General features: G+C 75.1%; 52 protein-coding genes and 1 pseudogene (1 of these 53 running past the window's edge). 14 read left to right on the top strand and 39 right to left on the bottom strand.

All coding sequences use genetic code 11. The features are described from left to right. The 6 genes and pseudogenes from RF640_RS08740 to RF640_RS08765 all read left to right on the top strand — a co-directional run. A pseudogene (locus RF640_RS08740) lies at positions 1-867 on the top strand (pyruvate dehydrogenase (acetyl-transferring), homodimeric type); the annotation flags it as partial. 111 nt (positions 868-978) lie between these two features. Beyond that, entirely contained in the window at positions 979-2,253 is a 1,275-nt protein-coding gene (locus RF640_RS08745) for a CdaR family transcriptional regulator (protein ID WP_109244281.1), read from the top strand. A gap of 78 nt (positions 2,254-2,331) precedes the next feature. Continuing rightward, complete coding sequence (locus RF640_RS08750) at positions 2,332-3,246, top strand: ACP S-malonyltransferase (RefSeq protein ID WP_035929846.1); 915 nt, start codon at positions 2,332-2,334, stop codon at positions 3,244-3,246. A 111-nt stretch (positions 3,247-3,357) separates the two neighbouring features. Next, positions 3,358-4,425 carry a beta-ketoacyl-ACP synthase III gene (locus RF640_RS08755; RefSeq protein ID WP_035929841.1) on the top strand — a complete coding sequence of 356 codons (1,068 nt, stop codon included), beginning with the start codon at positions 3,358-3,360 and terminating at the stop codon, positions 4,423-4,425. 208 nt (positions 4,426-4,633) lie between these two features. Beyond that, positions 4,634-4,879 carry an acyl carrier protein gene (locus RF640_RS08760; protein ID WP_017833742.1) on the top strand — a complete coding sequence of 82 codons (246 nt, stop codon included), beginning with the start codon at positions 4,634-4,636 and terminating at the stop codon, positions 4,877-4,879. 111 nt (positions 4,880-4,990) lie between these two features. Continuing rightward, on the top strand, positions 4,991-6,250 hold the full coding sequence (locus RF640_RS08765; RefSeq protein WP_017833743.1) for a beta-ketoacyl synthase: 1,260 nt from the start codon (positions 4,991-4,993) through the stop codon (positions 6,248-6,250). A gap of 152 nt (positions 6,251-6,402) precedes the next feature. Here the strand turns inward: RF640_RS08765 and RF640_RS08770 are convergent, their stop codons facing one another. From RF640_RS08770 to ftsY, 25 genes are all read right to left on the bottom strand, one after another. Next, entirely contained in the window at positions 6,403-6,906 is a 504-nt protein-coding gene (locus RF640_RS08770; RefSeq protein WP_031283140.1) for a DUF3145 domain-containing protein, read from the bottom strand. Positions 6,907-7,215: 309 nt separating this feature from the next. Then, positions 7,216-8,166: a tyrosine recombinase XerC gene (locus RF640_RS08775; RefSeq protein WP_368827513.1), complete on the bottom strand. Its 951-nt coding sequence runs from the start codon at positions 8,164-8,166 to the stop codon at positions 7,216-7,218. A 9-nt stretch (positions 8,167-8,175) separates the two neighbouring features. Further along, positions 8,176-9,384, bottom strand: a complete 1,209-nt coding sequence (dprA, locus tag RF640_RS08780) for a DNA-processing protein DprA (RefSeq protein ID WP_368827515.1) — start codon at positions 9,382-9,384, stop codon at positions 8,176-8,178. 65 nt (positions 9,385-9,449) lie between these two features. Beyond that, entirely contained in the window at positions 9,450-11,021 is a 1,572-nt protein-coding gene (locus RF640_RS08785; RefSeq protein WP_109222452.1) for a YifB family Mg chelatase-like AAA ATPase, read from the bottom strand. Positions 11,022-11,186: 165 nt separating this feature from the next. After that, positions 11,187-12,377 carry a hypothetical protein gene (locus tag RF640_RS08790; protein ID WP_368827517.1) on the bottom strand — a complete coding sequence of 397 codons (1,191 nt, stop codon included), beginning with the start codon at positions 12,375-12,377 and terminating at the stop codon, positions 11,187-11,189. A 174-nt stretch (positions 12,378-12,551) separates the two neighbouring features. Then, a complete protein-coding gene (locus RF640_RS08795; RefSeq protein ID WP_035929827.1) occupies positions 12,552-12,920 on the bottom strand; it encodes a YraN family protein in 369 nt (122 codons plus the stop codon). A 112-nt stretch (positions 12,921-13,032) separates the two neighbouring features. Further along, the gene (locus RF640_RS08800; protein WP_017833750.1) at positions 13,033-13,377 is read right to left on the bottom strand and encodes a DUF2469 domain-containing protein; all 345 of its coding nucleotides are present in this window, start codon (positions 13,375-13,377) and stop codon (positions 13,033-13,035) included. Beyond that, complete coding sequence (locus RF640_RS08805; RefSeq protein ID WP_368827520.1) at positions 13,374-14,147, bottom strand: ribonuclease HII; 774 nt, start codon at positions 14,145-14,147, stop codon at positions 13,374-13,376. Before RF640_RS08805 ends, RF640_RS08800 begins: the two co-directional genes overlap by 4 nt. Continuing rightward, positions 14,137-15,042 (bottom strand): signal peptidase I, encoded by a 906-nt coding sequence (gene lepB / locus RF640_RS08810; RefSeq protein ID WP_017833752.1) that lies wholly within the window; start codon positions 15,040-15,042, stop codon positions 14,137-14,139. Before lepB (RF640_RS08810) ends, RF640_RS08805 begins: the two co-directional genes overlap by 11 nt. Before the next feature lie 62 nt (positions 15,043-15,104). After that, positions 15,105-15,785, bottom strand: coding sequence for a signal peptidase I (gene lepB / locus RF640_RS08815; protein WP_368827522.1), 681 nt, complete (start codon positions 15,783-15,785; stop codon positions 15,105-15,107). 16 nt (positions 15,786-15,801) lie between these two features. Continuing rightward, the gene (gene rplS / locus RF640_RS08820; protein WP_017833754.1) at positions 15,802-16,206 is read right to left on the bottom strand and encodes a 50S ribosomal protein L19; all 405 of its coding nucleotides are present in this window, start codon (positions 16,204-16,206) and stop codon (positions 15,802-15,804) included. A 195-nt stretch (positions 16,207-16,401) separates the two neighbouring features. After that, the gene (trmD, locus tag RF640_RS08825) at positions 16,402-17,220 is read right to left on the bottom strand and encodes a tRNA (guanosine(37)-N1)-methyltransferase TrmD (RefSeq protein WP_368827526.1); all 819 of its coding nucleotides are present in this window, start codon (positions 17,218-17,220) and stop codon (positions 16,402-16,404) included. Beyond that, positions 17,220-17,858 (bottom strand): ribosome maturation factor RimM, encoded by a 639-nt coding sequence (gene rimM / locus RF640_RS08830; RefSeq protein WP_095650546.1) that lies wholly within the window; start codon positions 17,856-17,858, stop codon positions 17,220-17,222. The genes trmD and rimM overlap by 1 nt, the downstream gene beginning before the upstream one ends. Before the next feature lie 139 nt (positions 17,859-17,997). Continuing rightward, positions 17,998-18,240, bottom strand: coding sequence for an RNA-binding protein (locus RF640_RS08835; protein ID WP_017833757.1), 243 nt, complete (start codon positions 18,238-18,240; stop codon positions 17,998-18,000). Between the two features lie 2 nt (positions 18,241-18,242). Continuing rightward, positions 18,243-18,677: a 30S ribosomal protein S16 gene (rpsP, locus tag RF640_RS08840; protein ID WP_368827529.1), complete on the bottom strand. Its 435-nt coding sequence runs from the start codon at positions 18,675-18,677 to the stop codon at positions 18,243-18,245. 181 nt (positions 18,678-18,858) lie between these two features. Continuing rightward, positions 18,859-20,040 (bottom strand): ABC transporter permease, encoded by a 1,182-nt coding sequence (locus RF640_RS08845; protein ID WP_095650547.1) that lies wholly within the window; start codon positions 20,038-20,040, stop codon positions 18,859-18,861. Next, positions 20,037-20,978 carry an ABC transporter ATP-binding protein gene (locus tag RF640_RS08850; RefSeq protein ID WP_115162798.1) on the bottom strand — a complete coding sequence of 314 codons (942 nt, stop codon included), beginning with the start codon at positions 20,976-20,978 and terminating at the stop codon, positions 20,037-20,039. Before RF640_RS08850 ends, RF640_RS08845 begins: the two co-directional genes overlap by 4 nt. A gap of 160 nt (positions 20,979-21,138) precedes the next feature. Then, complete coding sequence (locus tag RF640_RS08855) at positions 21,139-21,828, bottom strand: response regulator transcription factor (protein ID WP_017833761.1); 690 nt, start codon at positions 21,826-21,828, stop codon at positions 21,139-21,141. Further along, positions 21,825-23,333, bottom strand: coding sequence for a sensor histidine kinase (locus tag RF640_RS08860; protein ID WP_144836309.1), 1,509 nt, complete (start codon positions 23,331-23,333; stop codon positions 21,825-21,827). The genes RF640_RS08855 and RF640_RS08860 overlap by 4 nt, the downstream gene beginning before the upstream one ends. Before the next feature lie 65 nt (positions 23,334-23,398). Further along, the gene (locus RF640_RS08865) at positions 23,399-24,706 is read right to left on the bottom strand and encodes a hypothetical protein (protein ID WP_368827532.1); all 1,308 of its coding nucleotides are present in this window, start codon (positions 24,704-24,706) and stop codon (positions 23,399-23,401) included. Between the two features lie 71 nt (positions 24,707-24,777). Beyond that, entirely contained in the window at positions 24,778-25,263 is a 486-nt protein-coding gene (locus RF640_RS08870; RefSeq protein WP_017833764.1) for an NUDIX hydrolase, read from the bottom strand. Between the two features lie 7 nt (positions 25,264-25,270). Next, positions 25,271-26,854 carry a signal recognition particle protein gene (gene ffh, locus RF640_RS08875; RefSeq protein ID WP_017833765.1) on the bottom strand — a complete coding sequence of 528 codons (1,584 nt, stop codon included), beginning with the start codon at positions 26,852-26,854 and terminating at the stop codon, positions 25,271-25,273. A 199-nt stretch (positions 26,855-27,053) separates the two neighbouring features. Beyond that, complete coding sequence (locus tag RF640_RS08880) at positions 27,054-27,392, bottom strand: P-II family nitrogen regulator (protein ID WP_017833766.1); 339 nt, start codon at positions 27,390-27,392, stop codon at positions 27,054-27,056. Positions 27,393-27,443: 51 nt separating this feature from the next. Further along, positions 27,444-28,757, bottom strand: coding sequence for an ammonium transporter (locus tag RF640_RS08885; protein ID WP_081615781.1), 1,314 nt, complete (start codon positions 28,755-28,757; stop codon positions 27,444-27,446). Between the two features lie 208 nt (positions 28,758-28,965). After that, complete coding sequence (gene ftsY, locus RF640_RS08890) at positions 28,966-30,111, bottom strand: signal recognition particle-docking protein FtsY (RefSeq protein WP_052133099.1); 1,146 nt, start codon at positions 30,109-30,111, stop codon at positions 28,966-28,968. An 82-nt stretch (positions 30,112-30,193) separates the two neighbouring features. Between ftsY and RF640_RS08895 the strand changes: the two genes are divergently transcribed. Further along, positions 30,194-31,429, top strand: a complete 1,236-nt coding sequence (locus RF640_RS08895) for an MFS transporter (RefSeq protein ID WP_017833769.1) — start codon at positions 30,194-30,196, stop codon at positions 31,427-31,429. 25 nt (positions 31,430-31,454) lie between these two features. Here the strand turns inward: RF640_RS08895 and smc are convergent, their stop codons facing one another. After that, positions 31,455-35,156, bottom strand: a complete 3,702-nt coding sequence (gene smc, locus RF640_RS08900; protein ID WP_368827536.1) for a chromosome segregation protein SMC — start codon at positions 35,154-35,156, stop codon at positions 31,455-31,457. Positions 35,157-35,480: 324 nt separating this feature from the next. Here smc and RF640_RS08905 point away from each other — a divergent pair, with 324 nt between their 5' ends. From RF640_RS08905 to RF640_RS08915, 3 genes are all read left to right on the top strand, one after another. Continuing rightward, the gene (locus tag RF640_RS08905) at positions 35,481-36,506 is read left to right on the top strand and encodes a 3-oxoacyl-ACP synthase III (RefSeq protein ID WP_035929796.1); all 1,026 of its coding nucleotides are present in this window, start codon (positions 35,481-35,483) and stop codon (positions 36,504-36,506) included. A gap of 134 nt (positions 36,507-36,640) precedes the next feature. After that, positions 36,641-39,328 carry an alpha/beta fold hydrolase gene (locus RF640_RS08910; protein WP_368827663.1) on the top strand — a complete coding sequence of 896 codons (2,688 nt, stop codon included), beginning with the start codon at positions 36,641-36,643 and terminating at the stop codon, positions 39,326-39,328. Then, on the top strand, positions 39,325-40,500 hold the full coding sequence (locus RF640_RS08915; protein WP_115162804.1) for an NAD(P)-dependent oxidoreductase: 1,176 nt from the start codon (positions 39,325-39,327) through the stop codon (positions 40,498-40,500). Before RF640_RS08910 ends, RF640_RS08915 begins: the two co-directional genes overlap by 4 nt. A 110-nt stretch (positions 40,501-40,610) precedes the next feature. Here the strand turns inward: RF640_RS08915 and RF640_RS08920 are convergent, their stop codons facing one another. From RF640_RS08920 to coaD, 6 genes are all read right to left on the bottom strand, one after another. After that, positions 40,611-41,654 carry an NAD(P)-dependent alcohol dehydrogenase gene (locus RF640_RS08920; RefSeq protein ID WP_017833171.1) on the bottom strand — a complete coding sequence of 348 codons (1,044 nt, stop codon included), beginning with the start codon at positions 41,652-41,654 and terminating at the stop codon, positions 40,611-40,613. A gap of 324 nt (positions 41,655-41,978) precedes the next feature. Next, positions 41,979-42,920 (bottom strand): bifunctional DNA-formamidopyrimidine glycosylase/DNA-(apurinic or apyrimidinic site) lyase, encoded by a 942-nt coding sequence (mutM, locus tag RF640_RS08925; RefSeq protein WP_035929793.1) that lies wholly within the window; start codon positions 42,918-42,920, stop codon positions 41,979-41,981. A gap of 20 nt (positions 42,921-42,940) precedes the next feature. After that, complete coding sequence (rnc, locus tag RF640_RS08930; protein ID WP_017833173.1) at positions 42,941-43,639, bottom strand: ribonuclease III; 699 nt, start codon at positions 43,637-43,639, stop codon at positions 42,941-42,943. A gap of 5 nt (positions 43,640-43,644) precedes the next feature. Beyond that, positions 43,645-43,848: a 50S ribosomal protein L32 gene (gene rpmF, locus RF640_RS08935; RefSeq protein ID WP_031282896.1), complete on the bottom strand. Its 204-nt coding sequence runs from the start codon at positions 43,846-43,848 to the stop codon at positions 43,645-43,647. Between the two features lie 2 nt (positions 43,849-43,850). Beyond that, positions 43,851-44,363: a DUF177 domain-containing protein gene (locus RF640_RS08940; RefSeq protein WP_368827540.1), complete on the bottom strand. Its 513-nt coding sequence runs from the start codon at positions 44,361-44,363 to the stop codon at positions 43,851-43,853. Between the two features lie 170 nt (positions 44,364-44,533). Then, on the bottom strand, positions 44,534-45,001 hold the full coding sequence (coaD, locus tag RF640_RS08945) for a pantetheine-phosphate adenylyltransferase (protein ID WP_031282901.1): 468 nt from the start codon (positions 44,999-45,001) through the stop codon (positions 44,534-44,536). 83 nt (positions 45,002-45,084) lie between these two features. Between coaD and RF640_RS08950 the strand changes: the two genes are divergently transcribed. Together RF640_RS08950 and RF640_RS08955 are read left to right on the top strand one after the other, a co-directional pair. After that, positions 45,085-46,425: a wax ester/triacylglycerol synthase domain-containing protein gene (locus RF640_RS08950; protein ID WP_368827542.1), complete on the top strand. Its 1,341-nt coding sequence runs from the start codon at positions 45,085-45,087 to the stop codon at positions 46,423-46,425. A gap of 28 nt (positions 46,426-46,453) precedes the next feature. Further along, positions 46,454-47,686 carry an aminotransferase class I/II-fold pyridoxal phosphate-dependent enzyme gene (locus RF640_RS08955; protein WP_052133054.1) on the top strand — a complete coding sequence of 411 codons (1,233 nt, stop codon included), beginning with the start codon at positions 46,454-46,456 and terminating at the stop codon, positions 47,684-47,686. A gap of 96 nt (positions 47,687-47,782) precedes the next feature. Here RF640_RS08955 and RF640_RS08960 read toward each other — a convergent pair whose 3' ends face one another. The 5 genes from RF640_RS08960 to thiL form a co-directional block, all read right to left on the bottom strand. Continuing rightward, complete coding sequence (locus RF640_RS08960) at positions 47,783-49,108, bottom strand: UDP-glucose/GDP-mannose dehydrogenase family protein (protein WP_126350230.1); 1,326 nt, start codon at positions 49,106-49,108, stop codon at positions 47,783-47,785. 89 nt (positions 49,109-49,197) lie between these two features. Continuing rightward, the gene (gene rsmD, locus RF640_RS08965) at positions 49,198-49,797 is read right to left on the bottom strand and encodes a 16S rRNA (guanine(966)-N(2))-methyltransferase RsmD (protein WP_368827545.1); all 600 of its coding nucleotides are present in this window, start codon (positions 49,795-49,797) and stop codon (positions 49,198-49,200) included. A gap of 50 nt (positions 49,798-49,847) precedes the next feature. Further along, positions 49,848-52,145 carry an ATP-dependent DNA helicase RecG gene (locus tag RF640_RS08970; protein ID WP_109222466.1) on the bottom strand — a complete coding sequence of 766 codons (2,298 nt, stop codon included), beginning with the start codon at positions 52,143-52,145 and terminating at the stop codon, positions 49,848-49,850. 12 nt (positions 52,146-52,157) lie between these two features. Then, positions 52,158-53,117 carry a DAK2 domain-containing protein gene (locus RF640_RS08975; RefSeq protein WP_313960165.1) on the bottom strand — a complete coding sequence of 320 codons (960 nt, stop codon included), beginning with the start codon at positions 53,115-53,117 and terminating at the stop codon, positions 52,158-52,160. Beyond that, entirely contained in the window at positions 53,107-54,210 is a 1,104-nt protein-coding gene (thiL, locus tag RF640_RS08980; protein ID WP_109222467.1) for a thiamine-phosphate kinase, read from the bottom strand. Before thiL ends, RF640_RS08975 begins: the two co-directional genes overlap by 11 nt. A 64-nt stretch (positions 54,211-54,274) precedes the next feature. Here thiL and RF640_RS08985 point away from each other — a divergent pair, with 64 nt between their 5' ends. Continuing rightward, positions 54,275-54,766 carry a DUF3515 family protein gene (locus RF640_RS08985; RefSeq protein ID WP_095651683.1) on the top strand — a complete coding sequence of 164 codons (492 nt, stop codon included), beginning with the start codon at positions 54,275-54,277 and terminating at the stop codon, positions 54,764-54,766. Positions 54,767-54,907: 141 nt separating this feature from the next. Next, positions 54,908-55,213, top strand: a complete 306-nt coding sequence (locus RF640_RS08990; protein WP_017833185.1) for a DUF4193 domain-containing protein — start codon at positions 54,908-54,910, stop codon at positions 55,211-55,213. Between the two features lie 31 nt (positions 55,214-55,244). On the opposite strand, the gene RF640_RS08995 is transcribed toward RF640_RS08990, so the two are convergent. Then, the gene (locus RF640_RS08995; protein ID WP_035928937.1) at positions 55,245-56,525 is read right to left on the bottom strand and encodes an ABC transporter permease; all 1,281 of its coding nucleotides are present in this window, start codon (positions 56,523-56,525) and stop codon (positions 55,245-55,247) included. After that, a protein-coding gene (locus tag RF640_RS09000; RefSeq protein WP_109222468.1) for an ABC transporter ATP-binding protein crosses the window boundary here: on the bottom strand, positions 56,522-57,236 show its 3' portion. 83 nt of this gene lie beyond the right edge of the window; the window shows 715 of its 798 coding nt (coding positions 84-798); the start codon falls outside the window, past its right edge; it ends in the stop codon at positions 56,522-56,524. Before RF640_RS09000 ends, RF640_RS08995 begins: the two co-directional genes overlap by 4 nt.

Here is a 57,236-nt window from a genome sequence, read left to right on the forward strand (position 1 = left end):
GGCGACTCCTTCTGGGCCGCCGCCGACCAGATGACCCGCGGGTTCATCATCGGGGCCACCGCCGGGCGCACCACGCTCACCGGCGAGGGCCTCCAGCACGCCGACGGCCACTCGCCGCTGCTGGCCGCGACCAACCCGGCGGTCATCCACTACGACCCCGCGTACGGCTACGAGATCGCCCACATCGTCCGGCGCGGCCTCGAGCACATGTACGGCACGGGCGACGAGGACCACAACGTCATGTACTACGTGACGGTCTACAACGAGCCGTACCAGCAGCCGGCCGAGCCGGAGGACGTCGACGTCGAGGGCATCCTCAAGGGCATCTACCTGCTCAAGCCCGCCGAGAACGAGGGGCCCCGGGCGCAGCTGCTCGCCTCCGGCGTGGCCGTGCCGTGGGCGCTCGAGGCGCAGAAGCTGCTCGCCGAGGACTGGGGGGTCTCCGCCGACGTGTGGTCGGTGACCTCGTGGGTCGAGCTGCGCCGCGACGGCGTGGCCGCCGAGAAGGAGGCGTTCCTCAACCCCGGCGACGGGACGCGGACCCCGTTCGTGGCCCAGCAGCTGGCCGGGGCCACGGGCCCGGTCGTGGCCGTCTCGGACTTCAGCGCGGACCTGCCGGACAAGATCCGCCAGTTCGTCCCGAACGAGTTCGCGTCCCTGGGCGCCGACAGCTTCGGCTTCTCGGACACCCGCGCCGGCGCCCGCCGGTTCTTCAAGATCGACTCCCACTCCATGGTGGTCCGCGCCCTGGAGATGCTCGCCAAGCGCGGCGAGGTCGACTGGCGCGCTCCCGGCGAGGCGATCGAGAAGTACTCGCTCAAGGACGTCACCGCCGGCACCTCCGGCAACGCCGGCGGCGACGCCTGAGCCGAGCCCTCCGGTGCACCACGGCGCCCCGCCCACCCGCGTCCGGGTGGGCGGGGCGCCGTCGTCGTCCCCGGGTCCGGGGCGGCGATCCGGTGCTCTAAGCTCGGAGGCATGGCTGGACAGGACGGGAACACCACGACGCGCTGGCTGCGCCCCTCGCGCAGACGGTCCACCGACCGGCACCGTCCCGTCGCCCCGCCCCACCCCAGGACGCTCGAGAACCTCAAGGCCAACCTGGGCGCGATCTCCACGGTCGCGACCCGCCGGCTCGAGACGGACCTCGGCTGGTTCGAGGAGCTGCGCGCCGACGAGCGCTCCGAGCTGGGCCTCGTGGCCCAGCGGGGCATCTCCTCGTTCGTGCGCTGGTACGAGGACCCGGAGGAGCCCCTGTGGGTGCTCACCCAGGTCTTCCGGGGCGCCCCCACGGACCTGACCCGCTCCATCTCCCTCCAGCACGCCCTGCAGCTGCTGCGGATCGTCGTGGACGTCGTGGAGGAGAAGGTCCCGGAGCTCGCCAAGCACCACGACGAGGCCGCGCTGCGGGAGGCCGTGCTGCGCTACTCGCGGGAGATCGCCTTCGCCGCCGCGGACGTGTACGCCCGCGCCGCCGAGAACCGCGGGTCGTGGGACGCCCGGCTGGAGTCCCTCGTGGTCGACGGGATCCTCCGGGGGGAGCACTCCGACGCGCTGCGCTCCCGCGTCGCGGCCCTGGGCTGGACCTCGACGGGCCCGGTCACCGTGCTCACGGGCTCCGCGCCCGAGGGCGCCGGCCCGTCCACCGTGGCCCGGCTGCGCAGGCTCGCCGGCCGCCACGCGCAGGACTCTCTCGTCTCCATCCAGGGCGACCGGCTCGTGCTCATCCTCGGAGGGCTGTCCGACCGGGACCTCGCCCTCGAGAAGCTCGCCGCCGCGTTCGGGCCGGGACCGGTGGCCTACGGCCCGGAGTCCCCCACGGTCTTCGCGGCGGGACGCTCCGCCCGGCTCGCCCACGCCGCCCTGTCCGTGGCGCCGGCCTGGCCCGCGGCGCCCCGCCCGGTGCACTCCGAGGACCTGTGGCCGGAGCGGGCCATGGCCGGGGACGAGAGCGCGCGCACGGCGATGATCGAGTCGGTCTACCGCCCGCTGACGCGCTCCGCGACCGGGCTCGTGGAGACCCTGTCCGCCTACGTCTCCGTCGGCCACTCCCTCGAGGCCACCGCCCGGGAGCTGTTCGTGCACGCCAACACGGTGCGCTACCGGCTGCGCCGGATCAGCGACCTCACCGGCTGGGACCCCCTGGTCCCCCGCGACGCGTTCGTGCTGCACTGCGCCCTCGTGGCGGGCCGGCTCGCGGACTCGTGCGCCCCCATCGACACCTCCGCCCCCGCCGTGGGACCGGTCTTGTAGCATCCCTACAAACACCGCCGCCGGGCTTGGTGGCCTCCGGGCCACCGCGCGGGGGCCCATCCTTGCGAAGCTGTAGCGGTGATCGCGATCGTCTGCCCCGGACAGGGCTCCCAGAAACCCGGCTTCCTCACCGAATGGCTCGCCCTCGACGGCGTCCGCGCCCACCTCGAGGAGCTGGGCGAGGCCGCAGGACTCGACCTCGTGCACTACGGCACCGAGGCCGACGAGGACACCATCAAGGACACCGCGGTGGCCCAGCCCCTCATTGTGGCCGCGGGCCTCGTCGCGGGCCGGCTGCTCGGGGACCGGATCGGCCCCGGCCGGGACGACCTGGTCTTCGCGGGGCACTCGGTGGGTGAGATCACCGCCTCCGCCCTGGCCGGCGCCCTCACCGAGGCCGACGCCATGGCCTTCGTGCGCACCCGGGCCAACGCCATGGCCCGGGCGGCCGCCGCCGTCCCCACCGGCATGAGTGCCGTGCTCGGCGGCAAGGAGGACGAGGTCCTCGCCGCCATCGAGGCCGCGGGCCTGACGCCCGCCAACGCCAACGGGGGCGGGCAGACCGTGGCCGCCGGCACCCTCGAGCAGCTGACCGCCCTCGCCGCGGCCCCGCCGGCCCGCGCCCGGGTGATCGCCCTCAAGGTGGCCGGCGCCTTCCACACCGAGCACATGGCCCCGGCCCTGGAGCCCCTGCACGAGCTGGTCCCCCGGCTCTCGCCCGCCGACCCCGTGCATCCGCTGCTCTCCAACGCCGACGGCGAGCCCGTGAGCGGCGGCGCCGCCAACCTCGAGTCGCTCGTGGCCCAGGTCTGCCGGCCCGTGCGCTGGGACCTGTGCACGCGGACGCTCCTGGAGCGCGGCGTCGAGCAGCTCGTCGAGCTCCCGCCGGCGGGCACCCTCGTCGGCCTGGCCAAGCGGGGCATGAAGGGCGTCCCGGCCCTGGCCGTGAACTCCGCGGCGGAGCTGGAGCAGGCCAGGAGTATTCTTGACTGACGTCCGCGCGCGCACCTCGTGCGCCGCCCGTCCCGAGGCCGGAGCAGCCGTTCCGCCCCGCCCAGCCGGCCCGTCCGTCCCGCCCGGCCGCACGAAGGAGCAACGACCCCTGTGGTGACCCTGAAGCAGCAACAGACCAACGCGCACTCCCGGATCCTCGGCCTGGGCGTCTACCGCCCGGACGTGGTGGTGACCAACGACGACGTCTGCCAGTGGATCGAGTCCTCGGACGAGTGGATCCAGCAGCGCACCGGCATCAGGACCCGGCACCGCGCCGCCGAGGACGTGAGCGTCCTCGACATGTCCGAGCACGCCGCCCGCGAGGCGCTGGCCGCCGCCGGCATCGAGGCCTCGCAGCTCGGGGCGGTCATCGTCTCCACGATCTCCTTCCCCTACCTCACCCCGTCCGCCGCCGCGGCCCTGGCGGACCGCCTGGGCGCCACCCCGGCACCGGCCTTCGACATCTCGGCGGCCTGCGCCGGCTACTGCTACGGCGTCGCCCAGGCCGACGCGCTCGTCCGCTCGGGCGCGGCCGACTACGTGCTGGTCATCGGCGTGGAGAAGCTCTCCGACGTCATCGACAACACCGAGCGCTCCATCTCCTTCCTGCTCGGCGACGGCGCGGGCGCCGTGGTCATCGGCCCCTCCGACACCCCCGGCATCGGCCCGTCCGTGTGGGGCTCCGACGGCTCCAAGTGGGACGCCATCCGGATGACCCACCCGCTCACCGACATCCGGGCGGTGGAGCAGGGGCGCGAGCGGGCCCAGTCCCCCGACCTCCTCGACCCGGAGACCGGCGCGGTGCGCGAGGACGCCACCCTCTGGCCGACCCTGCGCCAGGACGGGCAGACGGTCTTCCGCTGGGCCTCGTGGGAGGTCGCCAAGCGCGCGCAGGAGGCCATGGACGTGGCCGGGGTGCGGCCCGAGGACCTGAGCGCCTTCATCCCCCACCAGGCGAACATGCGGATCATCGACCAGATGGCCAAGACGCTCAAGCTCCCCGAGTCCGTGGTCATCGCCCGGGACATCGCCGACTCCGGCAACACGTCCGCCGCGTCCGTGCCCCTCGCCACGCACCGCCTGCTCGCCGAGCACCCGGAGCTGTCCGGGAAGCTGGCGCTGCAGATCGGCTTCGGCGCCGGCCTCGTCTACGGGGCGCAGGTCGTCGTCCTCCCCTGACCGCCGCCGGCACGCGGACCGGGCCCCCGGGGTCCTGCTCACGTGTCGGTGCCGCCGCGGGGCCCTGCGAGTCGTCGTAGGGTTGAACCGCACACCCGATGTCCCCCGGTCCGGGCCCACGGCCCGACCGGGACAGATGCACCCGGCACCTGCCCGGGGCGCACGTCACCACCGGCTGCTCCGGCAGCCGCAGAGAAAGGAAGCCACCATGGCGAGCAAAGAGGAAATCCTGACCGGCCTGGCCGAGATCGTCAACGAGGAGACCGGCCTCGAGACCGAGGCCGTCCAGCTGGACAAGTCCTTCACCGAGGACCTCGACATCGACTCCATCTCGATGATGACCATCGTGGTCAACGCCGAGGAGAAGTTCGACGTGACCATCCCCGACGAAGAGGTCAAGAACCTCAAGACCGTCGAGGACGCCGTCAACTTCATCGACAACGCCCAGGCCTGATCCGGCCGGTCGGTGCGGGGCGCGGCGGACCGCAGGATCCGCCGCGCCGCACCGACCCGCGACCGGGCGGGCCGCCCGCCGCATCACCCCAGGACACGAGGAAGTGCAGTCATGACCCGCAAAGTAGTCGTCACCGGTCTCGGTGCCACCACCCCGATCGGTGGCACCGTCCCCGAGCTGTGGCGCAGCGCCACCACGGGCGTCTCCGGTGTCAGAGCCATCGAGCACGACTGGGTGGACACCTACGATCTGGGCGTGCGGATCGCCGCGCCCGTCTCGACCCCCGCCAGCGAGGTGCTCTCCCGGGTCGAGGCCAAGCGTCTGGACCCCTCCGGGCAGCTGTCCGTCATCGCCGCCCGCGAGGCGTGGGCCGACGCCGGCTTCTCCGGCAACAACGCAGAGACCTCCGAGGAGGTCGACCCGGACCGCTTCGCCGTGGCCTTCGGCACCGGCATCGGCGGGGTCTGGACCCTGCTGGACGCCTACGACACCCTCCAGAAGCGCGGCGCCCGGCGCGTCATGCCCCTCACCGTCCCCATGCTGATGCCCAACGGCAACGCGGCGGCCGTGGGCATGGACCTCAAGGCCCGGGCCGCGTCCATCACGCCCGTCTCCGCGTGCGCCTCCGGCACGGAGGCCTTCTACCAGGGCATGAACCTCATCCGCTCCGGCAAGGCGGACCTCGTGGTGGTGGGCGGCGCCGAGTCCGCGATCCACCCCGTGACCATCGCGGCGTTCGCCTCCATGCAGGCGCTGTCGAAGCGCAACGACGAGCCGGAGCGCGCCTCCCGCCCCTACGACACGGCCCGCGACGGGTTCGTGATGGGCGAGGGCGCCGGCGCCGTGGTCCTCGAGTCGGAGGAGCACGCCCGCGCCCGCGGCGCACGGATCTACGCCGAGCTCGCCGGCGCCGGCCTCACCTCGGACGCCTACCACATCACCGCGCCCGACGAGGAGGGCCGCGGGGCGGCCCGCGCCCTCGCGGAGGCCATGGAGACCGGGGAGTTCGGTCCGGCCGACGTCAAGCACGTCAACGCCCACGCGACGTCCACGCCCAAGGGCGACGCCCCCGAGGCCGGCGCCCTGCGCCGGGCGTTCGGCTCGGCGGTGGACGACATGTGCGTCTCAGCGACCAAGTCGATGACGGGCCACATCCTCGGCGGCTCGGGCGCCGTCGAGGCCGTGCTCACCGTGCTGGCCGTCCACCACCGCACCGCGCCCTGCACCATCAACCTGGAGAACCAGGACCCGGAGATCGACCTCGACGTCGTCACCGACGCCCGCGACCTTCCCTCCGGGGACTTCGTGGCCGTGTCCAACTCCTTCGGCTTCGGCGGCCACAACGCGGTCGCCGCGTTCCGCACCGTCTGAGCGCACGCCCGCCGCGCCCGCGCCGTCGGGCGCAGCCCGTCCGGGCGCGGACCGTTCGGACGCACGGAAGAGGGCCGTCCCGCTGATCGCGGGACGGCCCTCTTGCGCGCTGCGGGCCCGTGCCCCCGGAGGCGGGGCGGGGCCGCGGGGGCTCAGCCGACGCGGTGCAGCCAGCGCACCGGGGCGCCCTCCGCGGCGTGCCGGAAGGGCTCGAGCTCCTCGTCCCAGGCCTCCCCCAGGGCGAGGGAGAGCTCGTTGATGACGAGCAGCGGGTTGCCGGCCGCCGTCTCGTAGGCGTAGCGGATCCGGTCCTCGGAGACCATGATGTTGCCGGCGGCGTCCGTGGTCGCGTGGAAGATCCCGAGGTCGGGGGTGAAGGACCAGCGGGCGCCGTCGTGGCCGCGGCACGGGTTCTCGGTGACCTCGAACCGGAGGCGGCCCATCGTGCGCAGCGCCGAGGCGAGGAGGGCGCCGGTCCCCGCGGGTCCGGACCACTCCAGCTCGGCGCGCACGGAACCGGGCTCGGCGTTCTGCTGGGTCCACTCGAGCTCCGTGCGCTGGCGCGCGACCGACTCCAGCGCCCACTGGATGTGCGGGCACAGCGCTCGCGGAGCCGAGTGCACGTAGAGCACTCCGCGCGTGGTGGGTGCAGACATGACCTGTTCCTCCGTCGTGTAGGTACGTCTTCCCCAACGCCCTGCACGGAAGCGGTCCCACCCGTCGGGCCGCGGCGAGCGTGCCGCGACCGGACGATGCTGTTGTCCGGGCTCGCGTCCCGCCGCGGGGATTCGAGGCCCGCGCGGCGTCCGGTCGCCCGGGTGCCGCACCCGTCGTTCCGGCCGGCTCCGAGCGTGTTGCCGTGTCCGGGACGTCGAGTACAATACGCCACTCATTCAACTGCAAACATTCCACGGGCGTCAACCCGGGACGCCGTGTTGCTCCGCGATCCTCCGCCCCGGCGCACCTCAGGCCCGGGGGTGGGCCTGACGGTAGACGGTTCCCAGGCGGTCCACGGAGACGTGCGTGTAGATCTGGGTGGTCGCCACGGAGGCGTGCCCCAGCAGCTCCTGCACCGTGCGCAGGTCGGCGCCGCCGTCCACGAGGTGCGTGGCCGCCGAGTGGCGCAGGGCGTGCGGACCCCGGGCGGCGGTGTCGGGGACGGTGCCGAGCTCCCGCTCCACGACGCGCCGGACCTGTCGGGCGTCGATCCGGCCGCCCCGGGACCCGAGGAACAGCGCCGGCCCGCTGCCCGCCGCGGCCAGCACGGGCCGGCGGGCCAGCCAGAGCTGCAGCGCGTCGTCGGCGGGGCGGCCGAAGGGCACCGTGCGCTGCTTGTCGCCCTTGCCGATCACCGTGAGGACGCGGCGGGAGCGGTCGACGTCGTCGACGTCGGCACCCGTGAGCTCGCCCACCCGCGCACCGGTGGCGTAGAGCAGCTCGAGGAGGGCGCGGTCCCGGGCGACGAGCGCGCCCTCCACCCCCGCGGTCCCGGGCTCGGTGGAGCGGGCCGCGAGATCGTCCAGCAGCTCGCGCATCCCGTCGGCGGGCACGACGTCCGGGAGGTGGCGCCGGCGGCGCGGGGCGACGAGCCGCAGACTGGGGTCGGCGCCCACCAGGCCGGTGCCGGCGGCCCAGCCGAAAAAACCGCGGACCGACGCCGTCCAGCGGGCCATGGACGAGCGGCCCGCCCCCTCGGCGTGCCGGGTGGCCAGCCAGGCCCGGAGCATCTCCAGGTCCACGGCGGCCGGCGCGGCGACCCCGTACCGGGCGTGCAGCCAGGTGAAGAGGGCACGGAGGTCGCCCGTGTAGGCGTCCACGGTGCGGGGGCTGCGCGCCAGCTCGTGCACCAGGTGGTCCGTGTACCGCTCCAGGGCCCGGACCACGGCCGTGGGCAGCGGGGCGGCGTCGGAGGTCATGCGGCGATTCTAGCGGCGGCGCCACCCCTCCCCCGCCCCCTCCGCCAGGCCGCGCTCCTCGAGCCGGCGCAGCCCGCCCAGCACCTCGCGGACGGACAGGCCGGCGACGCGGGACAGGTGGTCCGGGCGGCTGCGCACCCTCAGGGGCAGCGCGTCGAGGAGCACGCGGTCCCGGTCCGAGAGCCCGTCGACGACGGAGGCCGGGGCGGGGCGGTCGGGCGCCGGCGCCGTCCCGAGGGGCTGGACGAGCTCGAGCACCTCGTCGACGTCCGTGACCAGGACGGCGGTGCCCTCCCGCACCAGCCGGTGGCAGCCGGCGGAGGTGCCGGCGTGGACGCTGCCGGGCACCGCGCCCACCGGGCGGCTGAGCCCGTCCGCGTGGTGGGCCGTGTTCTGAGCCCCGGACCGCCACCGGGCCTCGACCACCACCGTGCCGGCGGAGAGGGCTGCGATGATCCGGTTGCGCTGGAGGAAGCGGTAGCGGCTGGGCGTGCACCCGAGGGCGGCCTCGGCCAGCAGCAGCCCGGCGGCCTCGACCCGGTGGAGCAGCTCGTGGTTGCCCGGAGGATAGAGGCGGTCGATCCCGCACGCCATGACCGACACCGTGGGCGGGTGCGCGGTGCCGGTGGCCAGCGCGGCCGAGTGGGCGGCCTGGTCGATGCCGTGGGCACCGCCGGAGACCACCGTCCAGCCGCGGGCGGCCAGGGCGCCGGCGATGTCCAGGGCGACCTGCCGGCCGTAGGTCGAGCAGTCCCGGGAGCCGACGACGGCGACGGAGCGGGCGGCGGGGAAGCCGAGGAGCCGCCGGTCGCCGCGGCCCCACAGGCCCACCGGCTGGAACAGGCCCAGGTCGGCCAGCGCCGCCGGCCAGTCGGGGTCCTCGGGGATCGCGAACCACGCTCCCGCCCGGGCGGCGATCCCCAGGTCGGCGGAGGGGTCGAGGTCCGCCGCCCGGGGCGCCCAGCGGGCCAGGGCGCGCCGGAGGTCGACCTGCCGGGGACCGTACCCGGCCTCGGCGGCCGCCCGCACGAACACCGGGTGCTCCCCGGCGCCGATGGGGCGCGTCCCCGTGGCGATCTCGAGCGCGGCGACCGGTCCGAGCGCCGCCAGCAGCAGCATGGCGGTGGCGTCGGTCGGCTCCACGAGCCGGGACAGCCCGGCGCGGGCCAGCAGCAGCGGGTCGTGGCCGGAGCGTGTGCCGGGCGGGGCGGAGTGCATGGCGGGCCTTCCTGTCGCGGACGGGTCGGGGCGGGACGGGCGGGACGGGGCGGATGCGGCGGCGCTCAGGCCGGGACGAGGGAGCGGAAGTACAGCGCGGTGTCGACGTCGTCGAGCACCGGGACGCCCCGGCCCTCCAGGTCGGCCAGCGTCCAGGCGACCCGGAGCACCCGCTGGTGCCCTCGGGCGGTCAGCGAGCCTCGGTCCATGGCCCGCTCCAGCGGGGCGGTGACCGGGCGCGGGGGACGCAGGGCACCGTGCAGGAGGCTGCCCCCGAGCTCGGCGTTCGTGCGCAGCCCCAGGCCGCGCAGACGCTCCGCCTGGGCCGCCCGCGCCCGGGCGACGCGCACGGCGACCTCCGCCGTGCTCTCCCCCTGTCCCGCCCCGGCGGCGAGCTCGCCGTAGGAGACCTTCGGCACCGCGATCTGCAGGTCCACCCGGTCCAGCAGCGGACCGCTCAGCTTGCCGAAGTAGCTGCGGCGCATCCGTGGGGTGCACGTGCAGTCGGCGCCCCGGCCCCCGGCCTGCCCGCACGGGCAGGGGTTCGCCGCGAGGACCAGCTGGAAGCGGGCCGGATAGACCGCCGAGGCCGTGGACCGGTCGATCACGACCCGGCCGTTCTCGAGGGGCTGGCGCAGCGCGTCGACGACCCCACGGTCGAACTCGGGGGCCTCGTCGAGGAAGAGGACGCCGCGGTGCGCCCGGGAGGCGGCACCGGGGCGCGGGATCCCGGACCCGCCCCCGAACAGGGCGGCCGCCGAGGCGGTGTGGTGCGGCGCCTCGAAGGGAGGGCGCCGGATCAGGGCGGTGCACCGCCCGGCGGCCCCGTTGAGCGAGTGGACGGCCGTCACCTCCATCGCGGCGTCGTCCTCGAGGTCCGGCAGCAGGCCCGGGAGCCGCTCGGCGAGCATCGTCTTGCCGGATCCTGGTGGGCCCACCATGAGCAGGTGGTGCCCGCCGGCGGCGGCGATCTCCAGGGCCAGGCGCCCGTCGGTCTGCCCGGCGACGTCGGCGAGATCCGGTGCGGCGCGGGGTGCGGGGTGGGTCCCCACGCCGTCCGTCCCGGGCAGGCCCGGCGCTGCCCCGCCCGGGACGGACCCGGCAGGTGCCGGCCGGCACAGACCGGCGGGATCGGCCCCGGCGCCGGCGAGCACGTCGGCGAGGCAGCGGAAGCCCTCCACCCGTGCGCCGGGGACCAGCCCCGCCTCCGCCGCGTTGGCCGCCGGGACGACGATCCGCTCGTGCCCGGCGCGCACGGCGGCCATGACCGCCGGCAGGATGCCGCGCACCGGCCGCAGCGCCCCGTCCAGGCCCAGTTCGGCCAGGAAGACGGTCCGTCCGGTTGCGGGCACGTCACCGGCGGCCTGCAGGGCGCTCATCACGATGGCGAGGTCGAAGAGGGATCCCCGCTTGGGCAGCGTCGCGGGGGTCAGGTTGACCGTGAGCTTGCGCGGGCTCAGGGGCATCCCGCTGTTGCGCGCCGCCGCCCGCAGCCGTTCCCTCGCCTCGTTGAGCGCGGCGTCCGGCAGCCCCACGATGGAGAAGGCGGGCAGGGTCTGCCCGATGTCCGCCTCGACCTCCACCATCGACCCGTCGAGCCCGACCAGGGCCACCGCCCAGGTGCGTGCGAAGCCCATCAGCGCACCCCGGTGGCGGGCGCGACGGGGTCCCGGGGGCGGCGCCCGGGGACGGGGAACGGAAGGGGACGACGACGGTGCATGGGAACCTCCTCGTTCCCAGACTGTGCCGTGCCGGCGGAGCGCGGCGGTGTCGCCCGCCCGACGGTGGAGAAGTCCGCCGGCTCAGGCCAGTTCGGCCCCGCTGGGGAGCGAGGGTGACGGCCCGGGCGTCGCGGCCGGTGACGGAGCGCCCGTGGAGGCCGTGGGGGTGGGTGTCGCCGTGGGGGACGGAGGGGGCGACGGAGCGGTGGTCGAGGCCGACGGCGCGGGCGTCGGCGTGGACTCCGGGCGCGGGGGCCAGTTCCAGCGCCTGGAGGTGCTCGGCGAGGGCGAGGCCGAGGCGCCGGCGGTGGCCCCGGGGGTGGCGACCTCGCCCCTGGCGGGGTTCTCGGCGGGAGGCATGGTCTCCTCCGGCGGTGGCGCGACCGGGGGAACGGGCGTCGGCGTGGGCTCCGGCGTCGGCTCCGCGGGAGGCATGACGGGAGGGACGACGGGAGGGATCACCGGGTCCACCGGCTGCTGGGGGTTCGCCGGTTCCACCGGCGGCTGCGGCGCCGCCGGCTCGGGCTCGGGCTCGGGGGCCGGTGCGGGTTCGGCCGGCACCGGCGCGGCAGGCACGCGAGGCGGCTGCGCGGCGGGACGGGCGGGTTCGGGTGCCGCCGGTGCCGGCGCCGGTTCCGCCTCGATCCGCTCCCGGGGCGCCGGCTTCGGCACCCCGGCCCGGTACTGGCGCTGCTCGGGCCCGTGCCCGACCGGGGCGGGGTCCTGTGACCGGTCGTTGGGGTACGGGGACAGCTCGATGTCGTCGAAGGTCTTCGGCAGCTTCTCGAAGTCGCCGACCATGAGCTCCCGGCCCGTGGCGCCGACCGGCACGGCGCCGGTGTACTGGGCGATCAGCTCGTGCGTGCGGGCGTCGAGCCGGGCGCCCTCCTGCGGGTCGAGGGGGGAGCCGTCGGCGCCCCAGAAGCCGCCCTCCCCGGAGCGGTTGGGGTCCCAGTCCGAGAGGACCTCGGCGACCGGCTCGAACGGGAACTGCCCGCCCTCGTGGCTGATCACCTTGAGGTCGTCGATCTGGACGGTGCGGGTGCCCTCGGTGTTGTCGATGTGCAGCTCCACGTAGACCACCGGCTCCACGCTCAGGTCCCGCCGCAGCTGCTCGACGTCGTCGTCGGGGGCCGGCACGGTGGGCAGGTCGAAGGTGATGACCGCGCCCTCGTCGGTGGTGAGGGCGTACGGGCCCGGGCTGAGACCGCTGGGCGCGGTGGTCACGGTGCCCGGCTGCGCGATCGCGTCGGGCTCCGGGGCCTTCAGCACGCCGCACCCGGTGGCGGTCAGCGCGACAGCCGCCGCGAGAGCCGCAGCGCGTCGTGGAGCGGCGAGCGGTCCCGCAGCGACCACAGCACACCTCCGTCGTTACTCCCGGTCATCGACGGTTCAACATTGGCACGTCGCACGAGGCATGTCACGCGGGCCCGGGCGCGCCGCGTCTCATTGGATCTGCCGCAGGACCTCGATCTCCGGCCCTCCGCCGTGTGCGAAAGTAATTGCAACGGCATCGACCCTGACCACCCGGGGGTCGCGGTCGTGGGCCCGCGCCCAGGCGGCCGCCAGGCGGTGCAGACGGACGATCTTCTGCCGCGTAATGGACTCGAACGGATGCCCGTACCGCAGGCTCGAGCGGGTCTTCACCTCGACGACGACCACCCAGCCCTCGTGCTCCGCGACGAGGTCGGCCTCCCCCCGCAGTCCGTCCCGGGAGGGCCGTGCGCGCCAGTTGCGCTCCAGGACGCGGTACCCCCGCGCCTCGAGGTGGGCGGCCGCCAGCTGCTCGCCGCGCGCGCCCAGTCCCTCGGACACGGGACACCTCCCTGCTCGGCGGCGCCGTCCCGGCGGCGGCCGGTCGGGTGCCCTCATCGTGCGCCCCGCCGGTCCCCCGCCGAGGGGCCCCAGGGGCCGTGTGCAGGGCGGATCAGGGGGCCGCGGGCCCCTCCGGCACGGGCCCGGCGGCACCCGGCACCGCGAAAGGGTCCGCGTGGGCGAGCTCCTCCACGTTGACGTCCTTGAAGCTCATGACGTGCACGTGCTTCACGAAGCGGGCGGAGCGGTAGACGTCCCACACCCAGGCGTCCTTGAGCTCCACGTCGAAGTACAGCCCGTTCTTCGTCTCGACCGGCTCGACCCGGACCGAGTTGGCCAGGTAGAAGCGGCGGTCCGTCTCCACCACGAACTGGAAGAGCCCGGCGACGTCCCGGTACTCGCGGTACAGCTGCAGCTCGAGGTCCGTCTCGAAGTTCTCGAGTTCTTCGGCGCTCATGTCGTCCCGTCTCCGATCGTGCTCGGCGCGGCCGCGGGCGGCGCCTGAGTGAGCCGCCAGCTGAGCCGGTGGTGCGGCGTGGTCCCGTGCTCCTCGAGGGCGCGGCGGTGCCGGACGGCGCCGTAGCCCTTGTTGCTGTCCCAACCGTACTGCGGCCAGCCCGCGGAGAGCTCGCCCATGACCCGGTCCCGCTCGACCTTCGCGAGCACGCTGGCGGCGGCGACGGACGCGCACGTCAGGTCGGCCTTGACGCGGGTCACGACCTGTCCGTCCCACCCGTGCACCGGGAGGCCGTCCGCCGTGGGCGGGGGGTCTCCGAAGAGCGTCCCGGCGCCGGGCTCCGAGAGCCAGTCGTGCGCGCCGTCGAGGAGCACGACGTCGGGCGGCGTCCCCCGCCGCGCCGCGGCCGCGATCGCCCGGTGTCCGGCCAGGCGCAGCGCGGCCGTCAGCCCGAGTCCGTCGATCTCCTGCGGCGAGGCGTGGCCGACGCCGGCGGCCGCGCACCAGGCGAGGATGCGGGGGACGAGCGCCTCTCGCCGTGCAGGGGTGAGCAGCTTGCTGTCCAGCAGCCCGGGGACCCCGCGCCCGGTCCCGGGTCGCAGGACGACCAGCCCGGCGGTGACGGGTCCGGCGAGGGCCCCGCGGCCCACCTCGTCCATCCCGCCGACGAGCCGCCCGTCCGGCTCCTGCATGGACCGCTCGACGACGAGCCCCGGGGCCCCGCCCCGGGGCGGCGCCGCGCGCCGGCCCGGCCGGGGCTCAGGAGCCACCGGCGGACCGGTCGGCGACGTCGGCGAAGACCTCGTCCGGGTTCTGCAGCAGCTGGAACCGGTCCAGCGGCCAGGCGATGACGAACGCGGTCCCGACGACGTCGTCGTGGCTGATGAACGCGCCGTTGTCCGCGATCTCGGCCAGGTGCACCCGGGCGTCGGCGGACGCGTCCCGGTGGTCGCCCAGCACGAAGTAGTGGTTCTCGGGGACCTCGACCTCGAACTCGAGCTCCGAGGGCGCGGACCCGGGGTGGAGGTACGCGTCCTGCTCCTCGAGGGCCTCCCCGTTGACGGTGACCCGCCCCGAGGCGTCGCAGCACGCCACGGTGTCGCCCCCGACCCCGATGACGCGCTTGATGAGGTGCTGGTCGGTGCGGTCGGGCAGCACGCCGACGAAGGCCAGGGCGTCGTAGACGGCGTCGGTCGGCCCGCCCCCGCTGTCGGGCTGGGCCGGCAGCCAGCCCTTGGCGTCCTCGAAGACCACGATGTCCCCGCGCTCGAGCGGGCCGAAGGTGGGCTCGAGCACGTTGACGAAGATGCGGTCGTTGAGCTGGAGGGTGTTCTCCATCGAGCCGGAGGGGATGTAGAACCCCCGCACCAACAGGGTCTTCACGACGAACGCGATGAGCACGGCCCAGACCAGCACGAGGAGGATCTCCCGCGCCGAGCCCCAGAAGGTGTCGGGGCGCTTCTTGCGGGAGCGCCGGTCGGAGGAGCGCCGGCCCGCGCGGCGCGACGACGCCTGGTCCGGCCCGTCCTCGGCGCCGTCGAGGGGTGCGCTGGCGCGCTCCGCGTCGGCGGTGGGCGCTGCCGGGACGGGAACGGCGGCGTCACCGTGGACGCCGTGGTTCTCCTGGGGCACGCCGTCGCCGGCGGGCTGGGTCCTGTCGGCCACTGCTCTCGTCCTTCCTGGGCGGACGCCTGTGGGCGTCCGGATCCGGATCCGTGCGGATCGCGTCAGAGCTGCCCGGCCCGGTCCCGGGGCCACAGAACAGCAATGGGTTCTCCGATGACCTTATCCGCTCGGACCAGTCCGCCACCGGGCGCGCCGAGCAGGCTGCGCGAGTCCACCGACACCGACCGGTGGTCGCCCATCAGCCAGAGCCTGCCCTCCGGGACCACCGCGGTGAACTCGACCTCGCTGGGCCGGTCCCCGTCGAGGACGTAGTCCTCGACGATCTCCTCGCCGTCGACCTCGAGGCGGCCGGAGGGACCGCAGCAGGCGACGGTGTCCCCGGGGGTGCCGACGACCCGCTTGAGGTACACGCTGTCCGAGCCGGTGAGCCCGCTCCACCGGCCGAGGGTCTGCAGGACCTGCACGGGCCACGGGTCGTCGCTGTGCAGCGGGGCGAAGCTGCCCCGCCCGTCGAAGACCACGAGGTCGCCCCGTTCGAGAGCGTCCTCGTCGACGAGCTTGCCCACGAGCACCCGGTCCCCCGGTTCGACCGTGGGCTGCATCGAGTCCGACCCGATCCAGTAGACGTCCAGCACGAAGGCGCGCAGCAGACCCGTGACCAGCACGGCCGCCAGGAGGGCGAGGACGACGGAACGCCAGCCCCGAGCACGGGGCTGGCGTTCTCGCCGAACGGCGTGGGACCCGGTGGCGCGGGGGTCCCGTGCGCGGGTTCCGGTGGACACCGAAGCGCGCGCTGTCCTACTTGCCGGACTTGCCGGACTTGACGGCCTTGCCGGACTTCGAGGACTTGGCCGTGGTGTTGTCGCGCTTCTCGCGGATGCGGGCGGCCTTGCCGTGGCGGTCGCGCATGTAGTAGAGCTTCGCGCGGCGGACGTCACCGCGGGTGACGACCTCGATCTTCTCGATGACCGGGGAGTGCACCGGGAAGGTGCGCTCCACGCCCACGCCGAAGGAGACCTTGCGGACGGTGAAGGTCTCGTGCACGCCGGCGCCCTGGCGGCCGAGGACGAAGCCCTTGAAGACCTGGACGCGGGAGCGGCTGCCCTCGACGATGTTGACGTGCACGTTGAGGGTGTCGCCCGGACGGAAGTCGGGGACGTCGCTGCGCAGCGACTTGGCGTCGAGCTGGTCGAGAATGTTCATGGTGACTCTCCTGGTGAACGCCGCAGGTCGCTCACGTGGGTCGGCACGGATCCGTGGTGGCGGGGCGGTGCCCGGTCCGGGTGCGGGATCCGCAAGACGTGGTGACGGGAGCCCTGTTCGGGGTCCCGGGTGTCCGGCTGTTGGTCGCTCATCCCCCTGCGGCAGGGGCGTGCCCAGCAGACACACAGCTGAACATTATGCCACAGGTTCCCCGGAGGCGCCGTCCCCGGCGCGCACCACGTGTCCGCCCGAGACGACCCACCCGGCCTCGGCCAGGACGGCGCGGTCCGCGCGGTCCAGGCCGGCGGGGTCGAGGGACGCGACGAGGTCGGGGCGGCGGGCGGCGGTGCGCTGCAGCTGGCGGTCCCGCCGCCAGCGGGCGATCCGGCCGTGGTGGCCGGAGAGCAGGACCTCGGGGACCGGCCGGTCCCGCCACAGCGCGGGCTTGGTGTAGACGGGGTACTCGAGCAGGCCGTCGGCGTGGGACTCCTCCACGAGGGACTCGGGGTTGCCGAGCACGCCGGGCACGAGGCGCCCGACGGCCTCGACCATGGCGAGCACGGCGACCTCCCCGCCGTTGAGGACGTAGTCGCCGAGGCTCATGGGGCGGACCTCGAAGTGCTCGCGGGACCAGTCGACCACGCGCTCGTCGATGCCCTCGTAGCGCCCGCACGCGAAGACGAGGTGCTCCCGCAGGGCCAGCTCGCGGGCGGTGGCCTGAGTGAAGACCTCACCGGCCGGGGAGGGCACGACCAGCACCGGCCGCTCCCCCGCCGGCGCGGGTCCGCCGCCGAGGACGGCGCCGAGCGCCGCGGCCCACGGCTCCGGCTTCATCACCATGCCGGCCCCGCCGCCGTAGGGGGTGTCGTCCACGGTGCGGTGCCGGTCGGTCGTGAACTCGCGCAGGTCCGTCACGGTCAGCTCGAGGAGGCCCTGCTGCCGGGCCTTGCCGATCAGGGAGAGGTCCAGGGCGGAGAGGTACTCGGGGAAGATGCTGACGACGTCGATGCGCATCAGCGCCCGCCCTCCGTCGCCTCGTCCGCGGGGTCCCCGGTGCCGGGGTTCACGGCGTCGCCGTTCCCGTCGTCGTCGTTCCCCTCGTCGGGCTTCCCGTCGTCGAGGCCGAGCTCGAGCAGCCCCGGCGGAGGGGTCACCACGACGAAGCCCCCCTCGGGGTCGACGACCGGGACGATCTCCTCGACGAAGGGGAGCACGGCCTCGCGCCGCCCCTCGTCGAGCTCGATCTCCAGCAGGTCCTGGACGGGCAGGGTGCGCAGCCCGGTGACCACGCCGATCCGCGGGCCCGACCCGTCCTCGGGGCCGGTGCGCACCTCGAGGTCGACCAGCTCGTGCTCGTACCACTCGTCGGACTCGGGGTCCTCCTCCAGCGCCTCGGCGTAGAGGTGGGCTCCGCGCAGGGTCTCGGCCCCGTTGCGGTCGGGGACCTCCTCGAGGGCCACCACGAGCACGGCCTTGTTCCAGCGCGCCCCGCGCACGGTGACCACGCCCTCGGGGGCGAGGGGGACGGACGGCTCGAGCAGCAGCCGGGCGCCGGGGGCGAAGCGCTCCTCCGGGGCGTCGGTGAACAGCTGCACGGTGACCTCCCCCCGGATGCCGTGGGGCTTGCCGACGCGGGCGACCTGGACCTTCATGGATCTCCTGGGGGTCGGCGGCCGGGTGGCCGCGGGGAGGGGTGCGGTGGCGGGGAAAAGCCGACGGTCCCCGCATCCGGTGCGGATGCGGGGACCGTGCGGGCGGCGGGACCGGACGCCGGGGCGCCCGGTGCGCGCCTCAGCGGGTGCGGTCGGTGTCGACGACGTCGATCCGGACCGGGCCGTCCTCGGCGAGTGCGCCCACGACGGTGCGCAGCGCCTTGGCCGTGCGGCCCTGGCGGCCGATGACCCGCCCGAGGTCGTCCGGGTGCACCCGGACCTCGAGGGTCTCCGACCGGCGCCCGCTCTTGACACGGACGTCGACGTCATCGGGGCTGTCCACGATCCCGCGGACCAGGTGCTCCAACGCGTCGGCGAGCATGACTACTCGGCCTTCTCGGCGTCAGCCGCGGGGGCGTAGTCGGACTCGGCACCGGGGGCGGCCGGCTCGGCCTTCTCGCCCTTGGGGGTGATCGCCTCGGGGACGATCACGGAGCCCTTGTCGGGGGCGACGAACTCGGCCTTGGGCTCGCGCGTCCGGAGGGTGCCCTCGGCGCCCTCCTCGCCCTTGAACCGCTGCCAGTCGCCGGTCACCTTCAGGATGGCGGCGACGGCCTCGGACGGCTGGGCGCCGACGCCGAGCCAGTACTGGGCCCGGTCCGAGACGACCTCGATGTAGGAGGGGTGCTCGGTCGGGTGGTACTTGCCGATCTCCTCGATGACGCGGCCGTCGCGCTTCTTGCGGGAGTCGACGACGACGACGCGGTAACGGGGATCGCGCATCTTGCCCATGCGCTTGAGACGGATCTTAACAGCCACTGGTGTGGACTCTCCTGGTTCTTGGATGAGGTGAACGCCCTGGTCTCGCTCCCGTGGGGCGGGCCGGTCACAGGGGTTCTGTGGACACGAGAAACGTGCGGCGAGAGGGACCGCACGCATCGAGTACCCGTCCAGTATGCCAGACGCCGTCAAGTCCGGCGTCCGGCGGCGCGCTGCCCGCTCACTGCTCGAGGCGTGCGGCCTCCCGCCACGTGAGGGAGCGTCCGCCCTGGAACACGGCGCGCTGGTAGATCCGCTCCCCGAGGCGCAGCAGCACCCAGGCCGCGGCGAGGGCCAGCGCGAGGGACAGCACGGGCTGCCACCAGGCGACGCCGCCGTCCAGCATCCGGATGGGCATCGCCACCGAGGAGACGACCGGGACGAAGGACGCGGCCGTGAGCCACGCGCCCTCGGCGTAGAGGCCCACGAAGAGGGCTCCGACGAGCACCGTCATGATCGGCCCGGTGCTCGTCTGGAGGTCCTCGGAGCGGGAGGCCAGGGAGCCGAGGACCGCCCAGACGGAGGCCTGCGCGGCGAAGCCCGCCACGAAGAAGGCCACGAACCAGCCGGACGCGGCGAGGATCCAGCCGACGTCCGCGGCGGCGCCCGTGACGTTGACGCCGACGAGGCCGACCGCGGCGTAGAGCCCGATCTGGCCGAACGCGAGCAGGGAGTTGCCGAGCACCTTGCCGTAGAGCAGCTGCCGGACGGGGACGGCGGTGGCCAGGATCTCCACGACCCGGTTCTGCTTCTCCTCGAGCACGGAGTTGGCGATGGCCATGCCGAAGAGGATGGCGGCCAGGTAGAACAGGAACGCGAAGACGAAGCCCACCACGAGCCGTGCGGGGCCGCGGTCCTGTCCGCCGGACAGCAGCTCGGTGCGCACCTCGGCACCCGCGGTCAGCTCCTCGGCGGTCGTCCCGGCGGCCCGGGCGCCGGCCGCCAGCATCTCCGCGGCCACCGCGTCCTCGAGGACCCGCGCGAGGGCGGGGTCGACGTCGTCCTGGCCGACCACCGTCCACCCGTCGAGGTCCCGCAGCAGGGCGGCGTCGGCGGTCCCGTCGGCCACCGCCTCGCGGGCCGCGTCCGGGGAGTGGGCGGAGTGCACGGTGAGGGTGTCCTCGCCGCGCTCGGCCAGCTCCTGCGCGGCCCGCGCCGCGACGGGCGCCGCGTCGGGCGCCGCGGTCGCCAGGACGTGGTCGGCGGCCCGGCCTCCGAACAGGGCGGAGGCGGCGATCGAGGCGGCCACGAGGAGCACCGTGACCACCGTGGAGAGCAGGAAGGACCGGTCCCGCAGCTTGACGGAGATCTCGCGGGACGTGACGATCCACCAGGGACGGGCTGCGGGCGGGCGGGCGCTCATCGGGTGACCTCCCGGTAGACGTCGGACAGGGAGGGCACGATCTCGGCGAACTCCAGGAGCCCGCGGGGCACGGCGGTCTCCAGGACGCGGCGGCGGGCGGCGGCGTCCGCGAGCTCGAGCACCGCGGCGGGTCCGTCGACGTCGACGACGCGCAGGCCCGGCAGGTCCCGCACCCAGCCGGCGTCCTGCTCGCAGCGCAGCCGGTGCCGGCGGGGACCGGTGCGGCGCAGGTCCTCGGCCGTGCCGGAGGCCAGGACCCGGCCGCCGGAGAGGACGACCAGGGAGTCGCAGAGCCGGTCGACGAGATCGAGCTGGTGGCTCGAGAAGAGCACGGGCACGCCCTGGGCCGTGTGCTCGCGCAGCAGCTCGACCATGGAGTCCACCGCCACGGGGTCCAGGCCGGAGAACGGCTCGTCCAGCACCAGGGCGGCGGGCCCGTGCAGGAGCGCGGCGGCGACCTGCACCCGCTGCTGGTTGCCGAGGGAGAGGGACTCCAGCCTGTCCTTCCCGCGCTCGGCCAGGCCGAAGCGCTCCAGCAGCCGCCCGGCCTCCGCGAGGGCGTCCCGGCGGTCCATGCCGTGGAGCCGGCCGAGGTAGCCGAGCTGGTCGAGCACCGGCTGCTTGGGGTAGAGCCCCCGCTCCTCGGGCATGTACCCGAAGCGGGCCCGGTCCGCCGCGGTGGCGGGACGGCCGTCCCACAGGACCTCGCCGGCGGAGACGCGCAGCACGCCCATCAGCATCCGCATGGTCGTGGTCTTGCCCGCGCCGTTGGCGCCGACGAAGCCGGTCATCCGGCCGGGCTCGACCCGGAAGGAGACGTCCTCGACCACGGTGCGGCCCCCGAAGGACCGGCTCAGGCCCCGCGCCTCCAGGACGTGCCCCTCGGGGCGGCTCCGGAAGCGGGTCGTGGTCGCGGCGGGGGTGGTGCTGGTGCTCATGGGCCCGGGTCCTCTCGGGGTGCGTCCTCCCGGTGGGTGCCGGGCGGCTCGTGGTCAGCCTACGAACGCGGGGGCCCCGGCGGATCCCCACCCGGGCGGATTGCGGGCGCCCCGGGGAGCGGGTCGCGGCCGGCGGCCTCCGTCCCGGGGCGGAGCCCGCTCAGTCGACGAGGCCTGCCCGGTGGGCGAAGACGACGGCCTGCACCCGGTCCCGGGAGCCCGTCTTGGCGAGGATGTTGGACACGTGCGTCTTGACGGTGGCGGACCCGAGGAACAGCCGCTGGGCGATCTCCGCGTTGGACAGCCCGTCCGAGACCAGCAGCAGCACCTCGTGCTCCCGCTCGGTGAGGGACTCGACGACCCGGCGCCGGGCGGGGTCGGACGGCGGGGGGTCGGCCGGCGCGGGAACGGCCTCGGGGGCGGGGGCCGGGGCGTCCGCGGTCAGGGCCCGGATGACGCGCAGCGTGGCCTCGGGGGCGAGCAGCGCGTGGCCTCCGGCCACGGCGCGCACGGCCTCCACGAGGTCGTCCGGGTCGGCGTTCTTCAGCAGGAACCCGCTGGCCCCGGCGGCGAGCGCGTCGAAGAGGTAGTCCTCGCGGTCGAACGTGGTGACGATCACGACCTTCGCGCACCCGGTCCCGACGATCCGGCGGGTGGCCTCGATGCCGTCCATGACCGGCATCTGCACGTCGAGCAGGGCCACGTCCACGGCCCCGCCGCGGGCGGCGGCGACGGCCTGCGCGCCGTCGGAGGCCTGGGCCACGACCTCGATGTCGTCCTCCACGGACAGGACCATGGCGAAGCCGGAGCGCACGAGGGCGTGGTCGTCGGCGAGCAGGACACGGATCATGCCTCCGATCCTCGCAGAATCCCGTCCGAGGCGCCGGAGGCGGCGCCGGCGGCCGCGTCCGGGGCGTCCTCCCCGGTGCCGCCGGGGGGCAGGGGGCAGCGGGTGCGGACCCGCCAGCCGGGCCGGCCGGAGCGCGGCCCGATCTCCGCCTCGCCGCCGTGCAGGCGGACGCGCTCGCGCAGCCCCTGGAGGCCGAACCCGGTGCCGGCGGTGCCGCGGCGGGGCGAGCCGTCGTCGAGGACCTCGAGCTCGAACCACGGCTGCCCCTCCGGGCCGCGGCCGGTGCGCAGGGTGACGGACGCGGTGCCGGCCGTGGAGTGGCGGATCACGTTGGACAGGGACTCCTGGGCGCACCGGAAGACGGACAGGCCGAGGGCCGGCGGGATCCTGTCCAGGTCACCCGGGACGGCCTCGACGGTGCGGACGTCCACCGCGAGCCCGTTGTCCGCGTGCCGGCGGGCGAGGGCTGCGATGTCGGCGAGGCCGGGGTCCGGCCGGCGCGCGGCGTCGGGGGCGCCTCCGCCGGGGCCCGGGGCGCCCTCCTCGCCCTCGGCGCGGAGCACGCCGAGCAGCTGGCGCATCTCCCCCACGGCGGTCCGGCTGGACGTCTCGATCGTGCGCAGGGCGGTGGTGGCGGCGGCGGGGTCACGGTCCAGGACCTTGCGCGCGGCCCCCGCCTGGATGCCGATGACGGACACGTGGTGGGCGACGACGTCGTGCAGCTCCCTGGCGATGCGCAGCCGTTCGTCGACGACGGCGCGGCGGGCGATCTCGGCGGACTGCTCCCGGATCCGCTGCGCCTGGGCCGCGAGGCGGTGCTGCTGCAGCGCGGCCCGCCAGGACGCGCGCCCGGCCAGCACCGCCCCGCCGAAGTACACGGCGTTCACGATCAGGGTGTACACCGCGTAGGACGGCAGCTGGGGCAGCGGCCCGTCGACCTCGCCCAGACCGGAGAGGAAGTCCGCGTAGGCGTTGGTGATGGTGAAGGCGCCGAGCAGCCACAGCCCCATGGTGCCCACGACCACCGACATGGCGACCCACAGGGCCTGGCGGTCGCGCGACCAGGCGACGGCGGCGTAGAGGGCCGCGAAGTAGGCGCCCTGGAAGGGCAGCGTCATGGCGGCCGTGGGGCTCGCGTAGGTCAGGCCCAGGAACAGGGCGGAGGACGCGACCACGACCGGCAGCGGGTAGCGACGGCGCACGGCGAGGGGCACCACGATGAGCACGGTGCTGAGGTAGAAGCGCCAGGGCTCGTCCCCCTCGGCGAGCCCCGCGTAGCTGTGCAGCAGCACGGAGGCGAGGAGGGTGACGAGCAGGAAGCCCAGGGCGGCCAGCACGTCGTTGCGCCGCTGGGCCGCCGTGGGCGCGGGCCGGGACCAGAACGGGTCCTCGGGGTCGTTCAGCCAGGCGGTGACGCGCACCGCGAGCGGAGCGCGCCGGACGGGGGCCGGGTCCGGTCCCGCGTCCGGGTCGGTGTCCGGGTCGGTGGTGGGTCGGGTGTGCACGCCCCCACGGTAGCCCGCGGCGGCGGCGCGGGACTTCCGCCCCGCGGGGGATCCTGCGGCGGCGCTCAGCCGCGGTGCAGGCCGAAGAAGCGGCGCAGGCGCGCTCGCGAGCCGGGGGCTGCGGAGGGCTCGGGGAGCTGGGCGGTGGGCCCGGGGGCCGCGGGCCGCTCCTCGTTCCGCCGGCGGCGCGCGCCGCGCAGGGCGGCGTAGTAGGCGCTCTCCGCGGCGGCGTCCGCGAGCAGCGCCGCGGAGAGGGTGCCGAGCACGCGCGCCCCGGCCCCGCCGCGCCGGGCCGCGCCGGCGAGCCCCACCCCGAGGGCCGTCTCGGTGCCGGCGACGGCCAGCAGCAGCTCCGGGCGGCGGACGAGCGCCCGCTGGTACCGCGCGAACAGCCCGTCGCCGGTGGGCTCGGTGGTCATCCCCCGCAGCAGGGCCGAGCCCACGCCCGTGGGCTCGTAGTGCTCGGCGCCCTCGGTGGCCGTGAGCTCCCGGTGGCCCTCGACGACCTTGGCGGCGAGCACGGGCAGGCCCAGCAGCTGCAGGACGGACTCCAGGACCAGGTCGGTGGACTCCCCCAGCACGTAGTTGCGCAGCCGGTTGGTCTCGGCCGGGTCCAGGTCGAAGACGGAGGCCACGGACTCGATCTGCAGGTCCGAGGTGCCGCCGGAGCACAGCCGGACGAGGTCGCGCTCGAACCGGGCGGCCGGCGTCTGCTCGGCCTCGACGGACACGCCGCCCGCGGGGAGCCAGTCGGGGCCCCACTCGAGGGCGCACACGGCGTCGGCCGCATCGAGGTCGGTGACGGACGCCGGGTCCTCCCCCGCGAGCAGGACCTCGAAGGAGCGGGTGGCCCCGTCCGAGGACAGCGCCACGGCGGTCTCGGCGAGACCGGTGCGCACGGCCCAGAAGTCGACCTCGGCGTCGAAGACCACCACGGACCAGCCGTGCCGGGACACGGCGGTGAAGCCGGTGCCGGACAGGGCCGCCAGCACGGGCAGCTCGGGGGCGTCCAGGTGCACGAGCAGCACCCGGCGCAGCCCCGGGTGCTCGGGCTGGAGCTGCTGGCCGGTCATCCGCACAAAGGTCTCGGAGAGCTCGTCGAGGGTGCAGCCGGGCTGCACGGAGCCGTCCTCGGCCCCCTGCGCCAGCCGGCCCTCGGCGTCGGCGAGGAACATCAGCTGCGTGGCCCGGGGGCCCTCGGCGTAGGCGCTGATCAGGCGGTGGTGGGCGATGACCTTGCGCATCCCCTCGCAGGTGGGGCGCGGCCCGGGTCCTTCGGACGCGGTGTCCTCCGTCGCGCACAGCACCGTGGCCGGGACCAGGTCCCACGCGGAGGTGGGGGATGCGATGTCGTCGGCGGGGAGTGAGGTCATGGCGTCCATGCTACGCCGTCGCCGGGGCCGGGCCGGGGGCCCGGGGCGTGCGCCCGGTGGCCCCGGGGCGCTCAGCGGGGCCCGTCGACGAGCTCGGCCGTGGTGCCGTCCTCGAGGGCGGCCAGGCCCGCCCGCAGGCGGCGGGCCAGTCCGGGCCGCAGGTACCGGTCCAGGTCCTCCGGCGCCGTCCAGCGGTGGCTGAGCAGCTCCTCCTCCTGGATCGTGATGGGCGTGTCGGCGCCGATGACGCCGCCGTCGTAGACGAAGGAGACCGAGTCCCCCCACAGGCCCATCGCCACGCCGTGGTGGACGACGAGCAGCCGGCCCTCGGGCAGGTGCAGGCCGACCTCCTCGACGACCTCGCGGAAGCACCCGGTGCGGGGGTCCTCCCCCGCCTCGACGGTGCCTCCGGGCACGGTCCAGTCGGACTTGTAGTTGGGCTCCACGAGGAGCACGCGGCCCTCGGGGTCCCGGATGAGGGCCTCCGCGGCGAGGCGGCGGGTGGGCAGCGAGTCGACGAACTGCTTCAGCTCGGTCTCGGACAGGTAGGAGCTCACGGCGCGATCACTGCCCCAGGAACTTCTCGAAGCCCTTGGGCAGGTTCAGGTCCGCGGGGTCCGGCTGCCCCGGTGCCGCGCCGAACGCCGATCCGGCGGGCGCCTTCTGCTTGCGCTGCTGCTCGAGGGCCGCGTTCTCCTGCGCCCGCTTGGCGGGGTTGCCGGAGCGGGACCCGCCCTTCTTCGCGGCGCCCTTGCCCTTGCCCTTCTTCGGGCCGCCGCCCGCACCGGGCATGCCGGGGATGCCGGCGGGCATGCCGGGCACGCCCTTGCCCTGGGCCAGGCGCTTCATCATCTTCTGCGCCTGGGCGAAGCGCTCCATGAGCTGGTTCACCTCGGAGACGGTGACGCCCGAGCCCTTCGCGATGCGGGCGCGGCGTGAGCCGTTGATGATCTTGGGCGCGACCCGCTCGTGCGGGGTCATGGACCGGACGATGGCCTCGACGCGGTCGATCTCGCGCTCGTCGAAGTTCTCGAGCTGCTCGCGCATGCCGGCGGCGCCCGGCATCATCATGAGCATCTTCTTCATCGACCCCATCTTGCGCAGCTGCTGCATCTGCGCGAGGAAGTCCTCGAAGGTGAAGTCCTCCTGGTCGGTGAACTTCCGGGCCATCTTCTCGGCCTCGTCGCGGTCCCACTGCTTCTCGGCCTGCTCGATCAGCGTGAGGACGTCGCCCATGTCGAGGATGCGGGACGCCATGCGGTCCGGGTGGAACTGCTCGAAGTCGTCGACGTTCTCCCCGGTGGAGGCGAACATGATGGGCTTGCCGGTCACGGAGGCCACGGACAGCGCGGCGCCGCCGCGGGCGTCGCCGTCGAGCTTGGACAGGACCACGCCGGTGAAGTCGACGCCCTCGTTGAAGGCCTGGGCCGTGTTCACGGCGTCCTGGCCGATCATGGCGTCGATGACGAAGAGCACCTCGTCGGGCCGGACGGCGTCGCGGATGTCGCGGGCCTGGTCCATGAGGGCCTCGTCGATGCCCAGGCGGCCGGCGGTGTCCACGATGACCACGTCGTGCAGCCGCGCGCGGGCCTGGGCCACGCCGTCCCGGGCGACCTGCACGGGGTCGCCCGTGGGGTCGTCGAACTCCGAGGTGGTGCCCGGGTGCGGGGCGAAGACCGGCACGCCGGCGCGCTCGCCCACGACCTTGAGCTGGGTGACCGCGTTGGGCCGCTGGAGGTCGGAGGCCACGAGCAGGGGGCGGTGGCCCTGGCCCTTGAGCCACTTGCCGAGCTTGCCGGCCAGGGTGGTCTTGCCGGCGCCCTGGAGGCCGGCGAGCATGATGATCGTGGGCCCGGTCTTGGCCATCCGGATCCGGCGGGTCTGGCCTCCGAGGATGTTCTGCAGCTCCTCGTTGACGATCTTCACGACCTGCTGGCCGGGGTTCAGCGCCTCGGAGACCTCGAGCCCGAGGGCGCGCTCCTTGACCGCGGCGGTGAACTCCCGCACGACCGGCACGGCGACGTCGGCGTCGAGCAGGGCGCGGCGGATCTCCCGCACGGTGGCGTCGACGTCCGCCTCGGTCAGGCGTCCCTTGCCTTTGAGGTTCTTGAAGGTGGCGGTCAACCGGTCGGACAGTGAATTGAACACGGGTCGAAAGCTGCTTTCGTCGAGGGAGGCGGCCGGTGCCCCGCGGTCTGCGCCGCGGGCCGCGGCCCGGCCCGGTGTGGCGGGTCAGTGTCCAAGGTTAGCAACTCCGGGCGGCGCGGGGCCCGCCCCGTCGCCGTGCGGGGACGACGACGGCCGGCCCCCTCCCGGTGGAGGGGGCCGGCCGTCGGGACGGGTGGGGTCAGAGCGCCGTCTCGTCGCGCTCGCCGGTGCGCACGCGCACGGCCTGGTGCACGTCGGTGACCCACACCTTCCCGTCACCGGCGCGGCCGGTGTTCGCGGAGGAGACGATGACGTCGACGATGTCCGTGGCCTGGTGGTTGTCCACGAGGATCTCGACCCGGACCTTCTCGAGCAGGTCCACCGTGTACTCCGCGCCGCGGTAGACCTCGGTGTGCCCGCGCTGCTGCCCGTAGCCGTGCACGTTCTGGACCGTCATGCCCTGGACGCCGTAGGACTCGAGGGCGGACTTGATGTCCTTGAACTTCTCGGGGCGCACGATCGCGGTGACGAGTTTCATGGAAGGGATGCCTTTCGTGAGGAGGGAATGCGCCGGCGGTCGCCGCACGGCTCAGCTGTGCACCGGCTCGGAGCGACCGGGCTCGAAGGACGAGGCGTCCTCGCCCGCGGCGTGCCGGCCGGGGCTGAAGGAGCCCGTGGCGTCCCCGGCCAGGGCGTAGCCGGACTCGGCGTGCTGGGTGATGTCGATGCCGTCGATCTCGTCCCGCTCCGTGATCCGGAAGCCGATGGTCTTGTCGATCGCGATGGCGATGACGAAGGTGAGCACGGCGCAGTACAGGACAGAGACCAGCACCGCGACGACCTGGGTGAGCAGCAGGCCGAAGCCGCCGCCGTAGAACAGGCCCGCGGTGCCCTCGGAGGGCAGCGCCACGAAGCCCAGGGCCACGGTGCCGACGATGCCGGAGACGAGGTGCACGCCGATGACGTCCAGGGAGTCGTCCATGCGCAGCCGGTACTTCAGGCCCACGGCGAGGGCGGAGCAGATGCCGGCCACGAAGCCGATCACGATCGCCCAGACCGGGGAGACGTTGGCGCAGGCCGGAGTGATGGCCACGAGCCCGGCCACGGCGCCGGAGGCGGCGCCCAGGGAGGTCGCGTGCTTGTCGCGGATGCGCTCGGTGAGCAGCCAGCCCAGCATGGCCGCGGAGGGGGCCACGAGGGTGTTGATCCAGATGAGGCCGGCCTGCTCGGCGGTGCCCGCGGCACCGGCGTTGAAGCCGAACCAGCCGAACCACAGGATCGCGGCGCCGAGCATCACGAGCGGCAGGTTGTGGGGGCGCTGGCTCGGGTCCTTGCCGAAGCCCTGGCGGGCGCCGACGATCATGATGAGGATCAGCGCGGCCACGCCGGCGTTGATGTGCACCACGAGGCCGCCGGCGAAGTCGATGGCCTCGCCGATCGCGGAGCCCACGGCGCCGTCCTCGGTGAGCAGCCCGCCGCCCCAGACCATGTAGGCCAGGGGGGCGTAGACGAGCGTGGCCCAGACGGGCACGAACACGGCCCAGGCGCCGAAGCGGGCCCGGTCGGCGATCGCCCCGGAGATCAGGGCGACGGTGATGATGGCGAAGGTCCCGCCGTAGGCGGCGCCGAGGAGGTCCTCGGTGCCCATGATGTCGGCCAGGGCGAAGGACGGCACGGGGCTGCCCGTGAGTCCGCCCAGCAGCGGGTCCCCGCCGCTCATGGAGTAGCCCCACAGGACCCACACCACGGAGACGAACGCGATGGAGATGAAGCTCATCATCATCATGTTCAGGACGCCCTTGGCGCGGGTCATCCCTCCGTAGAACAGGGCCAGTCCGGGGGTCATGAAGAAGACCAGGGCTGCCGCCACGATCGTCCACACGTGTCCAGCGGTGATTTCCACGATGTGCACCTCTCTCTGAAGCTTGTCAGGTCACCGGTGCCACTGGCCCGTTCCCCGAGGGGCCGTCCGGTGCTCACCGTTCACTGTCGAGTCTCCGAGAGAGATGTTTCGCCTGCCGCCGCGCGGGGTTGCGGACATGTTTCACGCCCGCCGCCATGGTTACGAGCACGTGAACTACGGCGGGCGTGTGGGGGAAAAGGGGGACGGATCAGTCGAGCAGGGCGTCCACGAAGCTCTCGGGCTCGAAGGGCGCGAGGTCGTCGGGTCCCTCGCCGAGGCCGATGAGCTTGACCGGCACCCCGAGGCTCTTCTGGATGGCGACCACGATGCCGCCCTTGGCGGTGCCGTCCAGCTTGGTGAGGACGATGCCGGTGACGTCGACCACCTCGGCGAAGACCCGCGCCTGGGTCATGCCGTTCTGCCCGGTGGTCGCGTCGATGACGAGCAGCACCTCGTCGACCGCGGCGGCCTTCTCCACGACCCGCTTGATCTTCCCGAGCTGGTCCATCAGCCCCGCCTTGTTCTGGAGCCGGCCGGCGGTGTCGATCATCACGACGTCCACCTCGTGCTCGATGCCGGCGGTCACGGCGTCGTAGGCCACCGAGGCGGGGTCGGCGCCCTCGACGTGCGAGCGCACGGTGGGCACGCCCACGCGGGCGCCCCAAGTGGAGAGCTGGTCGGCGGCCGCGGCGCGGAAGGTGTCCGCGGCGCCGAGCACCACGTCCTTCTCCTCGGCGACGAGCACGCGCGCGAGCTTGCCCACGGTGGTGGTCTTGCCCACGCCGTTGACGCCCACCACGAGGACGACGGCGGGGACCGGCCCCTTTCGCTCCACGGCCAGGGACCGGTCCATCGACGGGTCGACCAGCGCGAGGAGCTCCTCCCGGAGCATGGCCTTCACGTGGGCGGGGTCGTTGGTGCCCTCGACCTTGACCCGGCGCTGGAGGGCCTCGACGAGGGCCATGGACGAGTCGGTGCCGAGGTCGGCGAGCAGCAGCGTCTCCTCGATCTCGTCCCACACGTCCTGGTCGATGCGGTCGCGCGAGAGCAGGGCCAGCAGGCCCTTGCCGAAGACGTTGTTGGACCTGGCCAGCCGCCCGCGCAGCCGCGCCATCCGGGACGCGGCGGACTCGGGGCGGTCGAGGGCCGGCCGGGTGTCGGCGGGCGGGACCGGAGCGGTGCCGGGCTCCAGGTCCCCGGGGGCCGCGACGGGGCCGCCCTCGAGGTCGTCGGGGTCCCGGGTGGAGGGGTAGCCGCCGCGGGGCGCCTTGGGCCCCCGCAGCAGGACCAGCCCGAGCAGACCGAGGACCACGACGGCGATGAGCACGTATGCGAGAACGGGTATCGAATCCACGTCGCCCAGCTTCTCACACCGCCCGGTCCCCGGGCCGGGGGCCGCGGGGCCGGGCCGCCGCCCGGGGTCCTAGACTCGACGGGTGCCTGTCCAGCCCGCCGCCGCCGCGCCCGAGCGCGACCGCGTTCCCCAGCAGATCACGGTGCTCATCGCCGCCGCCTTCGTCATCGCGATCGGCTACGGCATCGTGGCCCCGGTGCTCCCCCAGTTCGCCACGACCTTCGGGGTCGGGGTGGCCGCGGCCTCGGCCGTGGTCAGCGTCTTCGCCGTGGCCCGCCTCCTCTTCGCGCCGGCGGGCGGGCGGATCCTCAACCGGATCGGCGAGCGCCCGACCTATGTGACCGGCGTGCTCATCGTCGCGCTGTCCTCCGCGGCCACCGCCTTCGCCCAGACCTACTGGCAGCTGCTGCTGTTCCGGGGCCTCGGCGGGATCGGCTCGGTGATGTTCACGATCTCGGCGATGGGGCTGATCGTGCGGCTGGCGCCGCCGCGGATGCGCGGGCGCGTCTCGGGCTACTACGCCTCTGCGTTCCTGGTGGGCGGGGTGCTCGGCCCCGTGGTCGGCGGCCTGCTCGCCGGCTTCGGCATGCAGGCGCCGTTCCTGATCTACGCGGTGTCGCTGCTGGTGGCCGTGGCCGTGGTGCACTTCCGGCTCAAGGACGAGGTGCTCGGCGCCGGCGCGGACCGCCGGAACCAGCCGGTGATGACCGTGGCCGAGGCGCGCCGGGTGGGGGCCTACCGCTCCGCCCTGGTCTCCAGCTTCGCCAACGGGTGGACCGCCCACGGGATCCGGGTGGCCCTCGTGCCGCTGTTCGCGGTGGCCGTGCTGGGGGCCGGCCCGGCCGTGGCCGGCCTGGCCCTGGCGGTCTACGCCGCGGGCAACGCGATGACCCTGCCGGTCACCGGCCGGCTCACGGACCGGTTCGGGCGCAGGCCGCTCGTGCTCTCGGGCCTGGTGCTCAACGGGGTCGCGACCATGGGGCTGGGCCTGGTCCAGGACGTCCCGTGGTTCGTGGTCCTCTCGCTCGTGGCCGGGATGGGCTCCGGGACCCTGAACCCGGGCCAGCAGGCGACCGTGGCCGACGTCATCGGACCGGACCGGGCCGGCGGACCGGTGCTGGCCCGGTTCCAGATGAGCGCCGACGCCGGGCAGATCCTCGGCCCCGTGGTGGCCGGTGCGCTGGCGGACGCCGCGGGCTTCGGCTGGGCCTTCGGGGTCTCCGGGGCGATCATGCTGCTGGCCGCCGGGGCGTGGCTACCGGTGCGGGACACGATGGAGCGGCCCGAGACCCCGCCCGTGCGCGGCGCCGGGCAGTAGCGCCCCGGACACGAGCACGGCGGGCTCAGCGCAGTTCGGCGAGCCGCTGCCCGATCACGGTGGTCACGCCGTCCCCGCGCATCGCGACCCCGTAGAGGGCGTCGGCGATCTCCATGGTCCGCTTCTGGTGGGTGATGATGATCAGCTGCGAGGTCTCCTGCAGCTGGCGGAAGATGCTCAGCAGCCGCCCGAGGTTGCGGTCGTCGAGGGCCGCCTCGACCTCGTCCATGACGTAGAAGGGCGAGGGGCGGGCCTTGAAGATCGCCACGAGCAGCGCGATCGCCGTCAGCGACCGCTCCCCGCCGGAGAGCAGGGACAGCCGCTTGATCTTCTTGCCGGCCGGGCGCGCCTCCACGTCGATCCCGGTGCTGAGCATGTCTGTGGGGTCGGTGAGGCGCAGCCGGCCCTCCCCGCCCGGGAACAGGGTGGCGAAGACGCCCTCGAACTCCCGGGCGGTGTCGGCGTAGGCCTCCGCGAAGACGCGCTCCACGTGCTCGTCGACGTCGCGGATGATGCTGCGCAGGTCCTGCCGCGAGCGCTTGAGGTCCTCGAGCTGCTCGGCCAGGAAGCGGTGGCGCTCCTCGAGGGCGGCGAACTCCTCCAGCGCCAGCGGGTTCACCCGCCCCAGGGAGGCGAGCTCCTTCTCGGCCCGGCGCAGCCGCGCCTCCTGCTGGGCGCGCACGTAGGGGGCGCCTCCCGCGGCCTCGGCCGGGTCGCCGGACGCGACGCCGAACAGGGCGTCCTGGCCGTCCTCGGCCGCCGCCGGCGCGTCGTCCTGCGGCGCCCCGGGGCCGCGGTCGGAGCCCGCGCCGGCGCCGGGTTCGGGGTCGAGGTCGGGGTCGGGGATCAGCAAGTGCGGCCCGTAGTGCTCCACGAGCGCGTCCGGGGTGAGCCCCAGCTCCTCGAGGGAGCGGTCCTCCAGGGCCTGGATCCGGGCGCGCTGCTGGGTGCGGGCCAGCTCGTCCCGGTGCACGGAGTCGGTGAGCCCGGCGAGCCGCGCGGCGAGCCGGTCGTTGGCGGCGCGCAGGTCCGTCAGCTCCGCGTCCAGCCCGGCGCGGACGGCCTCGGCCCGGTCCCGCTCCGCGGCGGCGACCGCCGCGGACGCCGCCACGAGCTCGAGCAGCTGCTCGGCGCCGGCGAGCACCGCCTCGGCGTTGCGGGCCTGGATCCGGCGGCGCCGGGCCCGCCGCTCCGCCTCCTCCCGCGCCCGGCGCTCGACGGCGGCGGCCCGCTCCTGGGACGCGGCCCGGTTGCCGAGGGCCCGGGCCTGCTCCTCGAGGGAGCGCAGGGCGAGCCGGGCCTCCGTCTCCGCGGTGCGGGCCGTCGTGGCGGTCCGGTGCAACTCGTCGCGGCGGGCGGCGGCCTCGAGCTGGACGGTCTCGGTGTCCTCCTCGCCGTGCTCCTCGGCGGCCCCGAGCCGCTCGGCGGCCTCGCGCAGCCGCTCCTGCTCCCGGGCCAGGTGCTCCCGCGCGGCCGCGACCTGCTCGTCGTAGCGCCGGGTCTCCGCCTCGGCCGAGTCCAGCACGGCCCGGACCCGGGAGAGCTCGGACGCGGCCCGGTCCGCCGTGCGCTCGGCGGCGCGCAGCAGCCCCGCGGTCTCCTCGGCGGCCCGGCGGGCGGCGTCCCGCGCCGCGGCCGCCGCGCCGGAGGCGGCCCGCGCCCGGTCGAGGGCCGCGCCCAGCTCGGCCCGCTCCGCCTCGGCGGCCTCGGCCGCGGCGCGGGTCTCGAGCGTGCCGGCCGCCTCCGCGGCGCCGCCCCAGGCGCTGCTGCCCGTGAACACGTCGCCGCCCCGGGTGACGGCCGTCAGCTCGGGCCGGTCGGCCACGATCCGGGCGGCCGTGGCGGCGTCCTCCGTGAGCACGGTCGCAGCCAGCAGGGCCCGGACGGCGGCCGCTCCGCGCCGCGCGTCGTCGTCGCCCGGGCCGGCGCCCTCGCCGTCCCGCAGCACCGCGGCGGCGGGCCGGACCCCGGGACGGTCGGGGAGCGCCGGGGCGGGGCCGGACCGTTCCGGGGCGCCGGCGGCCACCAGCAGGTGCACCCGGCCCACGCCGTCGGCGCGCAGGGACTCGAAGACGGAGACGGCCGCGCCGTGGGAGCGCACGGCGAGGGCCTCGGCGAAGGGGCCCATGGCGGCGGTGACCGCCCGCTCCCAGCCGGGCTCGACGTCGACGAGGTCGACGACGGCGCCGAGCACAGCGTCGGCGTGCCCGTCGAGGACCGCCGCGGAGCCGTCGGGCTGGCGCAGGGCGGCGCGCAGGGTCTCGGCGCGGGCGCGCTGGGCGTCGTGGGCGCGCAGCAGCTCCTGGGCCGCGGCCTCGGCCTCCCGAGCGGCGGCGCGGGCGCCGGCGGCGGCCTCGGCGTCCTGCTCGTGGCGGGCGCGGGCCCGTTCGGCGGCGCCGGCCGCGTCCTGGGCCGCGAGCGCCAGGCTGTCCGCCTCGGCGCCGGCCTGCACCCGGCGCCGCCCGGCGTCCGCGTGGGTGGTGTGCAGGCGGGAGAGCTCGTTCTCGGCCGCCTCGACCCGGGAGCGGGCCGCCGCGACCGCGCCGGTGAGCCGGGCCGTGCCCTCCCGGCGGTCGGCGGCCGCCCGGAGCAGACCGGTGACCACGCCGTCCTGGTCGCGCGCCGCGGCCTCCGCGTCCTCGCGCTCCTGGATGGCCTCGGCGAGGGCGTCGACGGCGTCCTCGACCTGCTCGAGGAGCTGGTGCTGCTCCTCGCGGGTGCGGGCCGCCTGGGCGTCGAGCCGATCCGGGTCCCGCCCCGGGTCCGCGGGCTCGGCCGCGGACCCGAGCAGCCGACGCCGCTCGGCGGCGAGCGAGGCGAGGGACCGGTAGCGCTCCTGCACGGCGGTGAGCTGGTACCACGTGTCCCGCGCGGTGTTCAGGGCGGGGGTCGCCTCGGCGGCGCGCGCCTCGACGTCGGCCTGCCGGGCGCGGCCGGCGTCGAGGGCCTGCTCGGCCTCGGCGCGCTCGGCGCGCAGCCGGCGCTCGGCGTCCTCGTCGACGGCGAGGCTCGTGCGGGCCTGCACGAGGTCGTCGGCCAGCAGCCGGGCGCGGGCGTCGCGGACGTCGTGCTGGATCCGCTGGGCACGCCGGGCCGTCCTGGCCTGCCGTCCCAGCGGGGTGAGCTGGCGGCGGATCTCGGCGGTGAGGTCCTCGAGCCGGTCGAGGTTGGCCTGCATCGCCTCGAGCTTGCGCAGCGTCCGCTCCTTGCGGCGCCGGTGCTTGAGGACCCCGGACGCCTCCTCGACGAAGCCGCGGCGCTCCTCCGGGGTGGCGTGCAGGATGCGGTCGAGCTGGCCCTGGCCCACGATGACGTGCATCTCCCGGCCGAGCCCGGAGTCGGAGAGCAGCTCCTGGATGTCGAGCAGCCGGCACGGCCGGCCGTTGATCGCGTACTCGGAGCCCCCCGAGCGGAAGAGCGTGCGCGAGATCGTGACCTCGGAGTACTCGATGGGCAGGGCGCCGTCGGCGTTGTCGATGGTCAGCGACACGTGGGCCCGGCCGAGCGGGGCCCGGCCGGCGGTGCCGGCGAAGATGACGTCCTCCATCTTCCCGCCGCGCAGGGACTTCGCGCCCTGCTCCCCCATGACCCACGCCAGGGCGTCCACCACGTTGGACTTGCCCGAGCCGTTGGGGCCGACGACGGCGGTGACCCCGGGCTCGAACTCGAAGGTGGTGGCCGAGGCGAAGGACTTGAACCCCCGCACGGTCAGGGTCTTCAGGTGCACGGGTGTCCGGTCTCCTGGGGTGGGCGTGGCGGGCAGGGGGTCGCCACCACTGTACTCGCGCGCCGCGACGGCCCCGCGGCCGCCGGCCGGGCGCCGCGCACCGGAGGGAGCGCCGGCCCGCCCGGAGCGGGCGCGGGCGGAGACGAGGAGCGGGGACGAGGAGCGGACAAGATGATCAGCCTACAGAGAAACGACCGGGCCCCGGCCGGCGCCGCGGAACCGGCCGGTAGACTGACCGCGACCAGCACGACCTGCCCTCCCCGCGACCGCGCCCTCCGTGGGCGGGCCGGGGCGTCGGCGAGACCCTAACGAAAGCCAGAGACCTTGACCGGTAATTCCTCGATCCGTCACCGCAACGCCGCCCTCCTGGCCATCACCAAGGTCGAGGCGGACGAGGTGGTGCCCTCGTCCCACGCCGACGAGGTCCTGGCGGACACGTTCGCCCGGCTGAAGATGCCGAAGGGCCTGCTCGAGCGGCTCGCGGGCGTCAACGAGCGGCGCGTCTGGGCCCCCGGGCGCCACTTCACCGACGGCGCCGTGGAGGCGGGCGAGGCCGCCCTCGCCCGCGCGGGCGTGCGCCCGGACCAGGTGGGGCTCCTGATCAACGCCTCGGTGACCCGCGACGGCTACGAGCCCGCGGTCTCGGTGTCCGTGCACCACCGGCTCGGCCTGGCCCCCTCCGCCCTGAACTTCGACGTCACCAACGCGTGCCTGGGCTTCGTCAACGGGCTCACGATCGCGTCCACGATGATCGACGCGGGCGCGATCGACTACGCCGTCGTCGTCGCCGGCGAGGACCCGACCCCCTGGCACCGCGAGACGTACGAGCGGCTGCAGGGCCCGGACGTGACCCGGGCGGACGTGGTGCGCGAGTTCGCCACCCTGACCCTCGGCTGCGGCGCAGCCGCCGCCGTGGTCGGCCCCGCCGACCGGCACCCGGAGGGCCACCGCATCGCGGGGTCCGTGACCCGGTCCGCGACCGAGCACCACGGGCTGTGCATCGGGGGCTTCGACGGCATGTACACCGACGCCACGGGGCTGCTCAAGCACGGCGTGGGACTGCTCGCGGACGCGTGGCACGACGCGCACGAGGACGGCTGGGACTGGGCGGACATGGACCGCTACATCGGCCACCAGGTTTCCATGTCCCACACCAACAAGCTGTTCCAGGACGTCGGGATCGACCCGGAGAAGTTCCCCCTGACCTTCCCGTTCTGGGGCAACGTCGCGGCCGCCGCGCTGCCGATGACCCTCGCCCTGGAGGCCGAGCGGCTCCGGCCCGACGAGCGCGTGCTGCTGCTCGGCGTGGGCTCCGGGCTCAACGCGACCTACATGGAGATCGACTGGTGAACCGCCGGCGCTGACGCCGCGCCCGCCCGAGACACCCCGCACGAGACGCACCCTCGAGGAGCCCCACGACCATGGCACGCACACGACCGTCCACGACCCAGCAGCCCGGAGGGCCGGACGCGGCGCGGCTGCCCATGACGGAGGTCCCCCTGCCCGGGGTGGACCCGGCGTGGTCCCGCACGGTCACGGTGGCCTCGACGGCCCCCGTGGAGCCGGTCCCCGGCCGGCGGCGCCGCTGGCACGTCCTCGACAACGCGGCCTCCCTGGAGGCCGCCGGCCTCACCCCGCGGGGCACGGTCCTCGCCGTGCACGGCAACCCCACCTGGTCCTACCTGTGGCGCGACGTGCTGGCCGCCGGGACGGACCCCGCGAACCCCTGGCGGGTGATCGCCGTGGACCAGCTCGACATGGGGTTCTCCGAGCGGACCGGGCTCTTCCGCCGCCTCGACGACCGGGTCCGCGACCTGGGCGACCTCACGGCCGAGCTCGGCCTGGACGCGAGCGAGGCCCCCGTGGTGACCCTCGCCCACGACTGGGGCGGGCTCGTGTCCTCCGGCTGGGCCCTGGAGCACCAGGACGTCCACCGCGCCACGATCCTCACCAACACCGCCGTCCACCACGACAACGCCGAGCGGATCCCCGCCTCGCTGCGGCTGGCACTGGCCCCGGCCGCGCACGGGCTGCTCACCGAGCGGACCACGAGCTTCCTCGACGTGGCCCTGGCACTGGCGGAGCCGTCCCTGTCCCGCGAGGTGCGGGCGGCCTACCGGGCGCCCTACGCCACGCGCGCCCGGCGGGAGGCGATCCGCAACTTCGTGGCCGACATCCCGGCCGCCCCGGACCACCCCTCGCACGCCCGCTACGAGCAGATCGCCGCCGGCGTGGCCGCCCGCGAGGTCCCCGCCCTGCTGCTGTGGGGCATCGGCGACCCCGTGTTCCAGGAGCGCTACCTGCAGGACCTCGTGCGCCGCATGCCGCACGCCGACGTCCACCGCTACGAGGGAGCCCTGCACCTGCTGCCCGAGGACCGGGACGTCGCGACGCCGGTGATGGCCTGGCTCGCGGACCGCTTCGGCCCCGGCCCCCGCCGCCGCGAGCTGCACCTGCAGCGGCGCGCCGTCTCCCGCGGCGAGCACGTCCCCTTCCCCGCGGAGCTCGACGCGCGGCGGGCCGACCTCGGCCTCGCCGTCGTGGACATGGCCCCCGCCTCCGGGGACGCGGGCGCGGGGGCGCACGCGGCCCCGGTGCGGGCGAGCCTGAGCTGGGCGGAGCTCGCCGACCGCGTGGACCGCCTCGCCGCGGGGCTCACCGGCATCGGGGTGCGCCCCGGGGACCGCGTGAGCCTCATGGTGCCGCCGGGCTCCGACCTCACCGCGCTGCTCTACGCGTGCCTGCGCATCGGCGCCGTCGTCGTCGTGGCGGACTCCGGGCTCGGCCCCAAGGGCCTCACCCGGGCGCTGCGGGGGGCCGCCCCGGCCTGGCTCGTGGGCATCCGCAGGGCGCTCGTCGCCGGCCGGGCCCTCGGCTGGCCGGGCACCCGGATCTCGCTCGAGGCCCTCGACCCCGTGTCCCGCCGGGCCCTCGGCGTGACGCACGACGTCCCCGCGCTGCTGGACTCGGCCCCGCGCGCCGACCTGCCCGCCCCGGACCCGGACGCGGACGCCGCGGTGCTGTTCACCTCCGGGTCCACGGGCCCGGCCAAGGGCGTCGTCTACACCCACCGCCAGCTCTCCGCCATGCGGGACGCCGTGCGCGGCACGTACGGGCTCACCGCCGGCACGGGGCTCGTGGCGGGCTTCGCGCCCTTCGCGCTGCTGGGACCCGCCATGGGCACCACGTCCGTGACCCCGGACATGGACGTGACCGCGCCGAAGACCCTCACCGCCCGCGCCCTGGCCGACGCCGCCTCGGCCATCCAGGCCACGGCCGTGTTCCTCTCCCCCGCGGCGATCGCCAACGTCCTCGCGACCCGGCACGAGCTCGACGAGGGGCAGCGGCGGGCGCTCGAGCTCGTGGAGCTCGTGCTCTCGGCCGGGGCACCCCTCCCGGAGCCGCTCCTGGAGCAGCTGCAGGAACTCGTACCCGCGGCGACGCTGCACACCCCCTACGGGATGACCGAGGGGCTGCCCCTCACGGACGTGACCCTCGGGACCATCCGGCAGGCCGGCCTGGACAGCGCGGGATCCGCCGTGGCCGGCGCCGGCAACGGCGTGTGCGTGGGCACCGCCGTGCACGGCGCCGAGCTGGGGGTCACCGCCCTGGGCCCGGACGGCGTCCCCGACGACGGGATCACCACCGAGCCCGGGGTCACCGGCGAGATCGTCGCCCGCGCCCCGCACGTCAAGGACCGCTACGACAGGCTCTGGCACACGGAGCACCTCAGCACCCAGCTGCCCGGCTGGCACCGCACCGGGGACGTCGGGCACTTCGACGCCGCCGGGCGGCTGTGGGTCGAGGGCCGCCTCGCCCACGTCATCGTCTCCGCCGGCGGCGTGCTGACGCCGGTCGCCGCGGAGCACGCGGCCCGGACCGTGCCCGGCGTCGGCCGCACCGCCGTCGTCGGGGTCGGCCCGGCGGGCACGCAGGTGCCCGTGGCCGTCGTGGAGACCGTCCCGGCGGCCCCGCGCCCGGGCCCCGCCGACCCGCTGCTCTCCGGTGCCGTGCGCGCCGCCGTGCGCGAGGCCACGGGCCTGGACCTCGCGGCCGTGCTCGTGGTCCCCGAGCACCCCACCGACATCCGGCACAACTCCAAGATCGACCGAGCCCTGCTGGCCGGATGGGCGGAGCACGCCCTGGCCGGAGGAAGGATCAGGAACCCGTGAACGGCAAGCACCGCCAGGACGGCACGCACGACGACAAGGTCCCCGCCTACGACGCCTCCGTGACGGAGGGCGCCCCGCCGGCCGGCACCGGCAGCCACGAGGTGGAGCGCGGGCGGCAGGAGCTGTCCGGCGACGGGCGGACGGTGCTCGTCACCGGCGCCTCCGGGATGCTCGGGGAGCACGTGGCGCGGCTGCTCGCCGCCCGCCACTGGACGGTCCGGCTGCTCCAGCGCCGGCACGCGCCGCTGGCCGACCAGCCGAACGTCGAGGAGGTCCTGGGCTCGGTCACGGACCCGGACGCCGTGGCGCGGGCCATGGAGGGCGTCGACGACGTCGTGCACCTCGCCGCCAAGGTCTCCTTCGCCGGGGACTGGGACGAGTTCGTGCTGACCAACGTCACCGGCACCCGCGTGGTCCTGGAGACCGCGCGGCGGGCCGGCGTGGACAACGTGGTGTTCGTCTCCTCGCCGTCGGTCGCCCACACGGGCGACTCCATCGTGGGCGAGCCCGCCCGGGCGGCCGACCCCGTGCACGCCCGCGGCAACTACGCCCGGTCCAAGGCCGCGGCCGAGCTGCTCGCGCTCGAGGCCGACGGCCGTGGGATGCGCGTCACGGCCGTGCGCCCGCACATCGTGTGGGGCCCCGGGGACACCCAGCTGGTCGAGCGGATCGTCGACCGCGCCGCGAAGGGGCGGCTGCCGCTGCTGGACCACGGGGCGGCCCTGATCGACACCACCTACGTGGACAACGCGGCCGAGGCGGTCGTGCGGGCGCTGGAGCGGATCGAGTGGGCGCACGGACGGGCGCTGGTGGTCACGAACGGCCAGCCCCGCACCGTGGGCGAGCTCGTGGCGGGTTTCTGCCGGGCGGCCGGCGTGGAGCCGCCCACGCGCCGGGTCCCCGGCGTCCTGGCCCGCCTCGCGGGCACGGTCATCGAGAAGGTGTGGGCGCTCCGCCCGGGGGCGGACGAGCCGCCGATGACGGCCTTCCTGGCCGAGCAGATGTCCACGGCCCACTGGTTCGAGCAGCAGAGCACCCGCGAGGTGCTCGACTGGACGCCGTCCGTGACGGTCGAGGAGGGCATGGCGCGGCTGGCCGAGTACTACCGGACCCACACCCTGGGCGCCCACGACGCCCCGATGCCCGCCACCGGGTCCACCGCCGCCCGCTGATCCCCCGCCGCGTCGGGCGGCGGGCCGGTCGGCGGTCTGCGGCCCGCACGTGCGGCGCACCCCGGGGCGGCCGCACGTGCGGTCGCCCCGGGGGTGCGCGGGGCCGGGGATCAGACCAGCGTGGCGGTGTCGATCACGAACCGGTAGCGCACGTCCGAGTTCTGCACCCGCTCGTAGGCCTCGTTGATCTGCTCGGCCGAGATGACCTCGATCTCGGCGCCCACCCCGTGCTCGGCGCAGAAGTCGAGCATCTCCTGGGTCTCCCCGATGCCGCCGATCATGGACCCGGCGAAGGTGCGGCGGTTGGCCAGCAGCGAGAACACGTTGACGTCCAGCGGCTCCGCCGGGGCGCCGACGTTGACCATGGCCCCGTTGACGTTCAGCAACGACAGGTGGGCGTCGAGGTCGATCTTCGCGCTGACCGTGTTGAGGACCAGGTCGAAGGTCCCGGCCAGCTCCTCGAACGTCTGCGGGTCGCTCGTGGCGTAGTAGGCGTCGGCGCCCAGGGCCAGCCCGGCCTCCTTCTTGCGCAGCGACTGGGAGAGCACCGTGACCTCCGCGCCCATGGCGTGGGCGATCTTCACGCCCAGGTGCCCCAGCCCGCCCAGACCCACGACGGCGACCTTCTTGCCGGGGCCGGCCTTCCAGTGGTTCAGCGGGGAGAAGGTGGTGATGCCGGCGCACAGCAGGGGCGCGGCGACGTCGAGCTCGATGCCCTCCGGGATGCGCAGCACGAAGTCCTCGGTGACCACCACGTGGGTGGAGTACCCGCCCTGGGTGACGGTGCCGTCGCGGTCCTCGGCGCCGTAGGTCATCACGGCGCCGTCGAGGCAGTACTGCTCGTCGCCGGCCCGGCAGTTGGCGCACTCGCCGCAGGAGTTGACCATGCACCCGACCCCGACCCGGTCGCCGACCGCGTGGCGGGTGACGCCGGCGCCGACCTCGGTGACGATCCCGGCGATCTCGTGCCCGGGGGTCAGCGGGTACTGCTGGGGGCCCCAGTCCCCCTGGACGGTGTGCAGGTCGGAGTGGCAGATCCCGGCGTACTTGATCTCGATGAGGACGTCGTGGGCGCCGAGGTCCCGGCGCTCGAGAGTGGTCGGGACCAGCGGTGCGCCGGCGGACGGGGCGGCGTAGGCGTTGACGGTGCGCAAGAGGTGCTCCTCGGAGGGTGTGGGTGCAGAAGTGTGCGTGCAGCAGTGCGGGTGCGGCGGAAGGGGGCGCCCGCCCGGGCGCACGGCGGCCTCCGGAACCGGGTGCGGCTCCTGGTGCCGGCGGTGACCGGGGGTCGCGACCGCAGGGGCGGCCGCCACGGAGGGTGGAGGACGGTGCGGGGCCGGCGCGGGGTCTTCCCCGACGGGATCATGGCGAGTCGCACGTCCTCGACGAGCCTACACGCGCAGGAAGTTGGAAAGGAAGCTGATCGATTCCGGGCCGCCGGGGACCGGCGCCCCCCGTGCCACGCCCGGGGCCCGGTCTCAGAACCGGGCGTTGCGGGGCGTGCGCTGGCAGACCGGGCAGCGGTAGGAGGAGCGGTTCATGAACTGCTCCCGCACGATCAGGGTGCTCCGCCCCTCCTCCGCGCAGCGCGGGCAGGGCAGGGAGGCCCGGCCGTAGGCGGAGAGGGAGCGGGCGAAGTAGCCGGACTCGCCGTTGACGTTGACGTAGAGGGAGTCGAAGCTCGTCCCGCCGGCCGCCAGCGCGCGGTCCATGACCTCGCGGACGGCCGCGAGAAGGCGCAGCGTCTCGGGCCGCCGGAGCGTGTCGGTGGGCCGCGCCCAGTGCAGGCGCGCCTGCCACAGGGCCTCGTCCGCGTAGATGTTGCCGATCCCGGAGACCAGCGCCTGGTCCAGCAGCGCGCGCTTGAGCCCGGTCCGGCGCCGGCGCAGCCGGTCGTGGAGGCGCTCCGCGTCGAAGGCGGGGTCCAGCGGGTCCCGGGCGATGTGGGCGGCCCGGGCGGGCACCAGCGGGACGCCCGTGGCCGAACGGCCGCCCGGGGCGCCGTCGTCGGTGAGGACGAGCCGGTCGAGGAGCATGCCGCCGAAGATCCGCTGGTCCACGAAGCGCAGCTCCGCCGGGGTGCCGGGGCGCTCGGACAGGCCCAGCCGCACCTTGAGGTGCTTCTCGTCGGGCAGCCCGGCGTCCTTGACCAGCAGCTGCCCGCTCATCCCCAGGTGCACCAGCAGCGCCTCCTGCGGCGGGGCGCCGTCCGCCCCGGTCAGCGGCAGCCACAGGAACTTGCCGCGGCGCACCGCGTCGGCCACGACCGCGCCGTCGAGCTCGTGGCCGAAGGAGACGGGGCCGGGCTCGTGGCGGCGCACCGAGCGGGGGTCCAGGACCTGCACGGACTCGATCCGGCGGCCGACCACCCAGCGCTCCACCCCGCGGCGGACCACCTCGACCTCGGGCAGCTCAGGCACGGGCGCTCCGGGGCGTGCGCTCAGCCACCGCGGCGGGCCACCAGGGTCGCGTAGGCCTGCGCCGCGGCGGAGCGCTCGGCCTCCTTCTTGGTGGTGCCGGTGCCCGTGCCGTGGTCCTGACCGCCGACGAGCACGTGCGCCTCGTAGCGGCGGTCGTGGTCGGGGCCCGTGCCCTCCACGGCGTAGCGCACGGGGCCCAGGGCGCGGGCCGCCGCCAGCTCCTGGATCTCGGTCTTCCAGTCCCGGCCCTCGCTCATCACGAAGCCGTCCTCCAGCAGGGGCACCACGAGCCGCAGCACGAAGGCCCGGGCCGCGTCGAGGCCGGTGCTCACGTACACGGCGCCGATCAGCGCCTCCATGGTGTCGGCGAGGATCGAGGCCTTCTCGTGCCCGTTGGTGCGCACCTCGCCCTTGCCCAGGCGGATGTGGGGGCCCACGTCCAGGGACCGGGCGAGGTCGGCGAGCGTGCGGGTGCTGACCACGGCCGAGCGGATCTTCGCGAGGTTGCCCTCGGAGTCGTCGGGGTAGCGGTGGAAGATCTCGTCGGTGACCGCGAGACCCAGCACGGAGTCCCCGAGGAACTCGAGCCGCTCGTTGTGGCCCTGCCCCTCGTGCTCGTACGCGTAGGAGCGGTGGGTCAGGGCAAGACGAAGCGTCCCGGCGTCGATGTCGACGCCGAGACGCTCCAGCAGGTCCTGAGGTGTCGCGGTGGAGGTCACCGTGGTCAGGCGTCGGCCACCTTGCGGCCCTTGTACTCCAGGAACAGCGCGGTGCCGGCGGAGTCGGTCACGACCTTCGCCTGGTGCGGCAGGCTGTAGGTGACCTTGCCGTTCTCGACGGTCTTGACCAGCTTGGGCGCGGTCGCCTTCCACTGCGAACGGCGTGCACGGGTGTTGGCACGGGACATTTTCCGCTTCGGAACAGCCACGGCTATCTCTCTTCTCTCGGTTCGGTCGTCTGGGTCGAGGTGTCCTGCTCGAGCAGCCCCGACAGGGCGCTCCAGCGAGGATCGAGCACCTCGTGGTGGTGTCCCGGGTCGTCCTCCAGGCGCGCGCCGCACTGGGCGCACAACCCCTGGCAGTCCTCCCGGCACACCGGTTGGAACGGCAGCTGCGTGATCACTGCGTCCCGAAGCATGGGCTCGAGGTCGATGGTCTCGTCCTGAACTTCATACATCTGGTCGTCCTCGGAGTCCTCCCCGCCGTCGGCGGCGGGGTCGAAGACGTAGAGCTCCTGCACGTCGACGTCCAGATCGTAGTCGATCGGGTCGAGGCACCGGCTGCACTCGCCGTGGATGGCCACGGCGGCCGTGCCGGACACCAGGATCCCGTCGTGGACGGATTCCAGCCGGAGGTCCAGGTCGATGTCCGAGCCCTCCGGGGCGCCGATGAGTGCGTTGCCGAAGTTATCCGGCGCGGGCACAACTTCTTCCAGGCGTCGCATCGTCCCCGGGCGGTGCTCGAGGTCCCGGACACCGATGGTGAGGGGCGAACTGTTCTCGCGACTGATGACTGACTCCTGGTGAAATTCTGACCGACAGACCATGTTAGCGTGCCGCCCCGCGCGTTCTCAAACGGGCCGGGTCCGGGCGCGCCGGGACGGGCCGCGCCCGCTCAGCCCTGCAGGGCCCGCAGCACGGGCGCCGGCACGAACCCGGAGACGTCGCCGCCGAGGCCCTGGACCTCCTTCACGAGGGTCGAGGACAGGTGCAGGAACCGGGGGTCGCCGGGCAGGAAGACCGTCTCCACCCCCGTGAGGTGGCGGTTCATCGTGGCCATCGGCACCTCGTACTCGAAGTCCTCGCCCGAGCGCAGCCCCTTGACCAGGGCCACCGCCCCCCGCTGCGCCGCGTACTCCGCGAGCAGGCCCGCGCCCATGGGCTCGACGACGACGCCGGCGACGTCCGCGAGGCTCTCCGCCACCAGGGCCAGCCGCCGGTCAGCGTCGAAGCGGTAGCGCTTGTGCGGGTTGGTGGAGACCGCGACGACGACCTCGTCGAAGAGCGCCGCGGCGCGCGCGACGACCTCCACGTGGCCGTTGTGCAGGGGGTCGAAGGAGCCGGGGCAGATCGCTCGGTGCATGGGTGCCATCCTAGGGGCGCTCCGTGCCGGGGCGGCGTACCGTGGTGGACGAGGGAGTCCTCCGGCCAGAGCGGAGCACCGACATGGGCATGCAGTGCCGCCGGGCGCGGACCGGGGAGCGGATCAGCGCCCTGGACGAGGCCAACCTCCGCGTGGAGCGGCGCGGGGTGCCCATGCACATCGCGGCCCTGGCCCTCCTGGAGGCCGGTCCCCTCCTCGATGCCGGCGGGCGCGTCCGGCTGGCGGAGGTGCGGGAGCACGTCGAGCGGCGCACCCGGGACGTCTGGCCGCTGCGCCGGCTGCTCGCCCGCCCCGGGGGCGGACGCCCCGTGTGGCTCGACGACCCGGTCTTCGACGTCTCCCGGCACGTGCGCAGCCGTCCGGTGCCGCCGCCCGGGGACGAGGAGAGCCTGCTCCGGGTGTGCGCCGGGATCGCCGCCGTCCCGCTGCCCCGGGACCGGCCCCTGTGGGAGCTGTGGCTGCTCCCCGGCCTCGCCGGCGGCCGGGTCGGCCTGCTGATCCGGTGGCACCACGTGCTCGCCGACGGTCTCGCGGCGCTGACCCTGCTCGCGCCCCTGTTCGATCCCGCGCCCGGCGGCGCCCCGCGCGCCCCGGACGCGCCGGGTCGCCCGGGGACGGGCGGCGGCCCGCCGCCCGTCCCTGCCACGGCCCGCGCTCCGGCCCGCACTCCGGCCCGCGCCGCTGCCCGCCTGCTCGGCGCCGCGGCCCAGGTCCGCGGCGCGCTCGCGGAGGGCCGCGCCCCGGCGCTGTCCGTCAACCGGCCCGTGGGCGCGCGGCGCCGGGCGGTGCTGGTGCGCGCCGACCTGGCGGCGGTCCGGGAGCTGGCCCACCGGCACGGCGGGACGGTCAACGACGTGGTGCTCACCGCCGTGGCGGGCGGCGCCCGGCGGCTGCTGGCCGCGCGCGGCGAGCTGGCCGGCGTGCCGGAGCTGAAGGTGTCGGTGGCCGCCTCCGTGCGCGCGGCGGGGGACCCCGCCGGCGGCAACCGGGCCGGTGTGCGCGTCGTGGCCGTGCCCGTCGACGAGCCCGACCCGGTGGCCGGGCTGCGGCGGATCGCGGCCACCACCTCCCGGCAGCGGACCCGTCCGCCGTACCGGCCGGGCGGCCGCCTGGCCCAGCGCTGGATGGTCCGGGTCATGGACCGGCAGCGGCTCGTCAACGTGCTGCTCAGCAACGTGCGCGGCCCCGCGGCGCCCCTGCTCTTCGCGGGGGCACCGGTGCTCGAGCTGTTCCAGCTCGGCGCCGTGCAGGGCAACCTGGCCCTCGCCGTGGGCGTCGTCTCCTACACGGGGACCCTGGGCATCGACGTGGTGGCCGACGCCGACGTGGTGCCGGACCTCCCGGTGTTCGTCGAGGGGCTGGCCGGGACCCTCGTGCGGCTCGGCGCCGGGCCGCCGCCCTGAGCCGCCGCGGGACCCTAGACTGGCGGCCATGGATGCCACCGACGCCGCCGTCCCGTCCACGCACACGTCCGGCCCCCCGTGGGAGCGGATGGCCCGCGGGGGCGGTCTGCTGACCGGCACCGGGGAGCTCACCGGGACCGTCTTCGAGGAGATGTCACGGCTGGCCGCGCGCACGGGCGCGATCAACCTGGGCCAGGGCTTCCCGGACGTCGACGGCCCGCGGGAGATGCTCGACGCCGCGGCGGCCGCACTGCACGGCGGCGGCAACCAGTACTCGCCGGTGGCGGGTCTGCCGCTGCTGCAGGAGGCCGTCGCGGCGCACCAGCACCGGTTCTACGGGATCGACCTGGACCCGGCCTCCGGGGTGGTCGTGACCGTGGGCGCGTCCGAGGGGCTGGCCGCGAGCCTGCTCGCGTTCCTGCGCCCCGGGGACGAGGTGGTCGTGTTCGAGCCGCACTACGACCTCTACGGCGCCGTGGTGGAGTTCGCCGGTGCGCGGCTGGTCACGGTCCCCCTCGAGCCGCCGCACTTCTCCCCCGACCTCGACCGCCTCGCCGCGGCCTTCGGGCCCCGCACCCGCATGGTGATCCTCAACGACCCGCACAACCCGACCGGGACGGTGTTCGATGACGCCGTCCTGGCCCGCGTGGCCGGACTCGCCGCCGAGCACGACTGCGTGGTGGTGACCGACGAGGTCTACGAGCACCTGCGCTACGCCGGCGGGCACCGGCCGCTCGCCGCGCTGCCGGGGGCCTTCGAACGGACCCTCACCGTGTCCTCCGTGGGCAAGTCCTTCTCGGTCACGGGCTGGCGGGTGGGCTGGGTCAGCGGGCCGGCGCACCTCGTGGGCCCGGTGCGCGCCACGAAGGCCTATCTCACGCACAGCGCCGCCACGCCGCTGCAGATCGGGGCGGCCACCGCTCTGGGCCTGCCGGACGGGTTCTACGACCGGCTCACGGAGGACTTCCGGCGGCGGCGCGACGTGCTCGTGCGGGGCCTGGCCGCGGCGGGCGCCGAGCCGTTCGAGCCGCAGGGCACGTTCTTCGTCGTGGCGGACGTCCGCGGCCTGTGCGAGCGGTACGGGGTCGAGGACGCCGCGCACCTGGCGCCGGTGCTGGCCGAGCGGGCCGGTGTGGTGGGCGTGCCCGTGCCGGCCCTCGCCTCCGCGGAGCACCGGGAGCGCTACGCGTCCTGGATGCGCTTCTCGTTCGGCAAGCGCCTGGACGTCCTGGAGCGGGCCGGGCGGCAGCTGGCCGGCTGAGCCGGTCCGCACGGCGGGGAGCTCGCCGCCCGCCCTCGTGCCGGCTCCCCGGCGGCGGGGAACCGGCGCGCGGGACGCCGCCCCGCGCGCCGCGGCTCAGACGGCGCTCGCCCGGCGGCCCAGGGCCCGGTAGGTGAAGCCGGCCGCGGTCCAGCGGTCGGGGTCGAGCACGTTGCGGCCGTCGAGGATCTGCGGGACGGCCACCAGCGGGTCGAGCTGCTCCGGGGTCATCGCCTTGAACTCGGCCCACTCGGTCAGCAGCACCACGACCTCGGCCCCGGTGACGGCGGCCTCGAGGGAGTCCACGTAGTCCAGGCGCGGATAGCGCTTGGCGGCGTTGGCGTTGGCCTTGGGGTCGTAGACGGCCACCTCGGCGCCGATCGAGTGCAGCCGGGCGGCGATGTCCAGGGCCGGGGAGTCGCGCACGTCGTCGGAGTCCGGCTTGAAGGCCGCCCCGAGCACGGCGACCTGCCGGCCCACCACGGTCCCGCCCAGCATCTGGGTGACCGTCTCCACCGTGTGGCCGCGGCGGCGGACGTTGATGTCGTCGACCTCCGCGAGGAAGCGCACCGACTGCTCCACCCCGAGCTCCGCGGCCCTGGCGCGCAGGGCGCGGATGTCCTTCGGCAGGCAGCCGCCGCCGAAGCCCACGCCGGCGTTGAGGAACTTGCGCCCGATCCGCTCGTCGAGGCCGATCGCGTCGGCCAGGGTGCGGATGTCCCCGCCGACCGCCTCGGTGAGCTCGGACAGGGCGTTGATGAAGGAGATCTTGGTGGCCAGGAAGGCATTGGCCGCGACCTTGACGAGCTCGGCGGTCTCGAAGTCGGTGACGATCAGCGGGACGCCGGCCGCCAGCTGCCGGGCGTAGACCCGGCGCATCACGGCCTCGGCGGCCGGGTCCTGACAGCCCAGCACCATCCGGTCCGGGGCCAGGGTGTCCTCCACGGCGTAGCCCTCGCGCAGGAACTCGGGGTTCCACACCAGGGACACGTCCACGCCCTCCCGCGCCGAGGCCTTCGCCAGGTCCGCCAGGCGGCGGGCGGAGCCCACGGGGACCGTGGACTTGCCGGCGATCACGCAGTCCTTCGTGGCGGCCGCGGCGATGGAGCCGACCGCGGCGTCGACGTAGCGCATGTCCGCCGCGAAGCTCCCGGCCCGCTGCGGGGTGCCGACCCCGACGAAGTGGACGTCGCCGAAGGCGCCGGCCTCCTCGTAGCTCGTGGTGAAGCGCAGCCGGCCGGTGCCCACGTGCTTGCGCAGCAGCTCGCCCAGGCCCGGCTCGTGGAAGGGCAGCTCGCCGCGGGACAGGGCGTCGACCTTCTCGGGGTCCACGTCCAGCCCCAGCACCTCGAAGCCCATCTCCGCCATCGACGCGGCGTGCGTGGCCCCCAGGTAGCCCGTTCCCAGAACCGTGATCCTCATGGACGTCCTCCGTTCCTCCCGGGCGCTGACCCGGGCTCGATGCTGCCTGTCGAATCTTGTCAAAGGGGGTGCGCCCAGCGGCGCAGGTGTCAGTCCGGCGCGCCGGGGGACGCGGGCGATGTGACGTCCGTCTCGGCGAACCACACGGTGGTCTCCCCGTGCCGCTTCTGCTCGAAGCGGCGCAGCCCGGCCGGCCAGCCGGGCTCCGGGGACCGGGTGGAGCGCTCGACCACGAGCACCCCGCCCTCCCGCAGCCGGCCCACCAGCGGGGCGAGGACCGCGGCGAGCTCCGCCTCCGGCAGGGGGTAGGGCGGGTCGGCCAGCACGAGGTCCCACGGCCCCTCGGCGGGATCCGCGAGGTAGCCGCCCACCGCCCCGTGCCGGACCGTGACGACGTCCTCGCGCCCGAGGGCCCGGTGGACCGTCGCGGCGTTGGCGCGGCAGACCCGCGCCGCGCCCGCGTGCCGCTCCACGAGGGTCACGGCGGCCGCGCCGCGGCTCGCGGCCTCGCAGCCGAGGGCCCCGGAGCCCGCGAAGAGGTCGAGGACCCTGGCGTCCCGGAGCATGCCCCACGCCTCGAGCCGCGCGAAGAGGGACTCCTTGACCCGGTCGGTGGTGGGCCGGGTGTCCCGGCCCGCCACGGACTGCAGGCGCAGCCCCCCGGCGGCCCCGGCGATGATCCTGCTCATGGGTGCTCCTCTCGGGTGCCCGGCGGCACGCGGCTCGGCGGCACGGGGGCTCAGCCCCGGTCCAGGAACGCCTCGGCGTCCGGGTCGAGGTAGCGCTCGATGGCCTCGGCCAGTTCGGGGTGCTCCAGCAGCTGGGGGTCCTCGCCCAGGATCGTCACGGCGTCCCGGCGGGCGCGCTCGATGAGCTCGGCGTCGTCGAGGGCCCGCAGCAGGCGCAGGGTGGAGCGGCCGCCGGACTGCGCGGCGCCGAGGATGTCGCCCTCGCGGCGCAGCTCGAGGTCCGCCCGGGCCAGCTCGAAGCCGTCCGTGGACCCGGCCACCACCTCGATCCGCTCCCGCGACGGGTGCTCGGCGGGGCGCCGGGTGACGAGCAGGCACGTCCCGGCGTGCCCACCGCGCCCGATCCGGCCGCGCAGCTGGTGCAGCTGGGAGATGCCGAACCGGTCGGCGTCGACGATGATCATCAGCGTGGCGTTGGGCACGTCCACGCCGACCTCGACCACGGTGGTGCACACGAGCAGCTGCACGTCCCCGGCCGCGAACTCCTCCATGAGCCGGGACTTCCGGTCCGTGTCGAGCCGGCCGTGCAGCACCTCGGCGCGCACGCCGGCCAGGACGGGCTCGGCGGCCACGAGCTCGGCGAGCCAGGTGACGGACGCCATCGTCGCCTCGGACTCCTCGTCCTCGGAGGCCGCCGCGAGGGCGGACTCCGCGAGGGAGGCGTGGGGCGGGGGCTCGTCGTCGTCGCCGATCTTGGGCGCGACCACGTAGACCTGGCGGCCCGCGTCGATCTCCTCCCGGGCGCGCCGCCACAGGCGCCGCTCCCAGCCCGGGTGCTCCACGAGCCCCACGGTGTGGGTGGCGATCGGCTGCCGGCCGGCCGGGAGCTCGTCGAGGACGGAGACGTCCAGGTCGCCGAAGACGGTCATCGCCACGGTGCGCGGGATGGGGGTCGCGGTCATCACCAGCAGGTGCGGGGGCCGCCCGGCCTTGTCCCGCAGCCGGTCGCGCTGCTCGACGCCGAAGCGGTGCTGCTCGTCCACCACGACCAGTCCGAGGTCGGCGAACTGGACGACCTCGGAGAGCAGGGCGTGGGTGCCGATGACGATCCCGGCCTCCCCCGACGCGATCTGCAGCAGGGCCCGCTTGCGCGCCGCGGCGCCCATGGACCCCGTGAGCAGCACGACCTGCGTGCCGTCCGGGTCCCCGCCGAGCAGGCCGGCCTGCGCGAGCGGGCCCAGGGAGCGGACCACGGAGCCGTGGTGCTGGGCGGCGAGCACCTCGGTGGGGGCCAGCAGCGCCGCCTGCGCGCCGGAGTCCACGACCTGCAGCATCGCGCGCAGGGCCACGAGCGTCTTGCCCGAGCCGACGTCGCCCTGGAGCAGCCGGTTCATGGGGCGGGTGCCCGCGAGCTCCGCGGCGAGCTGCTCCCCCACGGTCCGCTGCCCGGCGGTGAGCTCGAAGGGCAGCCCGGCGTCGAACCGCGCGAGCACCCCCGCGGGGACGCCCGGGCGGGCGGTGGTGGGGTGGGCGGCGAGCTCGGCGCGGCGGCGGGCCAGGGCGCACTGGAGCAGGAACGCCTCCTGGTAGCGGAACCGGCGGCGCGCCTCCCCGTGCGCCCGGGTGTCCCTCGGGCGGTGGACCTGCCAGTACGCCTCCTCGAGCCCCATGAGCCCCTCCCGCTCCCGGATCCCGTCCGGCAGCGGGTCCGGGACGGCCCCGAAGTCCACGACGGGCAGCAGCGAGTGCACGGCGCGGGCGATCTTGTCCGTGGTCAGTTTGGCCGTGGCCGGGTAGATCGGGATGGGCCGGCCCGCCCGCTCCTCGGCGGTCTCCCCGGCCTCCGGGGCGTCCGGGTCGAGGATCGCGTAGTGCGGGTTCGTCATGGTCACGCCGCCGTTGTACAGCCCGACCTTCCCGGAGAACAGGGCGTGCGTTCCGGGGGGCAGGTCCCTGGCGGCGGTCCAGGCGTTGAAGAAGCTCAGCCGCATCGTCCGGCCGGGGCCCGGGTCGCCGTCCGCGAAGAGCCGCTGCGGGTCGGAGGAGACGCGGTCCGTGATCACCACGTCCGTGATGGACCCGCGCCGCGAGCGCATCTGGCGGGTGGAGGCGTGCACGACCTCGGCCACGATGGTGACCTGCTGGTCGATGCGCAGCTCCGAGAACGGGGTGAGCTCGCCCCGCGGCATGTACCGGCGGGGGAAGTGGTCGAGCAGCTGCCCGATCGTGGACACCGAGAGCTGCCGGGCCAGCTGGTCGGCCGTGGTCCGCCCCAGCAGCCGGGCCAGCGGCTGGTCGAGCTCGGAGACCGGGTCGGGGAACGCCCCGCCGCCGTGGGTCGGGGTCATCTCAGGGGTGCCTCATCCGTCCGCCTCCGAGAGGGAGGTCACCGTGAGGTTCACGGCCTTGCCGCGGGCGCCGATCACGGTGAGGGCGTCCTCGGGCCGCGGCACGTGGACGTGCACGCGCCAGCGGTAGCCGTCCCCCGTCTCGGTCACCGCGCTCATGATCACGCTGGTGCCCACCTCGCTGAGCTCGTGGCGCAGCTCCGCGGCGTCCAGCGGGGTGAGCTCCACGGTGCACATCACCTCCACGCCGCCGTGCACGGTGTGCGGGGCGTCCCCGGCGCCGGCGGCCCGGGCCGCGGCGGCGTCGATCAGCGCGTCGAGGGCGTTCTCGTCGCCGGCGTCGTCGCCGCCCACGGTGCGGGCCAGGGCGTCGAAGACCACGAGCATGCCCAGGGCGCCGGCGTCGACCGTGCCGGTCTCGCGCAGGATCTCGAGCTGGTCCGGGGTGACGAGGACCGCGGCGCGGGCGGCGGTGCTGACGGCGGCCAGGAACTCCTTGAGCTGCTGGTTGGACCCGTCCTCCACGCCCTGCGGCACGGGCACGGCGGCGGCGGCCTCCAGGACGGAGAGCATGGTCCCGTCCACGGGGTCCGTCAGGACGCTCCAGGCGCGCACGTGGCCGGCGTGCAGGGCCAGCCGGACGGACTCGGCGCTCATCCTGGTGCTCCCCTCGAGGGAGCGGCCCACGGCCGTGAGGAAGACGGAGAACAGGGTGCCCGAGTTGCCGCGGGCCTCCTCGAGGGCGGCCTGGCCGGCGAGGGAGAGCAGCTCCCCGACGTCGCCGGTCTCGAGCACGGCGGCGGCCTCGGCGGCGGCGCGCACGGTGGTCGCGAGGTTGGTCCCGGTGTCGGCGTCCGCGACCGGGAAGACGTTGAGGGCGTTGAGGACGGGGCTGTGGCGCACGAGATCACGGTGGGCCAGGTCGAGCCACCGCCGCATGACGGCCGCGTTCGATCCGATCCTATGGTTCAAAGTGATCCCATCCTTCGCCGACCGGGTGCCCGAGAGCGAGGTGCGGCGCTCGTCCGTCGAGCAGCACCCGGGGGAGGGTGTCGTCGTGCGCGGGGGGCGCGGGCGCACACGAGCCTATCGCACGGAACATCCCCGGCAGCGGCACGCCCCGGGGGAAGACGGCGAGCAGCCCGTGGTCCTCGCCCCCGGTCAGCACCCAGTCGCGGGGGTCGGCGCCGAGCAGCCGGGCGGCCGGGCGCAGGGGCTCGGCGAGGCCGGCCACGGCCGCGCCGTCGAGGTCGACGACGACGCCGCTGGCGGCCGCGACCCGCCCGGCATCGCGGAGCAGGCCGTCGGAGAGGTCGATCATCGCGGTGGCGCCGGCGCGGGCGGCCGTGGGGCCGGCGGTCACCGGGGCGCACGGCCGCAGCTGCGCCGCCGCGAGCCCGTCCAGGAGCGCGTCCCGGCCGGGCCGGTAGCGGCGGTCCTCGAGCAGCGCCACGCCCGCCGCCGCCCGCCCGGTGGTCCCGGCGAGCGCCACAGTGCCGCCCTCGCCCGCCCCGGAGCGGCGCACCGGGTCCCGGCCCTCGAGGTCGCCCGTCACCGTGGCGGTGACCGACAGCTCCCGGCCGGCGCCCAGGTCCCCGCCCACCACGGCGCAGCGGTCCGCGCCCATGGCCTCGAACCCGGCCAGGAGGCCGCGGGCGAAGTCCTCGGGCCAGGACACGGGCGTGCCCGGCGGCAGGGTGAGCGAGACGACGGCGGCCGACGGGACGGCGCCCATCGCGGCGACGTCGGCGAGGTTCTGCGCCGCGCACTTCACCCCGGTGTCGTAGCCCGTGGTGACCGCGCCGCCGGTCCAGGCGAGCCGGAAGTCCTGGTCCTGCACCTGGGTGTCCGTGGTGATCACGTACCGCCCGTCCGGGGCCGCGACCACGGCGCAGTCGTCGCCGGGGCCGAGCAGCACCAGGTCCGCTCCGGGGCGGGGGGCGGGGCGCAGGAGCAGCGGGAGCACCCGGGCCAGCAGCTCGGCCTCGGAGAGCTCCCCGACGGTGGGCCCCGGACCGGGCGGGGCGTCGGGCACGGGGGACGGCTCGGCTGGGGGTCGGGTCATGGCGCTCATCCTAACGACGGCCCCGGACGCGGGAACGGGCGCCCCCGAGGATTACGCTGGGGGCATGCCCTCGCCCTCCCTGTCCCGATCCGCCCGTGCCCTGCTGGGGGCGGGAGCCCTGGTGGCGGTCCTCGCGGGGTGCTCCCCCGCCGTCACCGTGGACCCCGCCGAGAACGCCGCCGACCCGGGGTGCGCCCCGGCGATGCTGGCCATGCCGGAGACCGTCGGCGAGCACGAGAGGCGCGAGACCACCAGCCAGGCCACCACGGCCTACGGCGAGCCCACGGCGGCGGTCGTGCGGTGCGGCGTGACCCCGCCCGGGCCCACCACGGACGCCTGCTCCTCCGTCAACGACGTCGACTGGCTGATCCGCCAGGACGAGGACGGGAGCACCTGGACCGCCACGACCTACGGCCGGGACCCGGCCGTCGAGGTGGTCTTCGACAGCACCGCCGTGGCCTCCTCCACCCTGCTGGTCGAGCTGGGCTCCGCGGTGGAGCAGATCCCCGCCGAGCGCCGGTGCCTGGACCTCCAGGACACGGTGGAGGGCCTCTGAGCCGGGGCCGGACGGAGGGGTCCGTCCCCTCCCCCGGGACGTCCCGGGGCTCGGGAATAGGCCCGTGCCCTGCCCGGTTGTGGCGTGGACACGCGCGCGAGCGCACCGCGCCCCACCACCACGCCAGAAGGAGGCACATCCGTGGCCACCGATTACGACGAGCCCCGCGTCAAGCCCGAGGACGAGCCCGCCAACGAGTCCCTCGAGGTGATCCAGGCGCAGCGCAGCGCCACCGCTCAGAGCCCGGCGATCGACGTCGACGACTCGGACACGGCGGAGGGCATCGACTTGCCGGGGGCGGACCTGTCCCAGGAGGAGCTGCTCATCCAGGTGGTGCCCGAGCAGGACGACGAGTTCACCTGCATGTCCTGCTTCCTGGTCCGCCACCGCAGCCAGCTCGCCCGCGAGCAGGACGGCGCCCGGTACTGCATCGAGTGCGAGGGCTGACGGCCGCGGCACCCGCCCCGGGCCCGCCCGGTCACTCGTGGCGCAGGGAGGCGATGGGGTCCTTCCGCGCGGCCCGGACGGCGGGGATCGTCCCGGCCAGGAACGCGATCCCCATGACCGAGAGCACGATCAGGGCCACCCGCCACGACTCGAACGCGAACAGCGACAGCCCCGGCAGCCCGGACAGGAACCCGTCGGCCAGCGCCCCGCTCAGGGCCGAGCCGCCGACGACGCCCGTGACGGCGCCGACGACCGCCCCGAGGAACCCGATGAAGACGGCCTCGAGGGAGAACAGGCCGAAGACCCTGCCCCCGCTCATGCCCATGGCCTTCATCAGGCCGATCTCCCGGGTCCGCTCCTGGACCGACATCAGCAGGGTGTTGACGATGCCGAGCCCGGCGGCCACGAGCGCGATGACGGCGCAGGCGTTGAGGATCCACACGATGGCGTTGATGACGGCGCGGAACATGCCGAGCTGGTCCTCCACGGTGAGCCCGAGCATGTCCTGCTCCTCCAGCCGCGCCTGGATCCCGGGGGCCAGGGCCATGTCCTCGACCGTGACCGTGGCCATCGCGAAGCTCTCCGGGACCTCCTCCGGGACGCCGCTGACCTGGTAGTCGTAGAGCCGCTCGTTGAACGTGTCCGACGGGATGGGGTTCAGGGAGGTCCCGACGAGACTGGCCTGCGTCACCCCGGAGATCGTGGCGGGGAACGCCCGGTCCTGCTCCGCCATGTTGGTCATGACCACGTCGACGCGGCCCCCGACGGCCTCCTGCGCGGAGGAGAAGCCCAGGTCGGCGACCCAGCTGTCGGGCACCGCGATCTCGTCCCGGCCCGCGGCGGGCGCTCCGCCGGCCACCATCTGCAGACCCACGGCGTCGACGGGGATCCCCGGGGAGAGCTGGAACCGGCTGCCGTCGGCGGCCTCCAGGTAGGTGGGGGCCACGGAGTACATCGGCTTGACGGAGCGCACCCCGTCCAGGTCCTCGATGACCTCGATGTCCTCGGGGGTCAGCCCTTCGAAGGACACGCCGAACCCCGTGCGGATCCGGGTGGTGTCCGGGTCGTACTCCCGCGGGCCCGAGGTCGAGGACAGCTCGATGAGGGGCTGCGACTTCTGGACGTAGAGCGCGTCGGCGTCGCCGAACGCCGCCACGGTGTCGTCGATGTACCGGTTCACCCCGGTGCCCATGCCGGAGGTGAGGGTCAGGGCGAACGCACCGATGAAGACGGCGAGCACGGTCAGGGTGGCGCGGATCCTGGCGCGCGCGGTGTTGGCGACCGCCGAGGCCAGCAGGTCGGACCACCTCACCGGGCACCTCCGACCGCTCCGACGACGACCTCGTCGTCCGCGCCGACGTCGTCCCCTCCTGCGGCGTCCCCTCCTGCGGCGTCCGCTCCGGCGACGGGGGCCTGCCGGGGTGCGGGGGCGTCCACGACGAGACCGTCGTGCAGGTGCACCTGGCGTCCGCAGCGCCGGGCGAGGTCCTCGTCGTGGGTGACGACGACGAGGGTGATGCCGCGCTCCCGGTGGAGCTCGAGCAGGAGGTCCTGGACCACCGCGCCGGTGGCCGAGTCGAGGTTGCCCGTGGGCTCGTCGGCGAAGATCACGGAGGGGTCGTTGACCAGGGCCCGGGCGATCGCGACCCGCTGCTTCTGCCCGCCCGACAGGTCGGCGGCACGGCTGGAGGCCTTCTCCGCCACGTCCAGGCGCTCCAGCACGTCCAGGGCGCGGCGCCGGCGCGCTGCGGGGCGGACCCCGGCGATGCGCAGCGGAAGCACCACGTTCTCCAGGACCGTCTGGTCCGGGGTCAGGTAGAACTGCTGGAACACGAACCCGAACGCGGCGTTGCGCGTCTCGTTGAGCTCACGGGCCGTCATCGACGCCGCCGGCCTGCCGTCCAGGGACACCGTGCCGCGGGTGGGCGCGTCGAGCAGCGCGAGAAGGTGCATCAGGGTCGACTTGCCCGAGCCGGACTTCCCGACGACGGCGACGGACTCCCCGTGCCGGATGCGCAGGTCC

Origin of the sequence: Kocuria sp. CPCC 205231, from assembly GCF_040980965.1 — a bacterium.
In the GTDB taxonomy this organism is placed as follows: Bacteria; Actinomycetota; Actinomycetes; order Actinomycetales; family Micrococcaceae; genus Kocuria; species Kocuria rosea.

What these genes read in the sequence shown, in the direction of transcription:
- RF640_RS08745 (WP_109244281.1), top strand. Translation starts at nt 979, where the DNA reads ATGGCTGGACAGGACGGGAACACCACGACGCGCTGGCTGCGCCCCTCG.
- RF640_RS08760 (WP_017833742.1), top strand. Translation starts at nt 4,634, where the DNA reads ATGGCGAGCAAAGAGGAAATCCTGACCGGCCTGGCCGAGATCGTCAAC.
- RF640_RS08765 (WP_017833743.1), top strand. Translation starts at nt 4,991, where the DNA reads ATGACCCGCAAAGTAGTCGTCACCGGTCTCGGTGCCACCACCCCGATC.
- RF640_RS08770 (WP_031283140.1), bottom strand. Translation starts at nt 6,906, where the DNA reads ATGTCTGCACCCACCACGCGCGGAGTGCTCTACGTGCACTCGGCTCCG.
- RF640_RS08775 (WP_368827513.1), bottom strand. Translation starts at nt 8,166, where the DNA reads ATGACCTCCGACGCCGCCCCGCTGCCCACGGCCGTGGTCCGGGCCCTG.
- dprA (WP_368827515.1), bottom strand. Translation starts at nt 9,384, where the DNA reads ATGCACTCCGCCCCGCCCGGCACACGCTCCGGCCACGACCCGCTGCTG.
- RF640_RS08785 (WP_109222452.1), bottom strand. Translation starts at nt 11,021, where the DNA reads ATGGGCTTCGCACGCACCTGGGCGGTGGCCCTGGTCGGGCTCGACGGG.
- RF640_RS08800 (WP_017833750.1), bottom strand. Translation starts at nt 13,377, where the DNA reads ATGAGCGCCGAAGAACTCGAGAACTTCGAGACGGACCTCGAGCTGCAG.
- rplS (WP_017833754.1), bottom strand. Translation starts at nt 16,206, where the DNA reads ATGAACATTCTCGACCAGCTCGACGCCAAGTCGCTGCGCAGCGACGTC.
- trmD (WP_368827526.1), bottom strand. Translation starts at nt 17,220, where the DNA reads ATGCGCATCGACGTCGTCAGCATCTTCCCCGAGTACCTCTCCGCCCTG.
- rimM (WP_095650546.1), bottom strand. Translation starts at nt 17,858, where the DNA reads ATGAAGGTCCAGGTCGCCCGCGTCGGCAAGCCCCACGGCATCCGGGGG.
- RF640_RS08835 (WP_017833757.1), bottom strand. Translation starts at nt 18,240, where the DNA reads ATGCTCGCCGACGCGTTGGAGCACCTGGTCCGCGGGATCGTGGACAGC.
- RF640_RS08845 (WP_095650547.1), bottom strand. Translation starts at nt 20,040, where the DNA reads ATGAGCGCCCGCCCGCCCGCAGCCCGTCCCTGGTGGATCGTCACGTCC.
- RF640_RS08850 (WP_115162798.1), bottom strand. Translation starts at nt 20,978, where the DNA reads ATGAGCACCAGCACCACCCCCGCCGCGACCACGACCCGCTTCCGGAGC.
- RF640_RS08855 (WP_017833761.1), bottom strand. Translation starts at nt 21,828, where the DNA reads ATGATCCGTGTCCTGCTCGCCGACGACCACGCCCTCGTGCGCTCCGGC.
- RF640_RS08865 (WP_368827532.1), bottom strand. Translation starts at nt 24,706, where the DNA reads ATGACCTCACTCCCCGCCGACGACATCGCATCCCCCACCTCCGCGTGG.
- RF640_RS08880 (WP_017833766.1), bottom strand. Translation starts at nt 27,392, where the DNA reads ATGAAACTCGTCACCGCGATCGTGCGCCCCGAGAAGTTCAAGGACATC.
- RF640_RS08910 (WP_368827663.1), top strand. Translation starts at nt 36,641, where the DNA reads ATGACGGAGGTCCCCCTGCCCGGGGTGGACCCGGCGTGGTCCCGCACG.
- RF640_RS08940 (WP_368827540.1), bottom strand. Translation starts at nt 44,363, where the DNA reads ATGCGACGCCTGGAAGAAGTTGTGCCCGCGCCGGATAACTTCGGCAAC.
- coaD (WP_031282901.1), bottom strand. Translation starts at nt 45,001, where the DNA reads ATGCACCGAGCGATCTGCCCCGGCTCCTTCGACCCCCTGCACAACGGC.
- RF640_RS08950 (WP_368827542.1), top strand. Translation starts at nt 45,085, where the DNA reads ATGGGCATGCAGTGCCGCCGGGCGCGGACCGGGGAGCGGATCAGCGCC.
- RF640_RS08955 (WP_052133054.1), top strand. Translation starts at nt 46,454, where the DNA reads ATGGATGCCACCGACGCCGCCGTCCCGTCCACGCACACGTCCGGCCCC.
- RF640_RS08960 (WP_126350230.1), bottom strand. Translation starts at nt 49,108, where the DNA reads ATGAGGATCACGGTTCTGGGAACGGGCTACCTGGGGGCCACGCACGCC.
- rsmD (WP_368827545.1), bottom strand. Translation starts at nt 49,797, where the DNA reads ATGAGCAGGATCATCGCCGGGGCCGCCGGGGGGCTGCGCCTGCAGTCC.
- RF640_RS08970 (WP_109222466.1), bottom strand. Translation starts at nt 52,145, where the DNA reads ATGACCCCGACCCACGGCGGCGGGGCGTTCCCCGACCCGGTCTCCGAG.
- thiL (WP_109222467.1), bottom strand. Translation starts at nt 54,210, where the DNA reads ATGACCCGACCCCCAGCCGAGCCGTCCCCCGTGCCCGACGCCCCGCCC.
- RF640_RS08985 (WP_095651683.1), top strand. Translation starts at nt 54,275, where the DNA reads ATGCCCTCGCCCTCCCTGTCCCGATCCGCCCGTGCCCTGCTGGGGGCG.